Origin of the sequence: Peribacillus sp. NPDC096379, from assembly GCF_044762875.1 — a bacterium.
Taxonomy (GTDB): domain Bacteria; phylum Bacillota; class Bacilli; order Bacillales; family DSM-1321; genus Peribacillus.
Window position 1 is genome coordinate 536046 of sequence record NZ_JBIWFD010000001.1, and the last position, 44314, is coordinate 580359.

Sequence of the window (44314 nt, forward strand, 5' to 3'; positions counted from 1 at the left end):
CAGAAGACGAGCAAGCTGTATGGGGAGTGTCTTTCTCCCCATCAGATTGATTGACTTCTGACCTCGAGCCGATGGCGCCTGTAGCTAGACAACAAGAAAAGCGGAAGGCGCCCGTTAATCGGCGACAAGCAGAAGACGAGCAAGCTGTATGGGGAGTGTCTTTCTCCCCATCAGATTGATTGACTTCTGACCTCGAGCCGATGGCGCCTGTAGCTAGACAACAATAAAAGCGGAAGGTGCCCGTTAATCGGCGATAAATAAAAATAAACCTGTGGGATTTTATCCTGCAGGTTTATTTTTTTGCATATACGACCACAATGAGAAGTTGAAAGGGTGTGAACCTATGAAGTGGTTTATCTTAGTAATCGCAATCTTCCTATTTATATTCATTCTTATTTTTATGACAAAAATAAAAATCCATATTATATACTCCCATATACAGAAAGATGACCACTTTCGCCTGAAGTTACGTGCCTGGGGCGGGATTATCCGTTATACGATAAAGATTCCAGTTATTAAAGTAGCTGAAGATTCCGCAGCCATTGTTTATAAAGAAGAAAAAAGCATCGATGCAAATAACGCTGGACAAGAGGCTGTAAAAGATTTCACAGCTGAAGAAATGCTTAATAGTCTTGAAAATATGAAGAAGTTAATTAAACATGTATTTGGATTCCATATACTAGTCCGTAAATTTCTACGTAAAGTGAAGGTTAAAACATTTCAATGGCATAGTCTAATCGGCACAGGAGATGCCGTATTAACCGGCATCTGCGTTGGTGGATCATATGCTATGAAAGGATCGATTATCGGGCTGTTAAGCAACTACATGAGATTTAAAAAAATGCCGAATTACACGATCACTCCTGATTATGCGAAACCAGCAGCGAGTACCTCGTTTTTTTGCATAGTTGAGTTTCGAATCGGACATGCTATTGTGGCAGGAATCAAAATATTCCGCTACTGGAAAGGTGGAAAGGTAAAATTTTCTTCCGAACAAGTAGCAAAAGATTCAAACTAGAAATTGATGTAGAGTGGAGGAAATAAGATGTCAGATCATCCGATTCAAGGCTTGATGACAGCCGCAATGGAAAATCTTAAAGCAATGGTAGACGTAAATACAATTATCGGTGATCCAGTTGAGACGCCGGATGGCAGTGTTATTCTAACAGTGTCAAAGGTTGGCTTCGGCTTTGCAACAGGCGGAAGTGAGTTTATGATGGATGGTGGCCAGAAAGGCGATTCTGGAGGTAGTCAACCGTTTGGCGGTGGAAGTGGCGGCGGTGTTTCCATTACACCTATTGCTTTTCTCATCGTTGGTTCACATGGAGTGAAAATGCTACACCTTGATCAAGGTACACATTTACTTGAAAAGGTTCTCGATTTAGCTCCAGCTGTTTGCGAAAAAATTCAATCGATGCTGTCCAAAAATGAACAGAGCAACCCAAAAAGTCCCCCGCAAAAATTAGATGATTTAGGTATTTAACGAATGGCTAGTTGCCATTAAACAAGAGTAAAAGAATATTTGGATTGTAGGCGTGTCTCATAAGGGTCTGACCTCGTGCTCTAAATCAGTATGTCGTGCTTCATACACGTATCTCACACTGTATTTAGTTGTTGCGGGGTCTGGCCCTTTGCATTTTGGACACCCCTAATATGTGATCGTAATGTTAAACAATTGCAAAATAAGGTGGAACAATCTATCATTAAACAGTAGTACATAAAGCTTAAAGGGAGGAATTATTAATGGCAACTGTTACATTTAAGAACAACCCGATCACACTTGTAGGTGAAGAAGTGAAGGTAGGCGATCAAGCACCTAACTTTACCGTATTAGCAAATGATCTTTCAGAAGTAAAAGCTAGTGATCTTAATGGTTCTGTCCGTATTATTAGTGTAATTCCTTCCATCGATACTGGTGTTTGTGATGCACAAACAAGACGCTTTAACGAAGAAGCTTCGAAAGTGGCTGGAGTAAAAGTGTTAACAATCAGTGTAGATCTTCCGTTTGCACAAGGTCGCTGGTGTGCATCAAATGGTCTTGAGAATGTTCATACATACTCCGATCACAGAGACCTTTCATTTGGTACTGCATTTGGTGTTGTTATGAAAGAACTTCGTTTGCTTGCTCGTGCTGTATTCGTTATTGATAGCAATAATCAAGTAACATATGTTGAATATGTGAGTGAAGGTACTTCACATCCCGACTACACAGCAGCAATTGAAGCAGCTAAAGCAGCAAAATAATGTCTCAGAAAGGGTCTGACCTTACACTCTATACACCGTTTATTGCGTCATGTTCGCATTTTAAACGATAGATAGTAGATGTGGGGTCTGACCCTTTCATTATAATTCAGCCTCTTGATTTGACATTCCCCATTGATGAACCCCATTTCTATATTAAACGGCTAGTTATATGATAATATTGATTTTTGTCTCTTTTTTTTAAATGCGTTCTCATGCAAATGAGCCAAGAATAGAATTCTAAAATAATATTGTAGAAAAACTATGTAAAAAAGCCGTGGCGCTTGTGTCTCTAGTTCAAGAGTTTTAGAATAATACACGAGAATGAAACAGGAGGAAGTATACTTTGAAATTTGCCCCGATAGAAGAATTATTCCATATTTTTGATGAAACAGCTCAAATATTACAAGAAGAGCTATCATGTACGTATTTAGATGCCCTTGGTGAAACAGGAGAAAATTTATTTCACGGCAAAGTATTACAGGAAGAAATTAGTGAGTTATCACAAAAAAGATTAATGAAACACTATCAAGAATTTACGCTCGATAAGAATCAGAAAGAAGAAATTCGGAAAGCCTATCAATTAGCCATTCTAAAGGGCATGAAAGAAAATATCCAGCCGAACCATCAAATGACGCCTGATGCTGTGGGGATATTTGTCAGTTATTTAATCGGGAAGTTTACGAATGAACAAGCTACATTGTCGATGTTAGACCCAGCTGTTGGCACGGGGAATTTACTATACACCATCCTCAATTATCTTACAGACAAAAACATCGCTTCCTATGGAGTTGATGTGGATGAAACGCTGATCAGACTTGCATATGCAGGAGCGAATTTACAAGAACATGAAGTTCAGTTCTTTAACCAAGATAGCCTAGAGCCGCTATTTATTGACCCAGCGGATGTAGTGGTGAGTGATTTGCCAATAGGCTATTATCCAAATGATGTGCGAGCTAGTGAGTATATGCTTGCTGCTGACAAAGGGCATTCATATGCGCATCATCTCTTTATTGAGCAAAGTATTATGCATTTGAAGGATGGGGGATACACATTCTTTATCGTTCCGAATAATCTCTTTTTATCGGAAGAAGCCCCTAAATTAAATGAGTTTTTAAAAAAACACACGCATATTCAAGGGCTTGTACAATTGCCTCTTTCCATGTTTAAAAACGAGCAATCAGCGAAAAGTATTTTGATTTTACAGAAGCATAAAGAAGGACTACATGCACCAAAAGAAGCCTTGCTAGTCCAACTGCCAAAATTATCCGACGCTGTTGCGACAAAATCCATCATGGACCAAATTGATACGTGGTTTCGTCAAGAAAAACAAACGGCAAAATAAAAGAATAAGCGAGTATGTTTAAAACGAGTTTTGATGTTAAGCAAGTAGAGCCGGTTTAGGTCAAATGTTCTTCACCCAAACAGTCCATACATGACTTTTTGGGTGGGGAGCATTTGCTTGTAGGACTCCCGCACTCGCTACAGAACGTACGACCTTAGTCTAAGTTCCCAAAAAGGTGCTTACGCTTTTCTAATTACTGGCGAGGAAATACGTATATTTCCTCGTTTGTTTTGTATGAAGGATATGGGGCGGGACTTCACATAATCAGCACAGCAAAGCCACCTTCATAAGGTGAGGTAATTTTTAGAACCTGAACCTTTTTCATCGTTTTAGTAGGGATCAGCTGCTTATAGCTGTTTTTAGAGAAAAATCTGAATACATTTTCTTCTTTTTTGTAAGCGCTCTATGGATGGCTCGCTCTTGAAAGCTCCTTGATTCAATGCTTAAATGAGAAAAGAAGCATTTGTTCTTAAGTGATCATTGTAAATACGTGTAGAAAAGAGGCTTTATAATGTCTAAAGTTATTGCGATAAATGCAGGCAGTTCTTCATTGAAATTTCAATTATTTGACATGCCAAGTGAGGAAGTTATCACGAAAGGTCTTGTGGAAAGAATTGGATTAAAGGATTCAGTCTTTGTTATTTCAGTGAATGATGAGAAAATCACTGAAACATTGGATATCCCGAACCATGAAGTGGCTGTAAAATTATTATTAGAAAAACTAATTAATTATAAAATCATCTCTTCTTATGATGAAATTGATGGCGTCGGACACCGAGTTGTCCATGGTGGAGAAATTTTTACAGATTCTGTATTAATTACAGATGAAGTGTTAGCTCAAATTGAAGTACTTTCTGATTTAGCGCCGCTTCATAATCCAGCTAACATTACTGGAATTCGTGCATTCCGACAAACGCTTCCAAATGTGCCAGCTGTTGCCGTTTTCGATACGGCATTTCATCAAACAATGCCTGCAAGCTCTTATTTATACAGTTTGCCAAATGAATATTATAAAGAATACGGCATTCGAAAATATGGATTCCACGGGACTTCGCATAAATATGTGACAGAACGTGCAGCAGAAATGCTTGGGCGTCCAGTTGAACAACTGCGCTTAATCTCTTGCCATTTAGGAAATGGTGCAAGTATTGCTGCTATTAAAGGTGGAAAATCGATTGATACCTCAATGGGATTCACACCGCTTGCAGGAGTAACGATGGGGACGCGTTCTGGAAATATTGACCCTGCTCTTATTCCTTATATCATGGAGAAAACAGGGAAAACAGCGGATGAAGTTCTTGATGTTCTGAATAAGGAAAGTGGAATGCTTGCTATTTCAGGTTTTTCAAGTGATTTACGTGATATCCAAATTGAAGCTGAAAAAGGCAATGAACGTGCAGAATTGGCACTTGAAGTTTTTGCTGGCAGAATCCATAAATATATCGGTTCATATGCAGCAAGAATGAGTGGTGTGGATGCAATCATCTTTACGGCAGGTATTGGTGAGAACAGTTCAATGATGCGTGAAAGAGTCCTACATGGTCTTGAATTTATGGGCATATATTGGGATCCTGCTTTAAACCAAACACACGGAGAAGAAGCATTCCTTAACTACCCGCATTCTCCTGTTAAGGTAATGGTTATCCCTACCAATGAAGAAGTTATGATCGCCCGTGATGTGCAACGCATCGCGAAAAAATAAGTGATATTTACAATTGAATACTGAAAATTGAGTGGTCAGAATAACCACGACCATTTTTCTACCCAAACCTTCTTTTATGCTTATTTAATTAAGTATGAAAGGAGGTCTTTTTGTGTTTGTTTCCTTAGGGTATTTTTAGATTTATAATCGGAAAGAATGAAAAGAAAACCATAAAAAGGAGTCGCTACGTTTTAACTTACCCCTTCTTCTATCTAATAAGCGGGAATAAAATGGGAGAGTGATGCTGTTTTTAGTAACAAAATCATCTCTCTTTACATAGGGTAGGGGGGTATGGTATTATGTGTTTAAGGAGGGGAAGAGATGGAAAATGAAATGCAAGAAAATGGTCATCTAATTGAGGATGAATGTTGCGTGACCCCAACTCATGCTAGAAAAAGTCATCATTCTGATACAGTAAAAAAGAATTTAACCACCCGGTTAAATCGCATAGAAGGTCAAGTTCGCGGGATTAAAGGGCTAATTGAGAAGGATACGTATTGTGATGACGTCATTACCCAGATCGCCGCCACTCAAAGTGCCCTTAATAGTGTGGCGAAAATTTTATTAGAAGGCCATCTAAAAACTTGTGTAATCGACCGGCTTAATGAGGGTGATGCGGAAGTGATCGATGAGGTCTTAGTAACTATACAAAAATTAATGAAAAAGTAAAGGAGAAGTGAATAAAGATGGAAAACGTAACATTGAATGTAATTGGAATGTCATGTGGTCACTGTGTGAATGCTGTTGAGGGAAATGTAGGAAAGCTTGCTGGTGTTGCTGAAGTAAAAGTCCATTTAGAAACAGGAAAAGTAGATGTTGCATTTGATCATGAAACAGTAACGCTTGAAAAAATCAAAGAAACAATCGATGATCAAGGATATGATGTTGAATAAATTATCAAAGTGCTTTTATAGCACTTCTTTTTTACAATATATTATACCCCTAGGTGGTATAAAGAGGTGAGAATCAAATGAAAAACCCATTACAATTAAAAGAAACCAGTATGCAGATTACCGGGATGACCTGTGCTGCTTGTGCAATAAGAATTGAAAAAGGGTTAAAGAAAATAGACGGTGTAAAAGAGGCCAATGTTAATTTGGCTCTTGAAAAATCAGTCGTAAGGTATGATGCAGAAAAGGTGAGTGCACAAGATTTTGAAAAGAAAATACAGGATCTCGGTTATGATGTAGTAAAAGAGAAAAAAGAGTTTGTTATCACTGGAATGACCTGTGCTGCTTGTGCAACTAGAATCGAAAAAGGATTAAATAAAATGGATGGCGTATCCATGGCGAATGTTAACCTGGCACTTGAAAATGCGACCGTTGAATACGATCCCTCCCAGGCTTCCCCAGGTGATATTATTCAGCGTGTGGAAAAGCTAGGATACGGGGCGATGATCAAGGACAACAACAAGGATGCTGTAGACTATCGCCAGAAAGAAATCCAAAAACAGCAGAGAAAATTTATCGTCTCCGTTATTTTGTCAATCCCGTTGTTATGGGCGATGGTCAGCCACTTCAGTTTTACATCGTTCATTTACCTGCCGGATTTTCTCATGAATCCTTGGGTACAAATGGCGCTCGCAACACCCGTCCAATTTATTATTGGTAAGCAGTTCTATATAGGTGCTTATAAGGCCTTGCGCAATAAAAGCGCCAATATGGATGTATTAGTCGCAATGGGTACATCAGCCGCTTATTTTTACAGTGTCTATCAGGCAATCATCTCGATTGGGAACCCCCATACAGCACAACTATACTTTGAAACTAGTTCCATACTCATCACGCTAATCCTTTTAGGGAAGCTTTTCGAAGCAAAAGCAAAAGGACGTTCTTCTGAAGCAATTAAAAAACTAATGGGACTGCAAGCGAAAACCGCTTTAGTGGTAAGAAATGGAGAAGAACTTGAGATACCACTTGAAGAAGTGATTGTAGGAGATACGCTTTTGGTGAAACCTGGTGAAAAGATCCCAGTAGATGGAGAAGTAATCGAGGGAAACTCGGCTGTCGATGAATCGATGTTAACCGGGGAAAGTATTCCCGTAGATAAAAGCCTGGGAGATCCTGTGATTGGTTCAACATTGAATAAGAATGGCTTTCTAAAAATGAAAGCCACAAAGATTGGAAGGGATACAGCACTTTCACAAATCATTAAAGTCGTAGAAGATGCACAAGGATCGAAAGCGCCAATTCAAAGACTTGCCGACCAAATTTCAGGTATTTTTGTGCCAATTGTTGTTGGCATCGCCGTTTTAACCTTTCTCGTTTGGATCATCTGGGTCAATCCAGGAGAGGTTACACCAGCCCTTGAAGCGTTAATTGCCGTTCTTGTTATCGCTTGTCCGTGTGCACTTGGACTTGCGACCCCTACTTCGATTATGGCTGGGTCTGGTCGTGCTGCAGAGTTCGGTATTCTATTCAAAGGCGGGGAACATCTTGAAACGACTCATCATATTGATACGGTTATTTTAGATAAAACAGGGACCGTTACAAATGGTAAACCAGAATTGACCGATATTATCGTCGAAAATGGAGTAGCTGAACAGCAATTTCTATCTTTAATTGGCGCAGCTGAAAAACAATCGGAACATCCACTGGCCGAAGCAATTGTTCAAGGAATTCACACAAGAGAGATAGCACTTGGCATCGTTCAGCAATTTGAAGCAGTCCCAGGTTATGGAGTAAAAGCGATCGTTGATCAAAAAGAAATCCTAGTAGGGACCCGGAAGCTTATGAATCAACATCAAGTGGATGTTCAACAAGCGCTATCGATGATGGAAGAATTAGAAGGAACAGGGAAAACGGCCATGCTTGCTAGCATTGATGGCCAATATGCAGGCATGATTGCGGTCGCTGACACGATTAAAGATACTTCTAAAAAAGCCATCAAACGGCTCAAAGAGATGGATATTGCAGTCATTATGATAACGGGTGATAATCAACGTACAGCAGCGGCGATTGGTAAACAAGTGGGGATCGACCAGGTTATTGCCGAAGTACTTCCAGAAGGGAAAGCGGAAGAAGTGAAAAAACTGCAGGCTGAAGGCAATAAGGTGGCCATGGTTGGAGATGGAATTAATGATGCTCCTGCTCTTGCACTTGCGGATATTGGTATGGCGATTGGAACAGGAACAGACGTAGCCATGGAAGCAGCAGATATTACCTTGATTCGCGGAGATTTGAATAGCATCGCAGACGCCATTCTTATGAGCCGGAAAACAATGAGGAATATTAAACAAAATCTGTTCTGGGCTTTTGCTTACAACACTCTCGGCATCCCGATTGCAGCAATCGGACTGTTGGCCCCTTGGTTAGCAGGTGCCGCTATGGCATTCAGCTCTGTTTCGGTCGTCTTAAATGCACTCCGTCTACAAAGAGTAAAACTTTAAAAAATGTTCATTTGATTCACTTTTAAGAGGCATTGGTGCTCATACCAATGCCTCTAATCGTGTGCTCGGCATGGTTGGGTCTCTGGTACAACTCCCAGAACATTGAAGGCTGTAATAGTCGTTGTGCGACCTGAAATTTGATTAGATCTCCTCTGTTTGCATTCTAGCCATGTAAGTCCTCTGTGTTATACTAATAGGAAGAATCAGCCAATATAAAGTGAAACTTCAATCAGTGGGGAGCTTTATCCCACTGATTGTTAGTTGAACCAATCGGGCTTTTACGGGCAGTTATCGCCTGACTACGCGCTACTTCGATTCCTCTAAGATATGAGGGGGAGGCTACTGCCCGTTAATGCGAGATCAAAGGCTTTTTAGGAGGGTTAGAAAATGGGCATGACAAATCGGGAAATTCAAGTCTGGAATGAAATAGGCGAATGGGAGCAAAAGCTTTATCAATACGAGCCGACAGATTTAACAGTGATGTATGATAAATGGCTTGAACAAAGCTTTTCCTTGCTTCCTGAAGATGCTCGGACACGTTTTTTTGCGAAAATGGATACAATGCTCTTTCATTTACATGCATTGGTGCAAAGTTCGCAGATTCAGATGGATGCTAGAGACAGAATTTTAGAAGCAGCGCGGGTTTATAATTCTGAAGTCGAAAAGATTGCTGATATGAACCTTTTACCCATTGATCAATTGAATTACATAGCGACACAGCAAATCGCGAGACATAGACTGTATTCATTTGCCCAAGGTGGAGCAAGTGGGTCAGGCGGTCTTATTCTGTTAGGAAGCGATATTCCAGCGATGACGTTTATTAATGTTCGTGTTGTTCAGTTGACAGCCATGACGTACGGCTTTGAAGTGAATACTCCGTTTGAAATGATGATGGCCCTCAAGGTTTTTCATATGGGCAATATGCCGAGACGCCTTCAAGGGGTTGCATGGCAGGAATTAATTAATGAAACGCATCAAGATGGTGAAGAATATTTTTACGAAGGAAGCGAGGATTTAACAAACATTACTTGGATGGAGCAACCTTTAAAGCAGTTGCTGAAGGCCGGAGCGATTACCATGTTTCGAAAAAAACAGATCCAAGGTGTTCCACTGCTTAGCATGCTAATTGGGGCGGGTTCTAATTACCGAATGACACGGCAAGTGAGTGAATTCGCGCAAAAATATTATCAATATCGTTATTTACAGAAAAAGAGAGTAGTCAATGAATGACACTATATCGTAATGAAAGGCATCCTTTAAACAGGACACGAGCTTATTTACAGCTATGTGTCCTGTTTAAGTATGTAGGGAATTATGAAAACATTTGTTTTTTTATGAAAGGAATCTTGTGAGCGAATATGCAAATAACAATAATGACTACTTAAGAGAAATGGGATGTACAGCTTATTTTTTGGATTAAATTATTTTAAGGGTAATTATGAATTTATGTTAAAATTATTATATTTTTCATATAACGATAGTAAAATCTAATTCATTTAGTAAATTGAAAGTATAAAATATTTTGTGTAAATGAATAAGATGACAATGAAGGAAGACCATCTCTTGGTTGAATTAAGTCACAACCCATCCTAGAAAAGAGATTTCCTTATGCATCAGTTTACAACATTATTAGTCGAGGCTCTAGAAAAAACAAAATATTACAGAAGTTTTTCGTGCTCATTTAGAAACAGCTGACAATACGCTGCTGGCGACAAAACTAACGGCTTTTTTAGATTAAGAAAAATATGATTGAATTGGCTTCAATTTAGGCATTTCACGCAATAGCTTGTATTCACGCAAGTTGCACACAGAGTACTATGATATAAATATCTAGATTCCATGTGATCGAAACGGTGAGTTCAAGCAACGGACCGTCGTACCATATAATTATGATATTGGAATAGATAATCCATATCAACTGTTAAATTAGATAGATTTATTTTTTAACTATGATAAACTCGCCATATTACTTGGAAGAGAGATAGTAAAATATAGTGCTAATGGATCATAGTAAATAAATGTACTTATGTTATTGTTTGAAATATAAAAATAGAATAGGCAAACCTAAAGAAATTTAGGGACGCAAAGCTATAGGGACTAAAGTTTATTACTATGTCAGCCAGTTGCCGAAGAGTTCATTATACTTTTTGTTTAGTAAGGATTAAAAAAAAATCATTTTTTATTTTTACTTTATGTAAATTAAAGCTACTCTTTTTGAGTAGCTTTTTTAATGTACTTCTTAGGAATGTATTCATCAGGAGGAAATGTGTATGAGAGTAGTTGCAATTGCAACAGCAATAGCCATGGCTTTAAACTTAGTCTGTGGTCCAATTGATGTTTTAGCGAACGAAAATCCACATGGACAAGTTGTCACGACTGCTGTAGATGGAAGTATTAAAAATTCCAGTTCTGCATCGGTTAGTAAATTTGATTTGTATGGAAAAGACATGTTAAATGCATACAATGAAGTGTTTAAAATGTCTAACACGAATATCAAATCTATAACAAACAATGGTGGAAACTATTCAGGTTCTCCTATTGAAAAGGCGATAGATAGCGATATGAATACACATTGGGAAACTGGTAGACCTAATAGTTCCACATTCACTAATGAGGTTGTTATCCATTTCAACGAAACGACTACTTTAGATAGAATTGTATACGCTGCCCGTCAATCAAGTGCGAAAGGTAAAGGTTTTGCACAAGCGTTTGAAATATACAGCTCAACTTCAGACGCAGGTGATGATTTCACATTAGTTTCTTCTGGTGAATATAATGGTTCTACGGGGGATATCGTAGAAATTCAGTTTACCCCTACAGAATTTAAGCGAGTAAAATTTGTATTCAAAAAAGCAAATCAAGACTGGGCAAGTGCATCAGAGTTTCTTTTTTATAAAGAAGATCGTGTATCTGACAAAATGGAAAAACTATATACAGATGAGACATTAAGTACTGTAAATGAAGCGTTTAATACTGTTGATTCTATAAACAAATTAGAAGAAGATGTTAAGAACCATCCACTATACCTTTTATTTAAAGAAGATCTAGAGAATGCAAAATTACTAGTTGAAAATAAAGATGTAAACTATGCAGAAACGATTGTATCCAAATTTGAAGATTTTAATAGTAATCTACTTCCACAATATGATGAATTATATAAATTGCCTTCTAGTAAGATTACAAAAATAACGACGAATGGCGGTCAATACGCAACTAATTCAATAGAAAGAGCTATTGATGGCAATGCAGCTACACAGTGGCATTCTGGAAAACAAAATGGAGGGAGTTTTATCAATGAGGTTGTGATGGAATTAGATGCATTAACTACATTAAACAGAATTGTTTATATGGCTCCTCGAGGTACAAATAGAGGATTCCCAGAGGCGTTTGAGATTTATGCTTCTAGAACTACTAAAGGGGACACATTCGAACGCGTGTCAAGTGGTACTGCTAAAGCAACTCAAAGCTCTTTGGAGTTTAGATTTAATCCAACAGAGTTTAAAAGAGTGAAATTTGTATTTACGCAAGGCTATGAGAACTGGGCATGTGCTGGTGAGTTTGGTTTATATGAGCAAGATGAATTATTAGAAAAAGTAGCTAGATTATTTACAGACGATACTATGAGTAAAGTCAGTGAAGAGTTTAACACTATAGATAAATTAACCACTTTAGAGGAAGATGCTAAAAACCACCCATTTTATGAGAATTACAAAGAAGCTATTACAAATGCTAAAGCTTTAATGAGCGAAGAAAAAATAGAGGCTACAACAGCAATAGTGAAGCCATTTGCTCATTACGCTAACGACGCTTACTCTAAGTTATTTAGAATGGACTATAAAAATATCGAGAGCATTCGCAATAACGGTGGTCATTATGCAAGTGCTGTTATAGGAAATGCAATAGATGGAAATCTAACTACATATTGGGAAACGAATAAAAGTAACTCAAATGATTTCTCAAATGAAGTGGAAGTAACCTTTAAAGAAGCAGTAAAACTAAATCGAATTATGTATGGTGCAAGACCATCTGATCGAAAAGGTTTTGCAGAAGAGTTTGAAATATTTGCTTCTAAAACTTCTAAAGGCGATACATATGAGCTTGTAACCACTGGTAAACATAATATGGTGTCTGGATTAGTAGAGGCTAATTTTGAACCCACTACATTTAAGCGAGTAAAATTTAAGTTCAAGAAATCAAATCAAAATTGGGCAACACTATCCGAGTTAGCCTTCTATACGGAAGATAATTTAGACGATAAACTGTCTAAATTATTTACTGACGGTACAATGATTGCGGTAGCACCTGAATTCAATAGTCTTGATAGAATCAACGCATTAGTAGAAGAAGCAAAGGTACATCCGTTATATTCTACTTATATAGAGCAATTAGACTTGGCTAAAAAAATTATTAATGGCGAAATTGTTACTGAGGCAAGAATAATAGAAGCGGAGCAACATGGTAATATGGTGCAACATGCCAATGAGAAATTAAAATTTGGTTTTGGAAGCAATCTTCAACCGACTGGACTCGCCGCTCAACCGGGGGATAAAATAATCGTTTATGTTGACGCAGTTGCAAATGGTCCATTGCCTAGCTTATCTTTTGCACAACAAGAAGGTGCATGGAATAGTTGGAGACAAAGCGTAAACCTAAAAGTCGGTAAAAACGTAATAACAGTTCCAGAAGTTCCTAAAACTTCTTATTATAAAAAGGCAGTAACGCCTGGTGGAACTATATACATCGAGAATCCATATACGAAAGAACAACAAGGAAAAGCTCCTACATTAAGATTTGAAGGTGTAGACAGAGTACCTTTTGCTACTAAGGATACAAATGTAGAGGAGTTCAAAAAATTCTTAATCGACTATAAGAAGAAAATAGATGAAGATGTAGCCAAACATCCAAATGTTAAAGAGCAAGAAGTTCTAGATGTTGTCGAAGTCGTAAGTGACCATTTATTCTGGACAGGTACTGCAACGGGTGCTTACAAAACCTATATAGAAGATGGGTATAGTCCGTTAGAAACAATAGAATCTTATAATCGTCTTATGGAAGAATTATTTAGATATTATGGTTTAGATGCAAGAAGTGATGAGCATGATCCTAAATTGATTAGAGAAAATATAAGACTTGCTCAACCATATTCATACATGTACGCAGCTGGGGATCATATTGGAACTCTTGATGATGTTGTGTCTTCAATCTTGGTTCCAATAGAAGAGAAAGGCGGTTCATGGGGAGTCATTCATGAAATCGGTCATAGAATGGATGCGGGAGTGAGGACGTATGTTGAAGTAACTAATAATATGTTACCGCAACATATGTCAGCATTTTACGGCAACGTAGATAACAGAATACCTTTCGAAGCTAACATCTATAAAAATGTACTAAAAGAAAATGCAAAAGATTATAATTCCCAAGGTCTTTTTGAAAAACTAGCTGTCTTTTGGCAAATAGAAATGTATAGTCCAGGCTATTGGGGGAAATTGAATGGAATGTATCGGGAAAGAAATGTGTCATTAACTGATGGAGATAGATCTAAACAACAATATTTAGTCGAATTCTCTTCTGAAGCACTAGGTTTAGATTTAAGTGAACATTTTGCTAGACATGGATTTGTAGTGAGTAAAGAAACAAGACAGAAGACTAGCAAGTATCCAGAGCCGGGTAAAATATGGTACTTAAATAATAGTGTAGTTGATTATGGAGGCAAAGGTATAGCAGACGAAAAGGCAATCGTAGCAGTAAGTATCAATACAAACCTGAATGCAAAAACAAACACATTATCTTTTAAAGTTGATAAAACATATCAAGAAGATTTCTTAGGTTATGAAATTTTTAGAGACAATGAATTAATAGCATTTACTAGTGCGGACCAATTTATCGATCAAAATGTAGATACAAGTAAAAATTATACCTACAAAATTGTTGGTTATGATAAAAAATTACATACTCTTAAATCAGTAGAAATCAAGGCATTTAGCCCTGCATTATCTGTTGAAGAACATGTAACACTTAAACTATATCAAAAATTTGATCCAATGGATTATGTAAAAGCTATTTCTTACGATGGCCATGATATTACAGATGCTGTAGTGATAAAATCGAATAATGTAGATGTAGCGAAAAAAGGAAACTATGAAATTGTATATGAAATCAACAATGAAGGTGTAAAAGAAACAAAAACAATCAAAGTTACAGTAACAAGTGATTATAAATATATTTCTGATATGACTGCTAAATCCGTAAGCGTTGGTTGGGGTTCATTACAGAAAGATAAATCAATTTCTGGTGGAACTATCACATTACTTAGACAAGGCCTTAATGCAACTTATTCTAAAGGAATCGGTATACATGCTAATTCAGCATTAGTGTATGAAATTGATGGAAAAAACTTTGATTTTTTTGAAAGCTATATCGGCATAGATCAAGCAGTGAACGGACAATCATCATCCGCAACTTTTGAAGTTTGGGTTGATGGAGAAAAGAAATTTGATAGTAGCGTATTTAAAGCAAACACGGAACATGAGTTTGTGAAAGTACCCGTTACAGGGGCAAAAGAAGTGAAGTTAGTGACAACTGATGCTGATAACAATGGTAATGCCGCGGACCATACTATATGGGCTGATGCTAAGTTTACTCAAGCTTCTAGTAAACCTACACTTACAATATCTGAAGACTTTACAATGGTGAAGTTAAATAGTGAATTTGATCTTCTAAAAGATGTTACAGCATTAGATGTAGAAGATGGGGACTTAAAAGTCCAAATCAAAGTAGCATCTAATGGCTTTAATACGAATAAAACAGGTACTTACAATGTTGAATATTCTGTAACCGATCATGATAACAACTTCGTTACAGCTACAAGAAAAATTTATGTATACAGTGATACGCAATTTGCAACAGACACTGAGTGGAAAGCTGCTCAAACGGCTTGGAAGAATGTAAACAAAGATAAAGCTTCTTCAGGAAGTGTGATTAAATTACTTGTAAATGGGGAAACAAAAGAATTTACAAAAGGGATTGGTACACATGCAAATTCTGAAATTGTATACGATCTGGAAGGGAAAAACTATGATTATTTTGAAACACTTGTTGGTGTCGACAGAAATATCGTAGAAAACAGTAAATCCAGTGTTATATTTAAAGTATTAGCTGATGGTCAAGAAATTTATAACAGTGGCGTTATGAATTATCAAACAGAAGCAAAATTAGTGAGACTACCTGTTCAAGGGATTAAAGAGTTAAAACTGATTGCAAGTGATTCTGGTAATGGAAATGAATCTGATCATGCTGACTTTGCTGATGCAAAGTACTATATTTCAAATGGTGTACCAAAGCTTACTATTCCTAAATCAGTAGCAACTAAAGTAGGGAATCCTATTGACATCAACGAACAATTTTCAGCAGTAGATGCTGAAGATGGTGATTTAACATCTCAAGTAAAGGTTACAGGAAAAGATCAAGTAAACTTTGATAGAGCTGGTAAATATGAAATTACTTACACAGTGGTAGACAGTGACGGCAATGAATTGACGAAGAAGCGAATCATTTCAGTAGTAAATATGGAAGATTACAATTATCTATCTGATTTCGAATGGAAATCTACTCAAAACAGCTATACAGCTCCTGTGAAAGATCTATCTATCAGTAACAATACTTTACGATTAACAGGTGAAGATGGAAGTGAGAAAGCTTACCAGAAAGGTATTGGCGCCCATTCTAACTCAACAATCATATATGATTTAACAGATAAAGACACTGATTACTTCACTTCATTTGTTGGTGTAGACCGTCAAATGCATGGTTCTATTGCCTCTGTTACATTCCAAGTTTTTGTTGATGGAGAAAATCAATTCGACAGTGGTTTAATGCTTTCGAGAGATCCACAAAAATTCGTTGAAGTGAATATTAGCGGTGCCAAAGAACTCAAGTTAGTCGTTACTGATGGCGGTAACGGAAACGGTTCTGACCATGCGACATGGGGAGATGCTAAATTATATTTCGCTAACGCTGATAGAGTTTTTAGACAAAATTTAGCAACTGCTATTGAAGAAGCGAAAGCTATCAATGCGGAGGGCTATATATCTGGGAGTATGGATGCTTTATACGCTAGCTTAGCAAAAGCGGAAGAACTTCTTGCCAATAAGCAAGCCACTCAAGGCGAAATCGATCAAGCTGTAGAGGCACTAAAACAGGCGATAGCTGCGTTAGTGGCAATAGACTTAAATCAAATCATCACAATAACAGATAAAAATCTTAAAACGTATATCCAGCAAACACTAGGGCTTACAGAAGAAATAACGCTAGGTGATATGTATACACTCACTAGTCTTAATTGTCCCTCTACTCGAATAACGAGTCTTGAAGGCTTGCAATATGCAAAAAATTTAGTTTCATTGGATATATCCGGAAATAAAATAACTGATTTCTCACCACTAAAAGATCTAAGTAAATTAGAGAATGTCATCGCGCATCCTCAAATCGTTGAAGTGGACAGCTTGAAAGGGCCAGTAATGGCAGTGGAAAACGTAGTGAAGGGCTTAGATGGTAAATATCTAAATCCTTACCAAATAGGTCTTAGGCATACTAAAACCAATAAAGAAATATATGTAGATGTCGAACTGCTTGCACCAAATGCAGATCAGTTTACAGTAGATCTTTCAGAAGAAGATAAAGGATGGTATATGCTAGTCGTTGCTTATAAATTAAACGAAGATACGATCATACAATTAACTTATTACGTGGATAATAACTAATATTTCTTTTAAAAGTAAGCGCCAAATAGTGCCCCTGATAACAGGTGGGCACTATTTGGCGCTTACGAATCTTCAGAAAAATCCCAATTCAATCTCTAAAATGTGCTTGCAATCTTTTTTTAAAACTGGTAAAGTACTAATTAAGAGATGTATAAAAATAATAAATTATGAATTTTTATTCACATAAAAAGGGGACGATACAATCATGTCAAATCAAAAAGTAGTGTTAGCATATTCCGGAGGTCTAGATACTTCTGTAGCGATAAAATGGTTGCAAGGTCAAGGATACGATGTTGTAGCATGTTGTTTAGATGTTGGAGAAGGAAAAGACTTGGATTTTATTAAAGAAAAAGCACTTCAAGTAGGCGCTATTAAATCCTATGTAATCGATGCGAAAGACGAGTTTGCGGATGATTACGCACTTGCAGCACTTCAAGCACACACGTTATACGAAGGGAAATATCCACTTGTTTCTGCACTTTCTCGTCCGTTGATTTCGAAAAAGCTTGTAGAAGTGGCAGAGATGGAAAATGCTGTTGCAGTGGCACATGGTTGTACGGGAAAAGGAAATGACCAAGTCCGCTTTGAAGTATCGATCCAAGCGTTGAATCCAAATCTTACGGTTCTTGCTCCAGTGCGTGAATGGAAATGGTCTCGTGAAGAAGAAATCCAATATGCGATTGAAAATGATATCCCGATTCCAATCAACTTAGACAGCCCATACTCTATCGACCAAAACCTATGGGGAAGAAGCAATGAATGTGGCATACTGGAAGATCCGTGGGCCGCTCCACCAGAAGGTGCATATGATCTAACGGCAAGACTTGAAGATACTCCAGATACACCTGAAGTAATTGAAATTGGTTTTGAACAAGGTGTTCCCGTTACACTGAATGATAAACAGTATAAACTAGCAGACTTAATCGTTGAATTGAATACATTAGCTGGTAAACATGGTGTTGGCCGAATCGACCATGTTGAAAATAGATTAGTAGGAATTAAATCGCGTGAAGTGTATGAAGCACCTGCTGCGATGACATTAATTACCGCACATAAAGAACTTGAAGACATTACTTTAGTTAAAGAAGTTGCTCATTTCAAACCAGTGATTGAGAAAAAACTTACTGAGCTTATTTATGAAGGACTATGGTTCTCACCACTTCAAAGCGCATTATCCGCATTTTTAAAAGACACACAAAAAACGGTAACAGGTACAGTGCGTGTGAAATTATTCAAAGGCCATGCGATCGTAGAAGGTAGAAAATCCGAGTATTCTCTTTATGATGAAAAATTGGCAACCTATACGAAGGACGATGAATTTGACCATGATGCAGCTGTCGGCTTCATTAAGCTTTGGGGTCTACCAACAAAAGTTAGCAGTATCGTAACCAATCAAAACAAGAAGGTGACTGTGTGAGTAAGTTATGGGGAGGCAGATTTACGAAGTCTGCTGAAGAATGGGTAGATGAGTTTGGCGCATCGATCTCGTTTGACCAAGAACTCGTACTTGAAGATATTCAAGGTAGCCTTGCTCATGTGGCGATGTTGAAGAAAAGCAGTATTTTACCTGGAGAAGATGCAGACCTGATTACGTCAGGGCTGCTTACTCTGCAAGAAAAAGCAAAAAAAGGCGAGCTAACTTTTAAGGTAGAGATGGAGGATATTCATCTTAACCTAGAAAGCATGCTCATTTCTGAAATTGGTCCAGTAGGTGGGAAGTTGCATACAGGTCGAAGTCGGAATGATCAAGTGGCGACAGATATGCATTTGTATCTGCGCAACCAAACAGATGATGTTTTGAGCTTAATTGCGGCCTTGCAAACAGCTCTACTTGAGCAGGCTGAGAGCCATGTTGAAACATTAATTCCTGGATATACCCATTTACAACGTGCACAGCCGATTTCATTTGCCCATCATGTTATGGCTTATTTCTGGATGTTGCAGCGTGACAAAGAGCGATTTACGGAAAGTTTGAAACGAATTAATGTTTCTCCTCTTGGAGCAGGAGCGTTAGCTGGGACAACCTTTCCAATCGATCGAGCGTATAGTGCTGAGTTACTTGGATTTGACGCAATCTATGAAAATAGCTTGGACGCCGTGAGTGACCGGGATTTTGTGCTTGAATTTCTTAGTAACAGTAGCACATTAATGATGCATCTTTCCCGATTTAGCGAAGAAATCATTCTTTGGTCTAGTCAAGAGTTTCAATTTATTGAGTTAGATGATGCCTTTTCAACGGGAAGCAGCATTATGCCGCAGAAAAAAAATCCCGATATGGCTGAGCTGATTCGTGGGAAAACAGGGCGTGTGTATGGCAATCTTACAGGTCTTTTAACCGTTTTGAAGGGACTGCCGCTTGCTTATAACAAAGATATGCAAGAAGATAAAGAAGGCATTTTTGATACGGTGAAAACAGTCATCGGCTCTTTGAAAATTTTCGAAGGCATGATTTCCACGATGAAAGTAAATGCCCATGTCATGGAGAAGGCAACGAAAAACGACTTCTCTAATGCAACGGAATTAGCGGATTATTTAGCAGCGAAAGGGATGCCTTTCAGAGAAGCGCATGAAGTGGTCGGTAAACTAGTGCTATCATGTGTGAACCAAGGTTGCTATCTTGCGGATTTAACTTTGGATCAGTTCAAAGAAGCGTCAGAGTTGTTCAATGAAGATATCTATCAAGCTCTTAACCCGTATGAAGCAGTAAAGCGCCGTAACAGCGCCGGCGGAACAGGATTTGAGCAAGTTAAACTAGCGATTCAAAAAGGGAAAGAGCTAGTGAAGTAAAAAAAACGGGTCAGACCTCACACTCTATATACCGTTTATTGACTCATTTACGAGTCGTATAAACGATATATAGTTGATGTGGGGTCTGACCCTTTTGTTATGGGACAGCCTCTTTCATCATTCTTCTTTATCGGTACGAACGATAAGAACATCACAATTCGCATTGCGGACGATATTTTCAGAAACACTACCTATTAGGAAGCGTTCTACCGCATTCAATCCAGTAGCTCCGCAGACGATGAGGTCGATATGATGTTTTATAGCGATATCTTTAGGGATGATCGTTTTCGGTGAGCCGTATTCAATGATTGTTGCCACTTCTTTGACACCGGCTTTTTCCGCCCTTTCTTTATAGCCACTCAAAAGTTCAGATGCGTAGTCTTCAGCGCTGTCTCCGATCGGGCTATTAAAGGCTTCAGTTGACGGGAAATTCCGAGCATCCACGATATGGGTTAGCACGAGTGCTGCATCGTTACGAAGAGCGATTTCACTGCCTTTTTGCAAAGCCCATTCTGCTTCTTTAGAACCATCTACCGCAACTAGAATTTTTTTATACGTCATTGTCATATTAATCTCCCCCTTCATCAAATTGCCTGACGAACTTTACGATCAAAATCGAATGAATAAGAAACTTTATCCCGGTTTAACAGGCTGTAATACCCCCACCTCAAATTTTTGTGAAAGAATCAAGAAATAAATAGGTGGGGATAAACAGCCTGTAAATCCCCGATTGGTGAGATACAGTGAAACTTACCTTTGTGGTTTTCAAAGGTTTAGTTGAACCAATCGGGTTCGTAGTGTCGCTTTATCGAAGATTTAGCGACAGTAGAGCGGGACTAACCATCAGAGGGGGATGCCCCTCTGATGGAAGTTTCACTTTACTTAATGATTTGCAGCGTTTTCGGATATTTGGTTAACACTTCTGCGCCATTTTCAGTTACATAAATATCGTCTTCAATTCGAACACCGGCAACATTTGGTACGTAAATACCAGGTTCGATTGTATAGACCATGCCTGATTTCAAAAGAAGCGGGTTTGTTTCAGTCAAGGAAGGAAATTCGTGTACACTGATTCCTAAGCCATGACCAAGACGATGTGGGAAATAATCTCCATATCCTTTGTCACGAATGATGTTACGAGCCGTTAAATCGATTTCGGCACAAGAAACACCAGGCTTACTTGCTGCAATCGCTGCTTCCTCTGCTTTTAGAACTGTTTCATAAATTTCCCGTTGCTTGTCTGAAATGTCTCCGTATGCAACAGTTCGGGTAATATCGGAGCAATAGCCTTCGTAGACAACACCTAAGTCAAATAGGACCAAATCACCGCGCTTAACTTTCGTAGCTCCAGGTGTTCCATGTGGAGACGCTGCATTGGCACCTGTTAGTACCATGGTTGAAAATGACATGTTTTGTACGCCTGCTTTTTTCATTTCATATTCAATCGCAGCTAAGATTTCCATTTCTGTTTTGCCTTCTTTAATCTCTGATACCCCAATTTCGATCGCGTAATCAGCAAGACGGCATGCTTCTCGTATTTTTTTCATTTCATCTTCTGTTTTAACCATTCGAAGTTCACGCAATTTCTCTTCAGCGGCTACTAGTTCAGGAACAGAGAAGATCATTTGGACTTTTTCTAGTCGTTCCACATTTAAATGTTCTTTTTCAATGGCCAGTCTTTTTACATTCACAGAACGACGGCCTACCGCAAGTTTGATTTCTTCCCAAGGATCTTCAATATCCGTGTAGCCAATAATTTCCCCTGCCCAACCTGAACGCTTCGCATCTTCAGTTTCCATCTTAGGGCAAACAAGGATTGGTTCAGCCTCTTGGAAAACAGCTAATGCAAGCAGTCTTTCGTGAGGGTCGCTCAAGAAGCCGCTCAAATAAAACACATTATCGGGTGCCGTAATCAAAGCAGCATCCAGTCCACTTGTTTGTAACCATTGTGTTAATTCAGTTAATTTTGTATTCATCTTTTTATTGCCTCCAGTAGTAAGATCATATTAAATCCTATTCATAAACCTTATCAATAAAAAAAAGCAAAGTAAACTATTTTGGAATAGGAAAAGTCGTTTGGAAAATGAGGTTTACGATCTTGAAATAAGGGCATCTATTAAAGAATAGTCATTTTTAAAAAGGTGAAAGGGACTTGGGAGCGAAATTAGAATAGTCGATAAGAATAGGTAGGAAGGGAGTTTTTATTTTGAAAGTATCTTTTCACGGACATTCAGTAGTGAAGATCGAAACGAACGGGACGACGATTTTGTTTGATCCTTTTATTAATGGAAACGGACAGACCGATTTAAAAGTAGAGGACGTCTATCCTGATGTCATCATTTTGACACATGGGCATGGGGATCATCTTGGTGATACAGTGGAGCTAGCCAAAAAACACGATGCACTTGTGATTGGTTCAGCTGAGATGGTCCATTACCTTGGCACACAAGGTGTCGAACGGACACATAGCATGAATATTGGCGGGGCTTATGAGTTTGAATTTGGTAAAGTAAAGTTGACAACTGCCTTTCATAGCAATAGCTTTATCACGAATGACGGACAGATTATATATCTTGGTATGCCTAGTGGCGTCTTGTTTACAGCAGAAGGAAAAACGGTTTATCACGCTGGAGACACTGCATTGTTTTCCGACATGAAGTTGATTGGTGAACGTCAGCCAATTGATCTTGCCCTTTTGCCCATTGGTGATAATTTTACAATGGGGCCTGAAGATGCAGCACTGGCGGCCGAATACTTACAGGCGAAGCAAGTTGTGCCGATTCACTATAATACGTTTCCGCCCATCAAGCAGGATCCGCAGAAGTTTCTCGATTTACTAAATGCAGGCAATGGAAAAGTGCTTGAACCGGGAGATTATATCGAGCTTTAATTCCTTCAAACAAAGTTTCACTTTATAATTTTTTGGCCGAGACATTTGGTTTTAGAACTTCCCTTCCTTCTTTTTCGAGCTTGCCTTGCATACAATGTAGGTAAGGAACAGGGGGGAGGGATTTTTATGAAACAAAGATTATTGCTTTGTTTGCTTCTATGTGGTGTTATGCTGTACTATGCGGTACCAAGACTTTCGCTACAAGCTGGCGGATTGGAGTCACTGTTTGCTGGTACTTGGTTGCTGTTTGCTTTGTTTGCGATTGCCGGGAATTTAACAGGCATCTTATATTCCCCGAAAAAAGGAAAAAAGCACAAGCAATCTATGAAAACAACAAAAAGAATTCATTATTATCAATAGTTGCGTTTGAATAGCTCGTCCATTCACCTTATAATGAAAGTAGGAAGATTTGGAAAAGGGTGAAGAGCGTGGCAACGAAGCATGAGCAAATTTTAAAACATATAGATGGACTTCCAGTCGGTAAAAAGATATCCGTACGTCAAATTGCGAAGGCTTTAAGCGTGAGTGAAGGGACAGCATACCGAGCCATTAAGGAAGCGGAGAACCAAGGATATGTCAGCTCAATCGAACGAGTTGGCACGATTCGGATTGAACGAAAGAAGAAAGAGAATATTGAAAAACTGACCTTTGCTGAAGTTGTCAATATAGTGGACGGACAAGTATTGGGCGGACGCGAAGGTCTTCATAAAACATTGAACAAATTCGTGATTGGTGCGATGAAGCTTGAGGCGATGATGCGATATACAGGACCTGGCGATTTATTAATAGTTGGGAATCGGTCTCAGGCACATGATCAAGCATTGACGGCAGGAGCTGCTGTATTAATTACTGGTGGATTTGATGCGGAAGATGATACGAAGAAGATCGCCGACAAGCTACAGCTGCCAATTATCTCCACAAGCTATGACACGTTTACTGTGGCCACGATGATTAACCGGGCCATTTATGACCAATTAATAAAAAAAGAAATCCTGCTTGTTGAAGATATCTTAATGCCTGTTCATGAAACGACTTTCTTAAAAATGGGCGATAAAATTAGCGATTGGCTCAAGCTTAATCGAGATACAAAGCATAGTAGATTTCCTGTTGTGGACTCTAATATGAAAGTGCAAGGCATGATTACTTCAAAGGACGTTTTGGCACAAGAAGATGAAGTGGCTATTGATAAAGTCATGACGAAGAATCCAATGACGGTCGGTATGAAAACAAGTGTTGCTTCATCTGCGCACATGATGGTTTGGGAAGGCATCGAACAACTACCTGTCGTTAATGATCATCATGTGCTTCAAGGAATAGTCACTCGTCAAGACGTTCTAAAAGCATTGCAAATGAGTCAAAGGCAGCCACAAGTCGGTGAAACGATTGATGATACGATTACTAGTCAGCTTGTCATGAATGGTAGCGGGGGCAAAGGTGAAGAAATCTATCAGTATGAAGTGACGCCGCAAATGACCAATTATTTAGGAACGATTTCAACAGGCGTTTTTACAACACTCGTAACAGATTCCGCAAACCGAGCACTCAGAAGCTATAAACGGGGTGATTTGGTCGTAGAGAATATGACGATCTACTTCATCAAACCAGTTCAAATGGATAGCGTGCTAGCGATTCATCCGCGTGTTCTTGAAGTAGGCCGCAAATTCGGTAAAGTGGATGTAGAAGTATTCAATGAAGGGAAATTGGTCGGTAAAGCGATAATGACATGCCAATTACTTGATAGGTCATAACTTATAAGAAAAGCGTAGGCTATCAAAGTCCATAGAAAAAAAGGATGTCCTAAAAAGGGTTTGACTACACAATCTATACACAGTTCATAATGACATTACGCTTCATTTGACTTGTATATGATAATTCGTGGTCTGACCTTTTCGTTATGGGACATCCTTTTCTACCTTCAATTGCTGGTACTAATCTTTTGCTCTGCTTCTTCAATCGCTAGCGGCAAAAAATGCTTGTATACTTTAAATCCGCCCCAAATGCTTATTCCGCCAATGACGATAAAAATTGCGCCAATAATAAATGTCGTAGTCGTGTGAAACAAAATGAGCTGATTGATTCCATAAGTGGCAACGAATGTTCCCAATGCTATGGATGATTTGCCTTTCAGCCATTTCTTTTCCATGGGCAAACGAGTTCGAAATGCTTTTATTTTATAAAACACATAAAAAGCAAGAGAAACCAAAATAATCGCTACAAGTGCTATCATACGTCTTAATCCTCCAATTTTCTGCTTTTTCATTAAAATGTTATTCCGAGAAAAAAAGTTTCTTTTATTGTAACGGTTTCAAGGCTAGATTTCCACCATCATCCCCTATACTACATACTGAATGAAGGGATTTGGACTAGATGGAGAGAATAAATGATGTAGTAGGATAAGACAGATAAAATCATACATGACAGGTAATAAAGGAGAATCTAATGACTGCAGGAATTTTAGAAACAATAAAAGCATATCAAACGATTATTATCCATCGCCACGTTCGGCCTGATCCAGACGCATACGGATCACAGGGAGGGCTAGCAGAAATTCTAAAAACTTCTTTTCCAGAGAAAAATATTTACACGGTTGGTGAGGAAGAAGAATCGCTGAATTATTTAAGAAGATTAGATACGATATCTGATGATATTTATAAGGGTGCGCTTGTGATTGTATGCGATACGGCCAATGTGGAACGAATTTGTGATAAACGCTATCGTCTAGGCGACAAATTGATCAAAATCGATCATCATCCGAATGATGACAAGTATGGAGATTTGCGTTGGGTGGATACGCGTGCCAGTTCGACAAGTGAAATGATTTATGAGTTTTATTTGTTTGGAAAAGACAAAGGGTTGAAAATGAATGATGAAGCTGCCCGATTACTGTTTGCAGGAATGGTAGGAGATACGGGGCGCTTTTTATATCCAAGCACGTCTGAAAAAACGTTCCTCTACGCAGGTGAGCTGATTCATTATGCATTTAGCAGACCTGAGCTGTTTACAGCAATGTACGATGTAGAAGAAAAGATCGTTCGCCTGAACGGCTATGTACTGCAGCATTTTGAAATTCTCACAAGCGGTGTTGGGAAAATGGTGCTGACGAAGGAAATTCTACATCAATTTGATGCAACGCCGGCTGATGCCTCATTGCTGGTTAGCGCGCTAGGCTCGGTTAAAGGGCTTAAGGCATGGGTATTTTTCATTGAGGAAGAAAAAGAAATCCGGGTTCGACTGCGATCTAAAGGTCCCGTTATAAACGGAGTTGCGAAGCGTTACAATGGTGGCGGACATCCAATGGCCGCTGGAGCTTCGATTTATAGTTGGAATGAAGCAGAAGATGTTATTCGCGACTTAGAAGCGGTTGTCCTTAATAGTCACTAAGATGGTGCATGATTTGAAAAGGAGCTAACCCTTTCCACTTATCCCGCATTAACGGGCAGTAAGACCCCCGCCTCAAGGCTTAGAGGAATCGAAGAAGCAACTGCCCAATCCTACCCCGTCTGAGGTCATAAGCTGTAATACTCTGTGGCAAACTACGCCACGCCGCATTCCATCTTACGCTTGTTGGGGCTGGGCAGTCGCCTCACTTTTTTATGTAAAAGCCCGATTGGTGAGATACAGTGAAACTTACCTTTGTGGTCTTCAAAGGTTTAGTTGAGGCCCACAGGATGTGGGTCACTCAGACGTTGCCGCAGGATGCGGCGTACTTAGTCTAAGTTCATTGAATCAGGTTCGTAGTGTCGCTTGACCGAAGCGAAGAGGAGGTATTAGCGACAGTAGAACGGGACTAACAATCAGTGGGGGATGACCCCCCCACTGATTGAAGTTTCCCTTTATTGTCGGTGTAGCTTTACTTCAATATTCATCGTTGTGTAGAAGAAAATTTCAACGACTTCAAGCCGGTAGCTTTTCTTGTTTATTTCAATGACTTTGTTTTCGACCGACTTTTTCAAAAGGTTTTTGCTTTTATAAACGGTTTCAACTTCTTTTGCGATCAAAGAGGTTAAATCGTCTTCAATGACATCTTCCGCCTCAGCCACACTTAGTAAATCAAGATGATATTGCTTGCCGTTTAAAACAACTACCTTCACATCTTCAATCAGAAGCTTTTTCTCAGCTTCTTTATTCAATCGATTATAATCTTTTTCCCATATTTCAATTTTAGCCGACATATCATGAATGGTCTGACTTTGCTTATGAATTTTATTGATTTGTTTTTCTTGAAGTACGCCATGCATATATAGAAAAACAAACCAGCTGATCAGCGCTCCAATGACTACACCGACAAAGAAGCGCTGCCAAGTGGATTTTCGATAAAGTGGGGGAATTCTCATGATGAAATCTCACCTTGTGTAAACCACATAATTAGTAATGATCCAGTCTTGGCACCACCCATTGCCGAAAGAATCAGGAGAAATTGCTTGAAAATATCCTTGGTTGCTCCCTCGAACATGCCGCGTTCAAATGAATAAACTGTATCAAAAGTTCCGCCAATGGCCGCGATAATTGCCCAAATCCGTAATGAACCCGCAAGATTTCTAATGATCGTCAAAGGTGCTTGTCCGGTGAAAAATGCTGCCAGTCCGCCAATTAATGCTCCTCCAAGTAATACGCCGAGAGAAATAAAATAACTGTTAATAAATGCAGGAAAAAAAGCTTCTTTCATTTCCATCACCCTTATACGTTTAATTCTTCATATTTATTTATATGGACAAAGTAAACCTGATATGATAAAGAAAAATCTTTTAAGAGCATTGTTCAGACAGCTAATATGTGTCAACTTAGGATTTATGCGTACGGAATGGGAACGAATTTTCTTTTTGTCAGTTTAGCACTATACTATAAAGAAAAGATGCTTGATAAAGGTGGGAGAGAAACGTGTGTATTCACCTTCATATACAAAGTGCTTACAGCTTGCTAACAAGCACGATTAAATTAAACGAGCTCGTATCAAAAGCAAAGGCGAATGGATTTACGAGCTTAGCGTTGACTGATAGAAATGTCATGTACGGGGCACCTTATTTTTATAAAGAATGTCTGAAACAAGGAATCAAACCGATCATAGGCTTGATTGCAGATATATTAGATGAACATGAAGCTTCCTTTCCGCTCCTGTTACTTGCCAAAGATAACCAAGGCTATTCCAATCTGCTCAAAATCAGCTCCGCGATTCAAACCAAGTCACAGACAGGATTGCCGATAAAATGGCTCAAGGCGTATTCAGCTGGCTTACTTGCCATTTCCCCTGGTAATGAAGGCAAGATTGAATCTATGCTCGCAGAAGGGAAAATAGAGGAAGCGAAAGAATCAGTTGCTATGTATCAACGGATATTTGGGATGGACTCTTTTTATCTGTCTTTACAACGCCTTTTGACAACGGGACAAGACGAAGAGAATAGTCGGATCGTCACGTTTGCTAAAGAAATCAATATCGCTGTTGTTGCAACGAATCCTGTTTTTTATTTAGAAAAAAACGATGCGTTAGCCCAAGAAGTGTTGCTTGCCATAAAAAATGGCAGCAAGCTTTCTGATGAAGACAGAATGACATTGCCTTCACAGGAATACTACTTAAAAAATGCCGAGCAAATGACCGAGCTTTTTCGTGATGTACCAGACATCCTAGAAAACACAATAAAAATTGCAGAGAGCTGTCATGTAGAAATCCCGTTCAATCGTTCGTTATTGCCCAAATTCCCTGTTCCGAATGATCTAACGGCTGATGACATGCTGGAACAAATTTGCTTAGAAGGGCTGAAACAGAAAAGACCAGATATGCCTAGCGAATATATTGAACGTCTTCATTATGAGCTTCAGGTTATTAAAACAATGAAGTTTAGTGATTACTTTCTCATTGTGTGGGATTTTATGGGGTTTGCCAAAAAGCAAGGAATTCTGACAGGGCCTGGAAGGGGATCTTCGGCAGGGTCAATGGTTGCGTATGTTTTATCGATAACCACTGTCGATCCGATTGAGCATCGTCTTTTATTCGAACGTTTTTTAAATCCAGAGCGAGTAACGATGCCGGATATTGATATTGACTTTCCAGATAATCGTCGTGATGAAGTGATTGCCTATGTGGCTCGGAAATATGGAGAACTTCATGTTGCTCAAATTATTACCTTTGGGACGCTTGCTGCAAAAGCCGCTCTCCGCGATACGGGAAGGGTATTCGGGTTGAATTCGAAAGAGCAGGAAGCACTTTCGAAAACAATACCTGCGAAACTTGGGATTACGTTAAAGCAAGCGTATGCCGAGTCAAAAGGGTTACGCGAATTTGTCGATTCGAGTGAGCTTAACCGAAGTTTGTATGATACGGCGATAAAGCTCGAAGGACTACCGCGACATACATCCACTCATGCGGCCGGTGTTGTGATAAGTGATCAGCCACTAACAGAAAACATCGCGATCCAAGCAGGCCATGATGGCATCCATCTGACTCAGTTTCCGATGGATGTGCTCGAGGAAATTGGTCTGTTGAAAATGGATTTTCTCGGTCTGCGCAATTTAACGCTTATTGACAATATCATCAAATCAATCAAGAAAGGGACAGGGCGCAAAATCGATATGGCTACCATTCCTCTTCAGGATGAGAAGACGTTTGCCCTTTTAAGTAAAGGTGAGACAACTGGAATTTTCCAATTTGAATCAGAAGGTATTACGAAAGTACTCGTACGTTTACAGCCGTCTCGATTTGAAGATATTGTCGCCGTAAATGCTTTGTATCGCCCTGGCCCTATGGATAATATTCCGCTTTTCATTGAACGGAAGCATGGTTTGGCATCTATTGACTATGCGCACAATGATTTACAAGACATTTTGCAAGATACATACGGTGTTATCGTCTACCAAGAGCAAATTATGCAAATTGCATCTAAACTTGCCGGGTTTTCATTGGGCGAGGCAGATCTTTTACGTAGAGCTGTTTCAAAAAAGAAAAAGGAAATTCTTGATCAAGAGCGAAATCATTTTGTAAGTGGATCTGTAAAGCAGGGATATCGGGCAGAGATTGCACATGACATTTACGATATGATCGTCCGCTTTGCAAACTATGGATTTCCAAGAAGCCATGCGGTTGCCTATAGTTTCATTGCCTACCAGCTCGCTTATTTGAAAGCCCATTACCCGACATATTTTATGGCAGCACTGTTGACATCTGCCATAGGCAATGATGATAAAATCGCCCAATATATTAGGGAAGCAAAGAAGAAAGAAATGGTCATCCTTCCTCCTTCTATTAATAAAAGTTTTTACGCATTTACATCGGAGAAGGATGGGATCCGCTATAGTCTTGCTGCAATCAAAAGCGTCGGCGGAGCGATACTGAAGGAAATTTTTGCAGCTAGGAAAGAAAAAACCTTTCAGGATATCTTTGATTTTTGCTTGCGTGTTTCCATGAGCGTTGTGAACCGTAAAGTCATTGAAATGCTTATACTTGCTGGGGCATTTGACGAATTTGAGGTGGACCGGGCAACATTACTTGCAAGCCTTGATGTAGCCATTGATCATTCTGAGTTAGTCAATCCAAACGATGGCGATTTTGACTTATTCTTTAACAGCGAGTTCTCACTCAAACCGAAATATGTTCAAGTTGATCCCATTCGATTAGAAGATAAGCTTATTTTTGAGAAAAAGGCTCTTGGCTTGTACTTGTCCGATCATCCAGTCATAGGATATAAAGTTCTCTTTCGATACTTTGGGGCTGTATCCATTGACGAAGCCGTTGTTAAAAAAGAGAATAAAGTGCTAATTGGGGTTTATATCTCTTCTGTGAAGGCCATACGTACGAAGAAAGGTGAAGTGATGGTGTTTCTAGGGCTAAATGATGAGGCTGGTGAGTTAGAAGCGGTTGTGTTTCCAAATGTGTATAAAACATGTTCAGAGAACTTAATAAATGAGGGCATCGTCATGGTTCAAGGCCGTATTGAGGAACGTAATGGGAAAACGCAAATGATTATTGATGAAGTGTACCCATTAGACGTCTTGAAAGAAATGAAAGCAGAATCGACTTCGCGTTTATTTATTAAGATCCCGAAAGAAAAACAAACAAATGATACACTTAGGAAAGTTAAACAGACATTGGTCAAGCACAAAGGAATGACAAAAGTCATGCTGTATTATGAAAGCGAAAACCGTTATGTTCAACTTTCTTTATGGGATTGGGTCACGCCAAACGAGGCATTAATGCAGCAATTAGAGGGAATTATCGGAAAAGAAAACGTCATTCTAAAACAAGAATAAATGTTTACATCAGTACTAGATATGTTATATTGTAAGAAGCCTAATGTGGTCAGACCACTTAAAATGTATGGGAAAATTGCCTAATTCTATCCGAACTAGTTCAAGGAGTGAATACATTGACATTAAGAGAAGAAGCGCTGCATATGCATAGTGTCCATAAGGGAAAGCTTGAAACGGTTTCAAAAGTCCCGGTCCGAAATGCGGAAGATTTAAGTTTAGCTTATTCGCCAGGTGTTGCTGAGCCATGCAAAGAAATCTATGACAAACCAGAAACTGTATATGATTATACAATGAAGGGAAACATGGTAGCTGTCGTTTCCGATGGGACAGCTGTACTTGGTTTGGGGAATATTGGACCTGAAGCAGCTTTGCCGGTTATGGAAGGTAAAGCACTCCTTTTCAAGAGTTTCGCCGGTGTCGATGCATTCCCTATTTGTTTAAAAACTACGGATGTTGAAAAAATCATAGAAACAGTAAAACTTCTTGAACCTACGTTTGGTGGAGTGAATCTAGAGGATATTGCAGCTCCCAATTGTTTCGTTATTGAAGAAAGACTGAAGAAAGAAACGAATATTCCAGTTTTTCATGATGATCAACATGGAACAGCAATCGTAACAGTGGCAGGTCTTGTTAATGCTCTAAAAATCGTAGGTAAGTCCATGACAGAAATTAAAGTAGTGGCAAGTGGTGCTGGAGCTGCTGGAATTGCTATTATTAAACTTTTATATAATTATGGAGTTCGTGACATTATTATGTGTGATTCCAAAGGCGCTATTTTTCAAGGACGCAAATATGGCATGAATGACGTGAAAGATCAAGTTGCACAAGTGACAAACCGTTTTAAAGTCGAAGGACCACTTGAAGAGGTAATCAAGGGTGCCGATGTATTTATTGGTGTGTCGGTTGCAGGTGCACTTAACTCAAGAATGGTCGCTTCAATGAATACGGATCCGATCATTTTTGCGATGGCAAACCCGGATCCAGAAATCATGCCGGCACTTGCTAAAGCAGCTGGAGCAAAAGTCGTCGGAACAGGCCGCTCTGATTTTCCGAACCAAGTCAATAATGTCCTTGCATTTCCTGGAATATTCCGCGGAGCATTAGATGTCCGTGCGACGCATATCAATGAAAAAATGAAAGAGGCAGCCGTTGAAGCGATCGCTGGTTTAATTAAGGAAGAGGAGCTTCAACCCGATTATGTGATTCCTGCAGCTTTTGATGAAAGGGTAGCGCCAGAAGTGGCAGCTGCTGTTGCGAAAGCCGCGATGGAAACAGGTGTAGCGAGAAGAACAGTAGATCCAGAAGACGTGAAGAAAAAAACGAGAAGGCTTGCCATTATTGGAAAGAGTGAAGAATGAATGAGTTGAACAAATCAACACCTTCAACAAAGCTTTATCTAGAGATTGTCGAGAAGCTTAGACAAATGATAGAATCAGATGGTCTAGTTTCTGGAGATAAGATTCCTTCTGAACGTGAATTATCAGAGCGCCTTAATGCGGGTCGATCTTCCATTCGTGAGGCTTTAAGGGCACTGGAACTTCTCGGATTAATTGAAACTCGCAGGGGAGAAGGCACATTCATTAGAGATTACCAGGATCACAATCTCATTAAGCTATTAGGTACCTTTTTTTTGCAAGATCCAAAGGTGAAGCAGGATTTGGCTGAAACGAAGGAGTATTTAGAGATCAGTTGTATCCGAAATGTGATTTCGTCTACATCTGAACAAGAATTGCAGCATTTTCTAATCTGGGCAACTGAACAAGAATTTAGTGACGATGAATTTTTCACTAAGTTGGTTGCTTTAAATAGCAACTTTTTAATGGAAAGAATATGGACGATCGTGAATAGCTATGCAAAAGCTGCGAATCAAGTAATCGAAGCAATTGGATATGATTCATACATTCGATTTGTCCATTTGATGATAGAACGGAATACAAATCAAGCGATTTCTCATTATTTGAAGAATATCAGAAAAATATCAAATAATAAATGACAAGATTTTCATTCAGCCTCTGCTAAAGTGAGTGTTTAAAAAGGAGGATAAAAAGAGCCGAGAAGTTCGAGGAGCGATCGTCTCAACCTTTCGCGTATGGAGTAATACGTGAGGACCGGAGAGGCAAAGCGACGAAGAAATTCGCAAGCTTTTTTACCGGACTTTTTGAACAACCTCTTAAAGTAGAGGACATGCATAAGGGGCAGAGAATTGCCGGTAAGGGAGGATTCATCTTGCTTAAAGATCTTTTTACGAAAACTAAAAAGAAGAAATATGCCACGATACCGTCTGATCGTGATCAACAAGATGTACCGGAAGGGTTAATGACCAAATGTTCCGGATGTAAAAAAATTATGTACACAAAAGAGCTTCAAAAAAATAATAAAGTCTGTATTCATTGCGGGTATCATCACCAAATGACCGCATATGAACGAATCGAAAGTTTATTTGAAGCCGGCAGCTTTACTGAATTAGACCGAAATATGCTGTCAGTTAATCCGCTCGGATTTCCAGATTATCTGGAGAAAATAGAGAAAGATAAACGAAAAGCGAATATGAATGAAGCAGTCGTCACAGGTACTGGGAAAATTGAAGGCTACGAAGTGGCAGTTGCCATCATGGATTCACATTTCCGTATGGGCAGCATGGGTTCAGTTGTTGGCGAGAAAATAACAAGAGCGATTGAAAAAGCAGGCGAATTAAACATTCCCTTCATTATTTTCACGGCATCAGGAGGCGCACGTATGCAAGAAGGCATCTTAAGTCTTATGCAAATGGCGAAAACGAGTGCTGCTTTAAAAATGTTCAGTGAGGATGGCGGACTAATCGTATCAATTATGACGCATCCGACAACCGGTGGTGTTTCTGCGAGTTTTGCCTCGTTAGGAGACATAAATCTGGCAGAACCTGGAGCATTGATTGGCTTTGCTGGTCGTCGAATTATTGAACAAACGATCCATGAAGAGCTACCTGAGGATTTTCAAACATCAGAATTTTTGATGAAGCATGGTCAATTAGATGCCGTTATTTCTCGGACTGAATTAAAAGAAAAACTAGTGAATATATTGAAAATCCATGTTCCAGGTGGTGAATGGGTATGATAGGTGATTTAGAATTTGAGCGCCCAATTACGGATCTTCGAAAAAAAATTGATGAGCTTAAAGAGCTAACAGAAACGGCAGATGTTGATTTAACAGCTGAAATTCAAAAACTCGAGAAACGTTTGGAAAGCCTCCAAGACGATATTTATAAAAATATGAAGCCTTGGGACCGGGTTCAAGTAGCAAGACATCCTGGCCGACCAACGACATTGGATTATATACCACAAATATTCAGTGACTTTCTAGAGTTGCATGGAGATCGTTATTATGGCGATGATGAAGCAATCGTTGGTGGGATTGCCACATTCGAAGGAATTCCTGTAACAGTTATTGGCCATCAACGTGGTAAGGATACGAAAGAAAATATCAGAAGGAATTTTGGTATGCCTCATCCTGAAGGCTATCGTAAGGCATTGAGACTAATGAAACAGGCTGAGAAGTTTCACCGTCCTGTCATTTGTTTTATTGATACAAAAGGTGCCTTTCCCGGAAAAGCTGCGGAAGAACGTGGGCAGAGTGAAGCGATTGCGAAAAATATTTTCGAAATGGCTGGCTTGAAAGTGCCAATTATTTGTATTGTTATAGGAGAAGGTGGAAGCGGCGGCGCACTTGCACTTGGTGTAGGCGATCGAATTCTTATGCTTGAGAATTCAACGTATTCCGTTATCTCACCTGAAGGGGCAGCAGCATTGCTCTGGAAAGACGCCTCACAAGCAAAGCGAGCGGCTGAAACGATGAAAATTACTGCACCAGACTTATTCGGTCTTGGCATTGTTGATGAGATTATCCCGGAAGCTAAGGGGGGCGCTCATAAAAATGATTTAAAAGATCAAGCATCAGCCATTAAAGATAGCTTGAAACGTTCATTAAATGAATTATTGCCGCTTTCAACAGTTGAAATTGTTGACCAAAGATACATGAAATATAAAAAAATTGGGCAATACGAAATAGAAGAAGAACGAAATCTTGATCAGATTAAGTCTAGATAAAGTGAAACTTCCGTCAGTGGGTTTTTCACTGATGGTTAGTTAAACCAATCGGAGATTTACTTCAAAAAGCGAGGCGACTGCCCGCCTCGACAAGCATAAGATGGAGTGTGGCGTGGCGCAGTTTGCCACAGAGCATTACAGTTTATGACCTCGAGAGGCTAGGAGCCACAGCTAGATTAGGCTGCTCATCCCTATATAATTTTATGATTCTCTTACAAAATTTGAGTGGGAGATATTACAGCCTGTTAAACCTGGAGAAGTTCATAATCTTCTTGTATTCCTTTTTCGATTGATGATGGATCGATTGAAAACTCGCCGAATAAAACAGGCGAGTTTTATTTTGCTGATTTCATAGGAAGTTTCTGTAGTAATTCTTTGAGGTAACATAGAATATTATGAAAATTTCGTCCCTTTAAATGTGGTATATGATGAAAATGCTTATTATTTTTAATTAATTAGGAAATAATGAAGAATGGCACAAAAATAGTTTACGAAAGAAGATAACTATTCTAAAATGGATTGTTGGGGTATCTTTTACTTCAATTCATAAGCGAAATCATGTAGTCTTGAATTATTGAGCTACTAATAATGAATAGGTAACAAATTCTATTCAAATTAGTAAATGAGACATGTCAAAGAGGTGATAGAATTTGAAGAAAATTGGTGTACTTACAAGTGGTGGAGACGCTCCAGGAATGAATGCAGCAATTCGTGCAGTTGTTCGGAAAGCGATATATCATAATATTGAAGTGTATGGGATTTCTCGAGGCTATCAAGGGTTAATTGAAGGAGATATTCGCAAGATGGAAATTGGCTCTGTTGGCGATATCATCCATCGTGGCGGAACAATGCTACGTTCAGCTCGCTGTCTGGAATTTAAAACAGAAGAAGGCCAGTTAAAAGGGATTGAACAATTGAAGAAGCATGGCATCGAGGGTCTTGTTGTCATTGGTGGTGATGGTTCGTATCAAGGCGCACAGGCTTTGACAAAACGAGGCTATCCTTGTGTAGGTGTACCGGGCACAATTGATAATGATATTCCTGGTACAGATTTCACAATTGGTTTTGATACCGCACTGAATACAGTCATTGATGCGATTGATAAAATTCGTGATACGGCAACTTCCCATGAAAGAACATATGTAGTCGAAGTAATGGGTAGAAACGCTGGAGATATTGCCTTATGGGCAGGTCTTGCCGGTGGTGCAGAAACCATTCTATGTCCAGAGCACCAGCATGACATAGATGAATTAACCGCAAAATTAAAGCGTGGACAAGAACGTGGTAAAAAGCATAGTATTATCATTGTTGCTGAAGGTGTAGGAAGTGCTGTAGATATTGCCAGAGAAATTGAACAGACCACGGGTTTTGATACTCGGCTAACCGTGTTAGGCCATGTTCAACGTGGAGGTTCACCAACAGCGAATGATCGTGTGTTAGCAAGTAGATTAGGAGCACTTGCTGTGGAACTTTTAATGGATGGTCAAGGCGGTCGAGCGGTAGGAATCGTTGCCAATCAATTGGTCGATTATGATATCAATGAAACGTTAGTTAAAAATCATACAATTGATCAAAAAATGTATAAACTTTCAGAAGAATTATCGATTTAATTTTTAGTTAATAACAGGAGGGGTAGAATCAACATGCGTAAAACAAAAATAGTATGTACGATCGGTCCAGCAAGTGAAAGTGTAGAAAAATTAACCCAGTTGATTGAAGCTGGTATGAACGTGGCTCGTCTGAATTTTTCCCATGGAGATCACGAGGAACACGGAGCTCGAATTAAAAACATTCGTGAAGCGGTTAAAACAACAGGAAAACCTGTAGCGATTTTATTAGATACAAAAGGTCCTGAAATCCGTACGCATAGTATGGAAAACGGCGCACTTGAATTAAAAGCTGGTTCAAACATTATCGTATCTATGACAGAAGTTTTAGGTACGGAAGAAAAGTTTTCCATTTCATATGAAGGCTTAATTAACGACGTTGAAGTCGGTTCAAAAATTCTATTGGATGATGGTTTAATTGGTCTTGAAGTAACGGAAATTGATCATACAAATAAGGAACTACATACAAAAATTTTGAACACAGGAACGCTGAAAAATAAAAAAGGCGTAAACGTACCAGGCGTATCCGTAAATCTTCCAGGAATGACTGAGAAAGATGAAAGTGACATTCTTTTCGGAATTGAACAAGATGTTGATTTCATTGCGGCTTCATTTGTTCGCCGAGCATCAGATGTACTGGGAATTCGTGAATTGCTACAAAAAAATAAAGATTGTTCGATTCAAATCATTCCTAAAATTGAAAACCAAGAAGGCGTCGATAATATCGATGAAATCTTAGAAGTTTCTGATGGTTTAATGGTTGCAAGGGGAGATTTAGGTGTTGAAATCCCTGCGGAAGAAGTGCCACTCGTTCAAAAGCAATTAATTAAAAAATGCAATATGGTTGGAAAACCGGTTATTACGGCAACGCAAATGCTTGATTCTATGCAACGTAATCCACGTCCGACACGTGCAGAAGCAAGTGACGTGGCCAATGCGATTTTCGATGGTACAGATGCTATCATGCTTTCTGGTGAAACGGCAGCAGGAACTTATCCAGTTGAAGCTGTTCAAACGATGCATAATATTGCTTCACGCGCTGAAACTGCTCTTAACTACCAAGATATTTTATCGCAAAGAAGTAAAGACAGTAAACGTACAGTTACAGATGCTATTGGCCGATCAGTAGCTCATACAGCACTGAATATGGATGCTGGCGCAATCATTGCACCAACAGAAAGCGGTCATACAGCACGTATGATTTCTAAATATCGTCCAAAAGCACCGATTATTGCTGTTACATTCGATGAGCATGTATCACGTAAATTAGCACTTGTTTGGGGTGTTTACCCACAAGTCGGAAAACAATGTGAAACAACGGATGATATGCTTGAAAATGCTGTTGAAGTAAGCTTAAATTCTGGACTAGTTCAACATGGCGATCTTGTTGTAATTACTGCAGGTGCAGTTGGTGAAGCAGGGACTACGAATTTGATGAAGGTTCATGTTTTGGGCGAAGTTCTTCTTAAAGCTCAAGGGATTGGCCGCAAAACTTCAAATGGGAACGTAGTCGTTGCAAAAACGGCAGCAGAAGCACTTGAAAAAGTAACAGAAGGATCTGTTCTCGTAACAATTGGATCTGATCGAGATATGATGCCTGCTATTGAAAAATGTTCAGCACTTATTACAGAAGAAGGCGGATTAACTAGCCACGCAGCAGTTGTAGGTGTGAATTTAGGAATTCCTGTGATTGTAGGAGCGGATAACGCAACATCGATCTTTAAGGATGGTCAACACGTAACAGTTGATGCTAGCCGCGGCGTTGTTTATGAAGGTCAAGCAAGCGTACTTTAATTCGTACTAAAAGGAAAACATTAAAAAGGCCAGCCCTCACATTCTGTGAGAGCTGGCCCTTTAGTTTGTTTTTTCACTGAATGCTACCACTACTTATAAACGTTTACCTATGATAAATGTGGTACTCAATTTTTAAAAAAGGGATGGAAAAAATCCACATGATATGATTGGCGACAAGGATGCCGTCTATAGTTTCTTTAACATGAAATTGTTCTTCAATTGGCAGTTTGACTAGCCAATGTTTGATGGCTACATAGATGCCAGAATCAGCATTCGGTGTCTGAACTTTTTTACTGGATAGCTGCAATTCGTTGCCAATTTGGTTCAGCTCAAGAATGCCGATCATTGCCGACCATGGTAGTGGCAGGGAAATATTCATGTAGGTTCTAGCGTCCTTTTCATGAGATGAATAAAGAGCAACAAAGACGACCTCTCCATTGATTTTTCGAACCCAGGCTCTCGTATTAATGCGTCCATCCTTGTCGTCGCTAATCGCTTGGATTTCACCTGTCATTTCTATTTGCTGACTTGAAAGAGGCAGATCGATTTGTTTAACAGATCTACTTATTAATCGATAGATAATGGCAAACGGCTTAAACCATGCTTGCCATTTAACTTTAGCAAATAACCTATAATCATTCGTGTTTTCATAAAAATCAACGATTCTAGGTGCTAATGTTTGACGGTTGATGTCTGGTTCGTACAAACTCATATCATTAACTAACCCCTGATATTGGTTGTTTTTCACGATTTCAGCAAGGATGTTTTCGCCAATTACGCGCTTTCCCCTGATCTTACTGATTGGAAATGTCCATTTTATTATCTTTGCTGAAGGAATGGAAAGTGACCAGCCTATAATGCCTGTTAAAGCAAATACAATAGCATTAATAATACCGTGAAAACGGAGCATGAAGTCGATGCTGATAGAATGAGAGCCAAATAGATTTCCTGAAGCATACAATAAGGAAAATAATATCGTTATGCCTAAAGCCGCAAAAGATAAGCAGACGAGCCCCTTCTGTAATGATCTTGAAAAGGGTGCTCGGCAGGATATGTGAATCAACCCATAAATTCCGATCATATAGGCGATAACCGATAGAAGTTCAATCACTGTTGAGAAAGTAATACCAAGAGCCACAATCATAGGAGCAAGGAGGATGATGCTTGCAATCAGACTATATGACCGCGGTTTATAGACTCTCCCTAGAAAACCGACAAAAACCGGCAGTAAAAAGGCGGAATAATGAAAGTGAATCGCCGTTAGCCATGTCAGCATGGGCGTAAATCCAGTGTCGATGTTGGCTGTAGAAGCAAAAAACCAAAAGCCGCCCATTACTAAATAAATCATCGCCAGATTAATCGAAAATTCCTCTATATGCGTAAAGCCACTCATTAAGAAACGACTTAAACCATATAAAGCAATAACAAAGGTAAACAATAAGTAAATCGCTGCAAACAAAACGTCCCATTCGGTATTTGTTATGAGTTGGATGAGGGCGATGGACAGATAAGCAGGGATTGAAATATAGGGATAAAATTTCGAAAACCAATCTCCTTTAATCATGACTAGCTTTAAAGTAAGGGGCACATAGACAATTTGTGCTACTGTTAACAATAATACATGCCATGGACCTTTACTGAAAATAAGGACAAGCAAGAATAGAGTAATCGGCAGTAAGGTTTTAAGAATGTTCATTTGGTGTAAATTCTCCTTCATACGCGAAAAGCAGGCCGATTAGCGGATTACGTACCGTAACTTTTATCGAAAAGACTTTCCGTTCTTCTATATATGCCTCCGTTACGGTTGCTAGCCCTTGTAAAAACTTTGGTACAGGGATTTCTAGCGATCCCAAAACAAGACGTTGATCTTGTGATTCAATTCGTACTTCTCCATTTTGTGAAACATGAAACGAAAGATCCGAGTAAACACGGCTAGGCTCCCCTAAATAATCCTTAATAACAAGTCGTTCATGATCCAAACTCATGAGTGCATTGAAAAATCGTTTCTTCCCTTCAAAATAAAAAATACGTTCCCAATGAATTTGTTCTTCGCCATTTTTGCCAATTTTAGCCGTGTTCACAATTGAAAAAGGAATACATTGACCGTGCTCTGGGAATAATAGCTTCCATTTTATCCCCAACAAGAAAAAAGGGTAAAGCCATTTTGGTCCACCTTTTATCGTTTTCATTACACCGTATGCTTGAAACGGTTTTTTTGCAGAAATATCATACCTCTTTTGCAGCATAGGATGGAGTGCATCAAATTCATTTCCAAGTACTTTTTTATATATAGACATGCTAATCTCCTAATCTCTTTCTCTTTGTCGCTTACAACTTGTAGCAGAAGGAATATCTTTGCTTAGTAGAAATCCAATAATGGAAAGCGTGAGTAAACTCAAATTGAAGGTGAGTGGATTAAAAGGGTGAATTAAATAATCTCGCTCAGCCAATATTGCTCCGAAAGTAAGCAATGGAAAAATGATGATTTGTAGACCAAAAAGCTTTCGTTTGTTTTGATAAAACAGCCAAATGAAACCAAAGAGTACTTCAAAAATTCCAATGAAGCTGATTGTCCACTCTGCTTGATTTGTAATGAATGGCAGTCCTTTTTGAATCAACGATAATTCCTCTGGATGTTTGTAGAGCAATTTCGGAATCAGTCCATGATACGTCCAGACGATAAAGAAAAGAAAGCAAATCAACCAACTGCTAAAAAAACGAATATATTGCGTTGCTGGTGTTTCCCCTTTTTCAAGCCATCTTTTCAGCACGTCAAAGCTAAGTGCAGTCGCCCAGCCAATCAGTGGCCGAAATAGAAAACGATCGAAGACATGACCAATACGACCGAAATTTACATTATATGTATACTGAGTTAAGAAAGTAATGGAATCTTTTTTTGGCTTATACTGCCAATAGCCATTGCCTTCTTTAATGATGGAGATTGAATCATCTGTTCCAAAATGTAACGATGATGTTCTTGCCCCATCTTTCCCAGAATGTGATCCTACAGTTGCGCCCCAGCCTTCGATACTCCATCCAGGCACGATCTTTGTTTGATAGGAAAACTTTTGTGGCTCGTTTTCTTCACTTGGTAAATAGGTAATGGAAGAAAATCGAAGATCCCATTGCTCGTGAAGGCTTGGTGTTTGTGTTGCCTCCCATAGCTTGTCCATCTCTGAATCGACATCAATTTCAACATAGATTGGCTTAGCGCTCATTGATCTCACCTCTAATTGTAGCTTATCATAATTTAAAGGTAATTTAGGGAAAAATAGGAATTTTTTATTAGGTAATTTACAAAAAAAACTTAGGTTTGTAAATGAATCATAATTAATTGTAAATAAATGATTAAAAGTCTGATAATCACTTTTCTGAATAGTAAAATTATAATAGCAGAAAGAAGATTTACGTTGGAGGAATCCATTTTATCGTAGCTGTGACTAAGAGTGTGATTGTTCTTCATTGGATTGCTTATCCGCTTTAGATGATCAGCAAGTCCTAACAATTACTATAGTGTAGTCAGTAAAGAAATAGGAGGTATATTTGAATGGGGAAAATGTCCACACCCGAAAGAAGTTGGGCCTTGTATGATTGGGCAAATTCGGCGTATTCGATTGTTGTCGTCACAGCCATCTTTCCCTTATATTTTAAAGCATCTGCGAGTGAAGCTGGTATTGCGGCATCTTCATCAACTGCTTATTGGGGATATGCTAATTCAATTGCTACACTTCTAGTCTCGATTTTGGCACCGTTACTCGGAACGATCGCCGACTTTAAAGGCTTTAAAAAACGTTTCTTTACTTTTTTCGCATCATTAGGTGTAATTTTTACGCTGATGTTATCCGTTGTCCCGAACAATCAATGGCTTATTTTATTGGGATGCTTTATATTGACGTCCATCGGCTTTGCGGGAGCGAATATCTTTTATGATGCTTTTCTTGTCGATGTTACAGACAAAGAAAGAATGCATCGAGTTTCTGCGAATGGATATGCATTAGGGTATATTGGCAGTACAATTCCATTCGTTATCAGCATTGCTTTCATTATTTTAGCCCAACAAGAAATCATGCCGATTTCTGTGACGGTAGCTAGCCAGATTGCCTTTGTTATTACAGCTTTATGGTGGGGTCTATTCACTATTCCAATGCTGAAAAACGTGGAGCAGAAATATTATGTGGACCGTGTACGACATCCTGTCGCAACGAGCTTTAAAAAACTGTTCCTCACTTTGAAAAATATCAAAGCGTATCGTGCATTATTTATCTTCCTTTTGGCTTATTTCTTTTACATTGATGGTGTGCATACGATTATTACGATGTCTACAGCATATGGGTCTGATTTAGGGCTCGATGCTACGACGCTTTTAATTGTCTTATTCGTTACTCAAATCATTGCCGCTCCTTTTTCGATGCTGTTTGGAAAGCTGTCTGATCGATTTAATGAAAAAAGAATGATTGCAGTCGGAATTCTAGTTTATATCTTCATCTGTATTTACGCCTATTTCTTAGAGACCGCACTCGATTTTTGGATTCTTGCGATACTTGTCGGGACATCACAAGGTGGCGTGCAAGCTTTGAGCCGCTCTTATTTTGCCAAGCTAATTCCAAAAGAATCTTCCAATGAATTCTTTGGTTTTTATAATATCTTCGGTAAATTCGCAGCCATAATAGGCCCAGTGTTAGTTGGAGCGACCGCTCAAATTACTGGCAATACAAATAGTGGCGTCTTCAGTCTGATTATCTTATTCGTCATAGGGGGTATCTTGTTGCTTCGTGTACGAGAAGACGGTGAGCCTGTTTCTACAACGATTTCTAGTTGATGAACGAGATCTCCAAAGGGGCTGACCGCGCACTCTAAATCGGAATGTAGTGTTTCTCACTTGTCCCATCCTGTATTTAGTTGTTGCGGGGTCTGATCCTTTACTTGAGACATCTGTGAGTAGTTATAGTTAATATTTCATCTCATTTACAGTATAATAAACCTACAGACACCAAAAATGGACTGTGCTGGAGGAATGTTATTTGAAGTATATAATATCTAGTTTACTTGCACTTACCGTTGTTGAAATTGTCGTCCTTTTAATGGTTGGGAAAATAATAGGTGTTGGTGGAACGCTTGTTTTGGTGATAGGCACTGGAATTATCGGTGTTTTATTGGCAAAAAAACAGGGGATCGAAACATTGAAAAAAGCTCAGGAACAAATGAAATATGGTGAAGTTCCCGGATTTGAAATTGTAGATGGAATATGTATTTTACTAGGCGGTCTCTTTTTACTGCTACCAGGCTTTGTATCTGACTTGATCGGTCTATTGTTAGTGCTACCATTCACACGTTCACTTATTAAACCTGGTATTTTTAGATATATTAGAAACCGCATGCACCGTATGAACCGAGGAAAAGTAACGATTATTAGATAAAGTGAAACTTCCATCAGTGGTTTTTTTCACTGATGGTTAGTTGAACCAATCGGGGTTTTACAGG

The 44314-nt window shown here is 39.0% G+C and carries 33 protein-coding genes, 1 pseudogene and 1 riboswitch; of the genes and pseudogenes, 26 read left to right on the forward strand and 8 right to left on the reverse strand.

Going from position 1 to position 44314, the window contains the following annotated elements; translation table 11 throughout:
• Positions 1–343: 343 nt before the first annotated feature.
• The 13 genes and pseudogenes from ACIQZI_RS02640 to argH all read left to right on the forward strand — a co-directional run bounded on the left by ACIQZI_RS02640 (position 344) and on the right by argH (position 20222).
• The gene (locus tag ACIQZI_RS02640) at positions 344–1018 is read left to right on the forward strand and encodes a DUF2953 domain-containing protein (RefSeq protein WP_403069045.1); all 675 of its coding nucleotides are present in this window, start codon (positions 344–346) and stop codon (positions 1016–1018) included.
• Between the two features lie 27 nt (positions 1019–1045).
• A complete protein-coding gene (ytfJ, locus tag ACIQZI_RS02645; protein WP_062176770.1) occupies positions 1046–1483 on the forward strand; it encodes a GerW family sporulation protein in 438 nt (145 codons plus the stop codon).
• Between the two features lie 260 nt (positions 1484–1743).
• Positions 1744–2244 (forward strand): thiol peroxidase, encoded by a 501-nt coding sequence (tpx, locus tag ACIQZI_RS02650; protein WP_403069049.1) that lies wholly within the window; start codon positions 1744–1746, stop codon positions 2242–2244.
• Between the two features lie 343 nt (positions 2245–2587).
• The gene (locus ACIQZI_RS02655) at positions 2588–3586 is read left to right on the forward strand and encodes a class I SAM-dependent methyltransferase (RefSeq protein ID WP_062176776.1); all 999 of its coding nucleotides are present in this window, start codon (positions 2588–2590) and stop codon (positions 3584–3586) included.
• Between the two features lie 511 nt (positions 3587–4097).
• Entirely contained in the window at positions 4098–5288 is a 1191-nt protein-coding gene (locus ACIQZI_RS02660; RefSeq protein ID WP_403069053.1) for an acetate kinase, read from the forward strand.
• A gap of 333 nt (positions 5289–5621) precedes the next feature.
• Complete coding sequence (locus tag ACIQZI_RS02665) at positions 5622–5957, forward strand: metal-sensitive transcriptional regulator (protein WP_403072001.1); 336 nt, start codon at positions 5622–5624, stop codon at positions 5955–5957.
• Between the two features lie 17 nt (positions 5958–5974).
• Positions 5975–6181, forward strand: a complete 207-nt coding sequence (gene copZ / locus ACIQZI_RS02670; RefSeq protein ID WP_403069056.1) for a copper chaperone CopZ — start codon at positions 5975–5977, stop codon at positions 6179–6181.
• A 77-nt stretch (positions 6182–6258) separates the two neighbouring features.
• Positions 6259–8676, forward strand: coding sequence for a heavy metal translocating P-type ATPase (locus ACIQZI_RS02675; protein WP_403069059.1), 2418 nt, complete (start codon positions 6259–6261; stop codon positions 8674–8676).
• Positions 8677–9063: 387 nt separating this feature from the next.
• Positions 9064–9906 carry an EcsC family protein gene (locus ACIQZI_RS02680; RefSeq protein ID WP_403069062.1) on the forward strand — a complete coding sequence of 281 codons (843 nt, stop codon included), beginning with the start codon at positions 9064–9066 and terminating at the stop codon, positions 9904–9906.
• 378 nt (positions 9907–10284) lie between these two features.
• Positions 10285–10507, forward strand: a pseudogene (locus tag ACIQZI_RS02685) (transposase); the annotation flags it as partial.
• A 216-nt stretch (positions 10508–10723) separates the two neighbouring features.
• Positions 10724–10807: riboswitch (cyclic di-GMP riboswitch) on the forward strand.
• 139 nt (positions 10808–10946) lie between these two features.
• Positions 10947–17435 carry an NPCBM/NEW2 domain-containing protein gene (locus tag ACIQZI_RS02690; RefSeq protein WP_403069065.1) on the forward strand — a complete coding sequence of 2163 codons (6489 nt, stop codon included), beginning with the start codon at positions 10947–10949 and terminating at the stop codon, positions 17433–17435.
• 205 nt (positions 17436–17640) lie between these two features.
• Positions 17641–18852, forward strand: coding sequence for an argininosuccinate synthase (locus ACIQZI_RS02695; protein WP_062176794.1), 1212 nt, complete (start codon positions 17641–17643; stop codon positions 18850–18852).
• A complete protein-coding gene (gene argH / locus ACIQZI_RS02700) occupies positions 18849–20222 on the forward strand; it encodes an argininosuccinate lyase (RefSeq protein WP_403069069.1) in 1374 nt (457 codons plus the stop codon). Before ACIQZI_RS02695 ends, argH begins: the two co-directional genes overlap by 4 nt.
• A gap of 117 nt (positions 20223–20339) precedes the next feature.
• On the opposite strand, the gene ACIQZI_RS02705 is transcribed toward argH, so the two are convergent.
• A complete protein-coding gene (locus ACIQZI_RS02705; protein ID WP_403069072.1) occupies positions 20340–20789 on the reverse strand; it encodes a universal stress protein in 450 nt (149 codons plus the stop codon).
• A 311-nt stretch (positions 20790–21100) separates the two neighbouring features.
• Complete coding sequence (locus ACIQZI_RS02710) at positions 21101–22198, reverse strand: M24 family metallopeptidase (protein WP_403069075.1); 1098 nt, start codon at positions 22196–22198, stop codon at positions 21101–21103.
• 230 nt (positions 22199–22428) lie between these two features.
• On the opposite strand from ACIQZI_RS02710, the gene ACIQZI_RS02715 reads away from it, so the two are divergent.
• The 3 genes from ACIQZI_RS02715 (at position 22429) to ACIQZI_RS02725 (ending at position 24860) form a co-directional block, all read left to right on the forward strand.
• Positions 22429–23112 carry a metal-dependent hydrolase gene (locus tag ACIQZI_RS02715; RefSeq protein WP_403069078.1) on the forward strand — a complete coding sequence of 228 codons (684 nt, stop codon included), beginning with the start codon at positions 22429–22431 and terminating at the stop codon, positions 23110–23112.
• A 126-nt stretch (positions 23113–23238) separates the two neighbouring features.
• Positions 23239–23472 (forward strand): hypothetical protein, encoded by a 234-nt coding sequence (locus tag ACIQZI_RS02720; RefSeq protein ID WP_403069081.1) that lies wholly within the window; start codon positions 23239–23241, stop codon positions 23470–23472.
• 68 nt (positions 23473–23540) lie between these two features.
• The gene (locus ACIQZI_RS02725) at positions 23541–24860 is read left to right on the forward strand and encodes a DRTGG domain-containing protein (protein ID WP_403069084.1); all 1320 of its coding nucleotides are present in this window, start codon (positions 23541–23543) and stop codon (positions 24858–24860) included.
• 167 nt (positions 24861–25027) lie between these two features.
• Here the strand turns inward: ACIQZI_RS02725 and ACIQZI_RS02730 are convergent, their stop codons facing one another.
• The gene (locus ACIQZI_RS02730; RefSeq protein WP_403069087.1) at positions 25028–25372 is read right to left on the reverse strand and encodes a YtpI family protein; all 345 of its coding nucleotides are present in this window, start codon (positions 25370–25372) and stop codon (positions 25028–25030) included.
• Between the two features lie 179 nt (positions 25373–25551).
• Between ACIQZI_RS02730 and ACIQZI_RS02735 the strand changes: the two genes are divergently transcribed.
• A complete protein-coding gene (locus ACIQZI_RS02735) occupies positions 25552–26493 on the forward strand; it encodes a DHH family phosphoesterase (RefSeq protein WP_062176814.1) in 942 nt (313 codons plus the stop codon).
• Between the two features lie 452 nt (positions 26494–26945).
• On the opposite strand, the gene ytrI is transcribed toward ACIQZI_RS02735, so the two are convergent.
• Together ytrI and ytrH are read right to left on the reverse strand one after the other, a co-directional pair.
• Positions 26946–27446 (reverse strand): sporulation membrane protein YtrI, encoded by a 501-nt coding sequence (gene ytrI, locus ACIQZI_RS02740; RefSeq protein ID WP_403069091.1) that lies wholly within the window; start codon positions 27444–27446, stop codon positions 26946–26948.
• On the reverse strand, positions 27443–27784 hold the full coding sequence (ytrH, locus tag ACIQZI_RS02745) for a sporulation membrane protein YtrH (RefSeq protein WP_062176819.1): 342 nt from the start codon (positions 27782–27784) through the stop codon (positions 27443–27445). The genes ytrI and ytrH overlap by 4 nt, the downstream gene beginning before the upstream one ends.
• 206 nt (positions 27785–27990) lie before the next feature.
• Here ytrH and dnaE point away from each other — a divergent pair, with 206 nt between their 5' ends.
• From dnaE to pyk, 7 genes are all read left to right on the forward strand, one after another.
• Complete coding sequence (dnaE, locus tag ACIQZI_RS02750) at positions 27991–31350, forward strand: DNA polymerase III subunit alpha (RefSeq protein WP_403069094.1); 3360 nt, start codon at positions 27991–27993, stop codon at positions 31348–31350.
• Between the two features lie 116 nt (positions 31351–31466).
• Complete coding sequence (ystJ, locus tag ACIQZI_RS02755; RefSeq protein WP_403069097.1) at positions 31467–32708, forward strand: NADP-dependent malic enzyme; 1242 nt, start codon at positions 31467–31469, stop codon at positions 32706–32708.
• Positions 32705–33343 (forward strand): FadR/GntR family transcriptional regulator, encoded by a 639-nt coding sequence (locus ACIQZI_RS02760; protein ID WP_403069100.1) that lies wholly within the window; start codon positions 32705–32707, stop codon positions 33341–33343. The genes ystJ and ACIQZI_RS02760 overlap by 4 nt, the downstream gene beginning before the upstream one ends.
• A 233-nt stretch (positions 33344–33576) precedes the next feature.
• A complete protein-coding gene (gene accD / locus ACIQZI_RS02765; RefSeq protein ID WP_403069102.1) occupies positions 33577–34443 on the forward strand; it encodes an acetyl-CoA carboxylase, carboxyltransferase subunit beta in 867 nt (288 codons plus the stop codon).
• Complete coding sequence (gene accA, locus ACIQZI_RS02770) at positions 34440–35432, forward strand: acetyl-CoA carboxylase carboxyl transferase subunit alpha (protein ID WP_403069105.1); 993 nt, start codon at positions 34440–34442, stop codon at positions 35430–35432. Before accD ends, accA begins: the two co-directional genes overlap by 4 nt.
• Positions 35433–36082: 650 nt before the next feature.
• Positions 36083–37042 carry a 6-phosphofructokinase gene (gene pfkA, locus ACIQZI_RS02775; RefSeq protein ID WP_403069108.1) on the forward strand — a complete coding sequence of 320 codons (960 nt, stop codon included), beginning with the start codon at positions 36083–36085 and terminating at the stop codon, positions 37040–37042.
• Positions 37043–37075: 33 nt separating this feature from the next.
• Positions 37076–38833 carry a pyruvate kinase gene (pyk, locus tag ACIQZI_RS02780; protein ID WP_403069111.1) on the forward strand — a complete coding sequence of 586 codons (1758 nt, stop codon included), beginning with the start codon at positions 37076–37078 and terminating at the stop codon, positions 38831–38833.
• Between the two features lie 103 nt (positions 38834–38936).
• Here the strand turns inward: pyk and ACIQZI_RS02785 are convergent, their stop codons facing one another.
• From ACIQZI_RS02785 to ACIQZI_RS02795, 3 genes are read right to left on the reverse strand one after another with little or no spacing between them, the layout of a single operon-like run.
• Positions 38937–40529, reverse strand: coding sequence for a YndJ family protein (locus tag ACIQZI_RS02785; protein ID WP_403069114.1), 1593 nt, complete (start codon positions 40527–40529; stop codon positions 38937–38939).
• On the reverse strand, positions 40516–41130 hold the full coding sequence (locus ACIQZI_RS02790) for a DUF4166 domain-containing protein (protein ID WP_403069118.1): 615 nt from the start codon (positions 41128–41130) through the stop codon (positions 40516–40518). Before ACIQZI_RS02790 ends, ACIQZI_RS02785 begins: the two co-directional genes overlap by 14 nt.
• A gap of 9 nt (positions 41131–41139) precedes the next feature.
• Positions 41140–42051 (reverse strand): DoxX-like family protein, encoded by a 912-nt coding sequence (locus ACIQZI_RS02795; RefSeq protein WP_403069121.1) that lies wholly within the window; start codon positions 42049–42051, stop codon positions 41140–41142.
• A 329-nt stretch (positions 42052–42380) separates the two neighbouring features.
• Between ACIQZI_RS02795 and ACIQZI_RS02800 the strand changes: the two genes are divergently transcribed.
• The gene (locus ACIQZI_RS02800) at positions 42381–43652 is read left to right on the forward strand and encodes an MFS transporter (RefSeq protein ID WP_403069124.1); all 1272 of its coding nucleotides are present in this window, start codon (positions 42381–42383) and stop codon (positions 43650–43652) included.
• 202 nt (positions 43653–43854) lie between these two features.
• On the forward strand, positions 43855–44250 hold the full coding sequence (locus tag ACIQZI_RS02805) for an FxsA family protein (RefSeq protein ID WP_403069127.1): 396 nt from the start codon (positions 43855–43857) through the stop codon (positions 44248–44250).
• Positions 44251–44314 lie beyond the last annotated feature (64 nt).

Bases quoted from the DNA above. Each gene is read 5' to 3' on its own strand.
- ACIQZI_RS02640 (WP_403069045.1), top strand. From the start codon at position 344: ATGAAGTGGTTTATCTTAGTAATCGCAATCTTCCTATTTATATTCATT.
- ytfJ (WP_062176770.1), top strand. From the start codon at position 1,046: ATGTCAGATCATCCGATTCAAGGCTTGATGACAGCCGCAATGGAAAAT.
- tpx (WP_403069049.1), top strand. From the start codon at position 1,744: ATGGCAACTGTTACATTTAAGAACAACCCGATCACACTTGTAGGTGAA.
- ACIQZI_RS02660 (WP_403069053.1), top strand. From the start codon at position 4,098: ATGTCTAAAGTTATTGCGATAAATGCAGGCAGTTCTTCATTGAAATTT.
- ACIQZI_RS02665 (WP_403072001.1), top strand. From the start codon at position 5,622: ATGCAAGAAAATGGTCATCTAATTGAGGATGAATGTTGCGTGACCCCA.
- copZ (WP_403069056.1), top strand. From the start codon at position 5,975: ATGGAAAACGTAACATTGAATGTAATTGGAATGTCATGTGGTCACTGT.
- ACIQZI_RS02675 (WP_403069059.1), top strand. From the start codon at position 6,259: ATGAAAAACCCATTACAATTAAAAGAAACCAGTATGCAGATTACCGGG.
- ACIQZI_RS02680 (WP_403069062.1), top strand. From the start codon at position 9,064: ATGGGCATGACAAATCGGGAAATTCAAGTCTGGAATGAAATAGGCGAA.
- ACIQZI_RS02690 (WP_403069065.1), top strand. From the start codon at position 10,947: ATGAGAGTAGTTGCAATTGCAACAGCAATAGCCATGGCTTTAAACTTA.
- ACIQZI_RS02695 (WP_062176794.1), top strand. From the start codon at position 17,641: ATGTCAAATCAAAAAGTAGTGTTAGCATATTCCGGAGGTCTAGATACT.
- ACIQZI_RS02705 (WP_403069072.1), bottom strand. From the start codon at position 20,789: ATGACAATGACGTATAAAAAAATTCTAGTTGCGGTAGATGGTTCTAAA.
- ACIQZI_RS02710 (WP_403069075.1), bottom strand. From the start codon at position 22,198: ATGAATACAAAATTAACTGAATTAACACAATGGTTACAAACAAGTGGA.
- ACIQZI_RS02720 (WP_403069081.1), top strand. From the start codon at position 23,239: ATGAAACAAAGATTATTGCTTTGTTTGCTTCTATGTGGTGTTATGCTG.
- ACIQZI_RS02730 (WP_403069087.1), bottom strand. From the start codon at position 25,372: ATGAAAAAGCAGAAAATTGGAGGATTAAGACGTATGATAGCACTTGTA.
- ACIQZI_RS02735 (WP_062176814.1), top strand. From the start codon at position 25,552: ATGACTGCAGGAATTTTAGAAACAATAAAAGCATATCAAACGATTATT.
- ytrI (WP_403069091.1), bottom strand. From the start codon at position 27,446: ATGAGAATTCCCCCACTTTATCGAAAATCCACTTGGCAGCGCTTCTTT.
- ytrH (WP_062176819.1), bottom strand. From the start codon at position 27,784: ATGGAAATGAAAGAAGCTTTTTTTCCTGCATTTATTAACAGTTATTTT.
- ACIQZI_RS02760 (WP_403069100.1), top strand. From the start codon at position 32,705: ATGAATGAGTTGAACAAATCAACACCTTCAACAAAGCTTTATCTAGAG.
- accA (WP_403069105.1), top strand. From the start codon at position 34,440: ATGATAGGTGATTTAGAATTTGAGCGCCCAATTACGGATCTTCGAAAA.
- pyk (WP_403069111.1), top strand. From the start codon at position 37,076: ATGCGTAAAACAAAAATAGTATGTACGATCGGTCCAGCAAGTGAAAGT.
- ACIQZI_RS02785 (WP_403069114.1), bottom strand. From the start codon at position 40,529: ATGAACATTCTTAAAACCTTACTGCCGATTACTCTATTCTTGCTTGTC.
- ACIQZI_RS02790 (WP_403069118.1), bottom strand. From the start codon at position 41,130: ATGTCTATATATAAAAAAGTACTTGGAAATGAATTTGATGCACTCCAT.
- ACIQZI_RS02795 (WP_403069121.1), bottom strand. From the start codon at position 42,051: ATGAGCGCTAAGCCAATCTATGTTGAAATTGATGTCGATTCAGAGATG.
- ACIQZI_RS02800 (WP_403069124.1), top strand. From the start codon at position 42,381: ATGGGGAAAATGTCCACACCCGAAAGAAGTTGGGCCTTGTATGATTGG.